This is a genomic window from Micromonospora sp. NPDC003197, assembly GCF_053590565.1.
Genome location: NZ_JBSFTE010000006.1, coordinates 1 through 57,671, shown reverse-complemented (window position 1 = coordinate 57,671; position 57,671 = coordinate 1). Strand labels below are relative to the sequence as shown.

32 protein-coding genes and 2 pseudogenes (1 of these 34 running past the window's edge) are annotated in these 57,671 nt (G+C 69.3%); 8 read left to right on the top strand and 26 right to left on the bottom strand.

Annotated features, from left to right (window positions below):
• The 7 genes from ACWDV4_RS08645 to ACWDV4_RS08615 all read right to left on the bottom strand — a co-directional run.
• Nucleotides 1–5,292 carry the 5' portion of an SDR family NAD(P)-dependent oxidoreductase gene (locus ACWDV4_RS08645; protein ID WP_449975967.1) on the bottom strand. It extends 1,869 nt beyond the left edge of the window, so 5,292 of the gene's 7,161 nt are visible here — the first part of the coding sequence; its start codon is at nucleotides 5,290–5,292; its stop codon lies off the left edge, out of view.
• Nucleotides 5,279–8,389, bottom strand: coding sequence for a type I polyketide synthase (locus tag ACWDV4_RS08640; protein ID WP_449975966.1), 3,111 nt, complete (start codon nucleotides 8,387–8,389; stop codon nucleotides 5,279–5,281). Before ACWDV4_RS08640 ends, ACWDV4_RS08645 begins: the two co-directional genes overlap by 14 nt.
• Nucleotides 8,340–11,819, bottom strand: a complete 3,480-nt coding sequence (locus ACWDV4_RS08635; RefSeq protein WP_449975964.1) for a non-ribosomal peptide synthetase — start codon at nucleotides 11,817–11,819, stop codon at nucleotides 8,340–8,342. Before ACWDV4_RS08635 ends, ACWDV4_RS08640 begins: the two co-directional genes overlap by 50 nt.
• A 1-nt stretch (nucleotide 11,820) precedes the next feature.
• Nucleotides 11,821–13,467, bottom strand: a complete 1,647-nt coding sequence (locus ACWDV4_RS08630) for a PhpK family radical SAM P-methyltransferase (RefSeq protein WP_449975962.1) — start codon at nucleotides 13,465–13,467, stop codon at nucleotides 11,821–11,823.
• A gap of 54 nt (nucleotides 13,468–13,521) precedes the next feature.
• On the bottom strand, nucleotides 13,522–14,265 hold the full coding sequence (locus ACWDV4_RS08625; protein WP_449975961.1) for a thioesterase II family protein: 744 nt from the start codon (nucleotides 14,263–14,265) through the stop codon (nucleotides 13,522–13,524).
• A 340-nt stretch (nucleotides 14,266–14,605) separates the two neighbouring features.
• Nucleotides 14,606–15,850, bottom strand: a complete 1,245-nt coding sequence (locus tag ACWDV4_RS08620) for a low temperature requirement protein A (protein ID WP_449975960.1) — start codon at nucleotides 15,848–15,850, stop codon at nucleotides 14,606–14,608.
• 206 nt (nucleotides 15,851–16,056) lie between these two features.
• Entirely contained in the window at nucleotides 16,057–16,485 is a 429-nt protein-coding gene (locus ACWDV4_RS08615; RefSeq protein WP_449975958.1) for an amphi-Trp domain-containing protein, read from the bottom strand.
• Between the two features lie 90 nt (nucleotides 16,486–16,575).
• On the opposite strand from ACWDV4_RS08615, the gene ACWDV4_RS08610 reads away from it, so the two are divergent.
• Entirely contained in the window at nucleotides 16,576–17,985 is a 1,410-nt protein-coding gene (locus ACWDV4_RS08610; RefSeq protein ID WP_449975956.1) for a glycoside hydrolase family 6 protein, read from the top strand.
• Nucleotides 17,986–18,109: 124 nt separating this feature from the next.
• On the opposite strand, the gene ACWDV4_RS08605 is transcribed toward ACWDV4_RS08610, so the two are convergent.
• From ACWDV4_RS08605 to leuS, 4 genes are all read right to left on the bottom strand, one after another.
• Entirely contained in the window at nucleotides 18,110–18,643 is a 534-nt protein-coding gene (locus ACWDV4_RS08605) for an N-acetyltransferase family protein (RefSeq protein WP_449975954.1), read from the bottom strand.
• Nucleotides 18,640–20,163, bottom strand: a complete 1,524-nt coding sequence (locus tag ACWDV4_RS08600) for a hypothetical protein (protein ID WP_449975952.1) — start codon at nucleotides 20,161–20,163, stop codon at nucleotides 18,640–18,642. Before ACWDV4_RS08600 ends, ACWDV4_RS08605 begins: the two co-directional genes overlap by 4 nt.
• A gap of 141 nt (nucleotides 20,164–20,304) precedes the next feature.
• Entirely contained in the window at nucleotides 20,305–21,330 is a 1,026-nt protein-coding gene (locus tag ACWDV4_RS08595) for a DUF418 domain-containing protein (protein ID WP_449975951.1), read from the bottom strand.
• A 214-nt stretch (nucleotides 21,331–21,544) separates the two neighbouring features.
• The gene (gene leuS / locus ACWDV4_RS08590; RefSeq protein WP_449975949.1) at nucleotides 21,545–24,385 is read right to left on the bottom strand and encodes a leucine--tRNA ligase; all 2,841 of its coding nucleotides are present in this window, start codon (nucleotides 24,383–24,385) and stop codon (nucleotides 21,545–21,547) included.
• 377 nt (nucleotides 24,386–24,762) lie between these two features.
• Here leuS and ACWDV4_RS08585 point away from each other — a divergent pair, with 377 nt between their 5' ends.
• The 3 genes from ACWDV4_RS08585 to ACWDV4_RS08575 are packed head-to-tail and all read left to right on the top strand — an operon-like array spanning nucleotide 24,763 to nucleotide 29,590.
• The gene (locus ACWDV4_RS08585) at nucleotides 24,763–25,821 is read left to right on the top strand and encodes an AAA family ATPase (protein ID WP_449975948.1); all 1,059 of its coding nucleotides are present in this window, start codon (nucleotides 24,763–24,765) and stop codon (nucleotides 25,819–25,821) included.
• A gap of 2 nt (nucleotides 25,822–25,823) precedes the next feature.
• Entirely contained in the window at nucleotides 25,824–27,122 is a 1,299-nt protein-coding gene (locus ACWDV4_RS08580; protein ID WP_449976268.1) for a DUF58 domain-containing protein, read from the top strand.
• On the top strand, nucleotides 27,119–29,590 hold the full coding sequence (locus ACWDV4_RS08575) for a transglutaminaseTgpA domain-containing protein (RefSeq protein WP_449975946.1): 2,472 nt from the start codon (nucleotides 27,119–27,121) through the stop codon (nucleotides 29,588–29,590). The genes ACWDV4_RS08580 and ACWDV4_RS08575 overlap by 4 nt, the downstream gene beginning before the upstream one ends.
• A 275-nt stretch (nucleotides 29,591–29,865) precedes the next feature.
• Here ACWDV4_RS08575 and ACWDV4_RS08570 read toward each other — a convergent pair whose 3' ends face one another.
• The 7 genes from ACWDV4_RS08570 to ACWDV4_RS08540 form a co-directional block, all read right to left on the bottom strand.
• Nucleotides 29,866–30,249: a DUF3040 domain-containing protein gene (locus tag ACWDV4_RS08570; protein WP_184536888.1), complete on the bottom strand. Its 384-nt coding sequence runs from the start codon at nucleotides 30,247–30,249 to the stop codon at nucleotides 29,866–29,868.
• 115 nt (nucleotides 30,250–30,364) lie between these two features.
• Nucleotides 30,365–31,624 carry a DNA polymerase IV gene (locus ACWDV4_RS08565; RefSeq protein WP_449975944.1) on the bottom strand — a complete coding sequence of 420 codons (1,260 nt, stop codon included), beginning with the start codon at nucleotides 31,622–31,624 and terminating at the stop codon, nucleotides 30,365–30,367.
• Between the two features lie 72 nt (nucleotides 31,625–31,696).
• Nucleotides 31,697–32,872, bottom strand: coding sequence for an alkaline phosphatase family protein (locus ACWDV4_RS08560; RefSeq protein WP_449975942.1), 1,176 nt, complete (start codon nucleotides 32,870–32,872; stop codon nucleotides 31,697–31,699).
• A complete protein-coding gene (locus ACWDV4_RS08555; protein WP_449976267.1) occupies nucleotides 32,869–33,618 on the bottom strand; it encodes a methyltransferase domain-containing protein in 750 nt (249 codons plus the stop codon). Before ACWDV4_RS08555 ends, ACWDV4_RS08560 begins: the two co-directional genes overlap by 4 nt.
• A 151-nt stretch (nucleotides 33,619–33,769) precedes the next feature.
• Nucleotides 33,770–35,281 (bottom strand): nucleotidyl transferase AbiEii/AbiGii toxin family protein, encoded by a 1,512-nt coding sequence (locus tag ACWDV4_RS08550; protein WP_449975940.1) that lies wholly within the window; start codon nucleotides 35,279–35,281, stop codon nucleotides 33,770–33,772.
• 152 nt (nucleotides 35,282–35,433) lie between these two features.
• On the bottom strand, nucleotides 35,434–38,913 hold the full coding sequence (locus tag ACWDV4_RS08545; protein WP_449975938.1) for an error-prone DNA polymerase: 3,480 nt from the start codon (nucleotides 38,911–38,913) through the stop codon (nucleotides 35,434–35,436).
• Nucleotides 38,914–38,925: 12 nt separating this feature from the next.
• Nucleotides 38,926–40,506 (bottom strand): DNA polymerase Y family protein, encoded by a 1,581-nt coding sequence (locus tag ACWDV4_RS08540; protein WP_449975937.1) that lies wholly within the window; start codon nucleotides 40,504–40,506, stop codon nucleotides 38,926–38,928.
• Nucleotides 40,507–40,777: 271 nt separating this feature from the next.
• Here ACWDV4_RS08540 and ACWDV4_RS08535 point away from each other — a divergent pair, with 271 nt between their 5' ends.
• The 3 genes and pseudogenes from ACWDV4_RS08535 to ACWDV4_RS08525 form a co-directional block, all read left to right on the top strand.
• Entirely contained in the window at nucleotides 40,778–40,960 is a 183-nt protein-coding gene (locus ACWDV4_RS08535; RefSeq protein WP_449975935.1) for a hypothetical protein, read from the top strand.
• Nucleotides 40,961–41,025: 65 nt separating this feature from the next.
• Complete coding sequence (locus ACWDV4_RS08530; protein ID WP_449975933.1) at nucleotides 41,026–41,814, top strand: MFS transporter; 789 nt, start codon at nucleotides 41,026–41,028, stop codon at nucleotides 41,812–41,814.
• A 29-nt stretch (nucleotides 41,815–41,843) separates the two neighbouring features.
• Nucleotides 41,844–41,957 (top strand): annotated as a pseudogene (locus ACWDV4_RS08525) (helix-turn-helix domain-containing protein); the annotation flags it as partial.
• 9 nt (nucleotides 41,958–41,966) lie between these two features.
• On the opposite strand, the gene ACWDV4_RS08520 reads toward ACWDV4_RS08525, so the two are convergent.
• The 3 genes and pseudogenes from ACWDV4_RS08520 to ACWDV4_RS08510 form a co-directional block, all read right to left on the bottom strand.
• Complete coding sequence (locus ACWDV4_RS08520) at nucleotides 41,967–42,509, bottom strand: GNAT family N-acetyltransferase (protein WP_449975931.1); 543 nt, start codon at nucleotides 42,507–42,509, stop codon at nucleotides 41,967–41,969.
• 10 nt (nucleotides 42,510–42,519) lie between these two features.
• Nucleotides 42,520–43,053, bottom strand: a complete 534-nt coding sequence (locus ACWDV4_RS08515; RefSeq protein ID WP_449976265.1) for a GntR family transcriptional regulator — start codon at nucleotides 43,051–43,053, stop codon at nucleotides 42,520–42,522.
• Nucleotides 43,054–43,080: 27 nt separating this feature from the next.
• Nucleotides 43,081–43,260 (bottom strand): annotated as a pseudogene (locus ACWDV4_RS08510) (GntR family transcriptional regulator); the annotation flags it as partial.
• A 216-nt stretch (nucleotides 43,261–43,476) separates the two neighbouring features.
• On the opposite strand from ACWDV4_RS08510, the gene ACWDV4_RS08505 reads away from it, so the two are divergent.
• A complete protein-coding gene (locus ACWDV4_RS08505; protein ID WP_449975930.1) occupies nucleotides 43,477–43,761 on the top strand; it encodes a hypothetical protein in 285 nt (94 codons plus the stop codon).
• A 119-nt stretch (nucleotides 43,762–43,880) separates the two neighbouring features.
• Here the strand turns inward: ACWDV4_RS08505 and ACWDV4_RS08500 are convergent, their stop codons facing one another.
• The 5 genes from ACWDV4_RS08500 to ACWDV4_RS08480 form a co-directional block, all read right to left on the bottom strand.
• Nucleotides 43,881–44,375, bottom strand: coding sequence for a hypothetical protein (locus ACWDV4_RS08500; RefSeq protein ID WP_449975929.1), 495 nt, complete (start codon nucleotides 44,373–44,375; stop codon nucleotides 43,881–43,883).
• A gap of 51 nt (nucleotides 44,376–44,426) precedes the next feature.
• The gene (locus tag ACWDV4_RS08495) at nucleotides 44,427–55,124 is read right to left on the bottom strand and encodes a LamG-like jellyroll fold domain-containing protein (RefSeq protein ID WP_449975928.1); all 10,698 of its coding nucleotides are present in this window, start codon (nucleotides 55,122–55,124) and stop codon (nucleotides 44,427–44,429) included.
• Between the two features lie 397 nt (nucleotides 55,125–55,521).
• The gene (locus tag ACWDV4_RS08490; RefSeq protein WP_449975927.1) at nucleotides 55,522–56,103 is read right to left on the bottom strand and encodes a hypothetical protein; all 582 of its coding nucleotides are present in this window, start codon (nucleotides 56,101–56,103) and stop codon (nucleotides 55,522–55,524) included.
• Nucleotides 56,104–56,151: 48 nt separating this feature from the next.
• Nucleotides 56,152–56,898, bottom strand: a complete 747-nt coding sequence (locus ACWDV4_RS08485) for a hypothetical protein (RefSeq protein WP_449975926.1) — start codon at nucleotides 56,896–56,898, stop codon at nucleotides 56,152–56,154.
• A 121-nt stretch (nucleotides 56,899–57,019) separates the two neighbouring features.
• Complete coding sequence (locus ACWDV4_RS08480; RefSeq protein WP_449975925.1) at nucleotides 57,020–57,469, bottom strand: SAV_6107 family HEPN domain-containing protein; 450 nt, start codon at nucleotides 57,467–57,469, stop codon at nucleotides 57,020–57,022.
• Between the last annotated feature and the right edge of the window lie 202 nt (nucleotides 57,470–57,671).

The following is a 57,671-nucleotide window of genomic DNA, read 5'->3' as shown; positions in this document are numbered from 1 at the left end:
CGAGCCCAGCGGGGTGGACTCGCCGGGTGGCGCGTCGGTCGTCCCCGGCTCTGTCACCGCACGCCAGGTCACCTCGTACCGGAGCGGTTCGCTGTCGGTCCGGCGGAGGAACACGGCTCGGGGCACCTTTCGGACCCGTACCCCCTCGGCCCGGGCCAGCGGGGTGCCATCGGCGGTGTGCAGGGTGAGATCGGCGACGAGCAGTTCGGCGGAGCAGTCGGCCGGACGCAGCCGGAGCCGACAGCGCAGCGGCCCGGCACCGTCCAGGTCGCCGCCGAACCAGTCGAAGCGGTCCACACCGACCGGCACCGGCAGTCCGTCCCGGTCGGCGTCGGTCACGAAGTCCTCAGCGGCGGCCAACATCAGCCGCAGACAGGAATCGATCAGGCCGGGGTGGGGAGCGTCGACCGATGCGGCCGAGCGGGGTCGGGTCAGGATGGCGACCGCTTCGCCCGGTACCGCCGAGATCCCGTCCAGCCAGTGGAAGCTCGGGCCGAGCCGGTATCCGAGGGTAGCCATCCGATCGTGCAGTACCCGCACCGCGGCCGTGGCGTCGTCCCGTACCGGGTCGGTGCGGTCCGGACCCTCGGGCGCGGCGGCGGGCACCTCGGTCGACACCTCCGGGGAGTCCTCCGGTCGGGGTGCTCGACACAGCGTGCCGGTAACGTGCGTGGTCCAGTTCTCGTCGGTACCGCACCGACTGACCACCCGGAACGGCCCGTCCACCCCGTCGAGCAGCACCTGCACGGTCACCGCCCCACGCCCCACGACGAGAGGCTCGGCGAAGACCACCCGGTCGAGCCGACACGCCGCACCGAGCACGTGCTCCGCTGCCGCGGTCACCAGGGCGAGCTGGTGCGCGGCGGCCACCACGGTCTCGTCGTACACGCCGTGGTCGACCAGGTGCGCAGGTAGGGGCGCGTCGAGCACCGTCTCGAAGACGGTGCCGGTGATCGCCGGTGAACTGAGCCGGTTGCCCAACAGCGGATGCCCGAATCGCCTTCGGGCCGCCCCGGTGGTGTCCCGCCAGTAGCGACGCCGTTGGAACGGGTACGCGGGCAGCGGAACGTGCCGGCGGGCCCGACCGGCCAGCGCCGACCAGTCCAGTGGCAGGCCGGCCACGTACGCCTCAGCGGCGGCGGTGAGCAGCGTCGTCCGCTCGTCGTTGCCCCGCCGTAGCGAGGCGAGCCAGCGTCCCCGGGGTGGGAGCAGCCCATCGCGGAGGACCGCCTTGCCCAACACGGGTTCCGGTCCCATCTCGACGACCAGGTCGTAACCACGGGCCAGCAGCGCCTGGGCGGCGGTGGAGAACCGCACCGACGCCCGGGCGTTGCGCCGCCAGTACCCGGCGTCCATCGTGTCGGCGGCGATCGGCCCACCGGTGACCGTCGAGATCACTTCCAGCCGGGCGGGCTGGTGCGTCATCGTCGCGGCGACCTCGGTCAGCTCGTCGAGGACCGGCTCCACCAGCAACGAGTGCCCGGCGAACGGGACCGGTAGCAGCCGGGTGCGCACATCCCGCCGGAGCAGTTCCTGGTCGATCGCCTCGACTGCGGCAGCCGGGCCGGAAAGCACGACGTCGGTACGGGAGTTCACCGCCGCCACGGAGACCTGCGGATGCCGGCACAGCAACTCGGCGATCGTCTCCGCACCGGCCAGCACGGCGAGCATCAGGCCGCCGCCCGGCAGCCCGTCCATCAGTCGACCGCGCGCCGCCGCCAGCCGTACCGCGTCCGCCACCGAGAGCACCCCGGCGGCACAGGCCGCCGTGATCTCGCCCATGCTGTGTCCGAGCACCGCGCCGGGCTCCACGCCCCACGAGCGCCAGAGTGCGACCAGTCCGTACTGGAGTGCGAAGAGCGCGACGTGCGCCCACCGGGTCTGGTGGATCAGCTCGGAGTCCGCATCACACATCACCCGCCGTAGGGATCCGCCGAGCAGTGGCCGGGCGTATTCGTCACATTCGTCGAGCGCGGCGGCGAAGACCGGTTCGCTGGCGGCGAGCCCGGCGCCCATTCCGGGATACTGGCTGCCCTGCCCGCAGAAGACGAAGGCCACCGCGGGCGGGGCGACCGGTGGGCTGCCGCCGTCGACCGAAGTGGCTGCCGCAGCCGCCGCCGTGAGTTGGTCGATCATTCGGTCCGGCCGCTCAGCCACCAGCGCGAGTCGGTGGCTCAGGTGGGTCCGGTGGTTCGCCGCCGCAGCGGCGAACTCCGACAGCGGCAGGTCGGGGCGGGCCCGGAGCAGATCGGCGTACCGCCCGGCCAGTTGCCGCAGCGCCGCCGGGTCCCGCGTGGAGAGCGGCAGGACGACGGCCGTGGCGGTTCCGGGCGCGGTCGTCTCCCCGACCGGCACGTCGGCGGGAAGCGGCGGCCCGGAGAGTACGACGTGCGCGTTGGTGCCGCCGATGCCGAAGGAACTCACTCCGGCGATGCGTTGCGACGCCGGTCCGTCCCCGGGCCACGGTCGACCGGTGACCGGTACCTCCACCGGCAGCTCCCGCCACGGGATGCGCGGGCTGGGCTCCCGCAGGTGCAGATGTGGTGGAATCCAGCCGCGCTGCACCACCAGCGCGGCCTTGACCAGCCCGATGACACCGGCTGCCGCCTCCAGATGCCCGAGGTTCGTCTTCACCGAGCCGACCAGCAGTGGTCGGGCCGGGTCACGTCCCGCACCGAACACCGCGCCTGCGGCCCGCAGTTCGATGGGATCGCCGAGTGGCGTACCGCTGCCGTGTGCCTCGACGTACCCGACGTCGGCGGGGTGCACGCCCGCCCGGTACAGCGCCGCCCGCAGCAGTGCCCGCTGGGCCGTTCCGCTCGGCACGGTGAGCCCGCTGCTCGCGCCGTCGTGGTTCACGTCGGAGCCGCGGACCACGGCGACAATCCGGTCGCCCGCCCGGACCGCGTCGGAGATCCGCTTCAGTACGACGACACCGCAGCCCTCGCCTCGGGCGTACCCGTCGGCAGCCGCGTCGAAGGTACGGCAGCGACCGCCCGGGGAGAGCGCCCCGGCGCGACACAGGGACAGGGTGGCCTCGGGAGTGATCATGAGGTGCACACCGCCGGCCAGCGCCACGTCACACTCGCCGGCCCGCAGTGCCTGGGCGGCGAGGTGCACAGTGACCAGCGAGGACGAGCAGCCGGTGTCGACCGCCAGGGAGGGTCCGCGCAGCCCCAGGGTGTACGACAGCCGCCCGGCCGCCACGCAGAACAGGTTCCCGGTGCTGGTGTACCCGTCCACCTGGACCGGATCGGCCTGCTGCAACCCCTTGTAGTCGTCGGTGGACAGCCCCACGTACACCCCGCAGCGGCTGTCCCGCAGCCGGTCGGGGGGCAATCCCGCGTCCTCCAGCGCGTGCCAGGCGACCTCCAGCAGCAGCCGCTGCTGCGGGTCCATCCGTTCCGCCTCGGCAGGAGATATCCCGAAGAACGCGGCGTCGAAGGTGTCCGGCCGGGTCAGGAACCCACCCCGGAGGCTGTAGATGGTGCCGGCAGTCTCCGGATCGCCGCCGTGCAGAATCGGATCCCACCGGTCGGTGGGCAGCTCGCTGGTGGCGTCGGTTCCAGAAATCAGCAGTTCCCACAGCTGTTCGACGTCGTCGGCACCGGGGACGCGGAGCCCGACACCGACGATGGCGATGGGCTCGTCCCGTACCGCCGACGGTGCGGTGCCGGGTGGCGTCCCGGTCGGATCAGCGGGCCTCCGCGACGGCTTACCGCTCCGGTCGACGCCCAACCGTTCGGCCAGCCATCCGGTGATGGCCGAGACGCTGGGCTGGTCGAACGCGATGGTGAGGGGTACCGGCAGGGCGAACTCGCGACGAAGTTGTTCGGCGAGCGTCACCGCGCCCGCCGAGTCCAGGCCGAGCGCGAACAGCCCGGTGTCGGCCGGTACGGCCTCCGGCGGCCCGTCGAGTTCGTCGGCCACCAGCCGCGTGACGCGCCGTCGGACCTCGTGCAGGGTCCAGCCGGTCCTGACCTGCGGGGCGTCCACGGTCGTGGCGGTCCCGGCGTCCACGGCGTCGGCGGCCCCCGCCGGGGGGACTTCGGACCAGCGGACCGGTACCCCGGCGAGGTGCAGGGCAGCGGCCATCCGGCGCAGGCTGTCGATGTCGTCGCGGCCAGCCCGCAGTCCGGGTACCACCCGGGTGCCGGGCTGGTCGGCCAGGCACTGCGCGAGCGCCGTGGTCAGTGCCGGACCGGGGCTGACTTCCACGAACACGGTGGCCAGCCGGGCCGCCTCGCCCACTGCCTCGGTGAATCGCACCGGCAGGTGCAGCAGCCGGCTCCAGTGCCCGCTGTCGAGTTCCGGACCGGCCAGCCGGCTCCCGGTCACCGTGGAGACCAGCGGCACCCGGGTCGATCGGGGCCGGAGTCCGGCCAGGCCCGCCCCGATCTCGGCGGTGTGCTGCCCGAAGGCCGGGGTATGGAAGGCATGCTCCAAGCCCAGGTCGCTGAGGAAGACCCGTCGGTCGGCGAGGACGGCCGCCAGTGCCGCCAGCTCGTCCGGATCCCCCGCGACAACGGTGCTCGACGGCCCGTTGTGCGCGGCCACGCTGAGGCTGGGGTACGACCTGACGATCCGCTCGGTCTCCCCCGGCCCCAAACCGACCGCCAGCATGCCGCCCCGACCGCTGCGGGCCACCACCGCCGCCTCGTGGCAGGTCACCCGGAACGTCTCCGCGAGGCTCAACGCGCCTGCGACACCGGCCGCGGTGATCTCCCCCAGGCTGTGGCCCAGCACCACGTCGGGCCGTACCCCCCAGGACTCCAGCACGGCGGTGAGTCCCAGTTGGACGGTGACGGTGGCGGGTGGGGCCACCATGATCTCGCCAATCCGACTCTGCTCGGCGTCGGCCGTCAGCTCTGCCGTCACCGACCACCCGGCCAGCTCACGAACGGCCCGGTCGCATTCGGCCACCGTCGCCGGGTACGCGGGGACGGCCATCAGTGCACTACCCATGCCGGGGTAGCCGACACCGAGGCCGGGATAGACGAAGCCGAGCCTGGGCGGCGGGCCGGCCAGGACCGTCCGTTCGGTGCCCGGCGCGTCCCGGCCCGCCGCCACCGCGGTCAGCCGGTCCCGCAGCTGCGTGGCGTCGACACCGGTCAACACACAACGGTGGGGTCCGGTGCCGACCGAGGCGAGGACGTCCTGTTCCACCGTCGCCAGGTCCGCCGGCCAGGCCGCCAGCCGGGCGGCGAGCTGCCCGGCCCGGTCGTTCAGCGCTGCCTCGTCGTCGGCGGCCAGCGGCAGTACCCAGCGGCGGGGGCGGTCAGCCGCGCCCATGGTTCGCCTCGACGAGCAGCCCCCGGATGATCCGGGCCTGCCCGGCGACGGTGTCCTCGGTGAGGAGTTGTTCGAGCGGCAGATCTGCGGTGATCCGCTCGCGGAGGCGGGCAAGTAGCCGCATCGTGAGCAGCGAACTGCCCCCCAGTGCGTAGAAGTTGTCCTGTACGCCGATCCGGTCGAAGCCGAGCAGCTCCTGCCAGACCGCGACCACGGCCTGTTCCACCTCGTCGCCGGGCGCGACGTACGGGACGGACAGTGGCGGTCGTTGGTGCAGCGCCGCCGGTCGGCTCGCGTCCTCGACCGGTGGCGCACCGTCGTCCACCACCGGGACGGCCCGCGCCTCGGGGGTTGCCGCCGCCGTAGGGGTCACCGACCGGTTGCTGGCCACACCGGGCGGAGTCACCCAGTAGCGCTGCCGTTCGAACGGGTATGTGGGCAGCGGCACCCGACGCCGCCGCTCCCCCGCCGAGAAGGCGGCCCAGTCCACGTCCACGCCAGCGCTCCACACCCGACCCAGGGTGGCCAGCAGATATGCCTGGTCCGGCTGCGGGTCACGGGGATGGGGCAGGGAACTCACCACGATCGGTCGGGGCCCATCCGCCGGTAGGTTCGCCGTCACCAGGGTGCCCAGCACCGTACCGGGCCCGACCTCGACCAGCACCGGATGGCCCGCGTCGAGCAGGGTGTCCACCGCAGTGGAGAACCGTACGGTGTCCCGCAGTTGGTGCACCCAGTACCCGGGGTCGACCGCCTCCTCCGTCGTCAACCAGGTGCCGGTACGGCTGGAGACGATCCGCTCACCGGGCGGGTGGAGGGTGACGTCGCGCAGGTGTTCGGCAAACCGGTCCAGGATCGCCTCGGTGGCCGCCGAGTGCACGGGCTGGCCCAGCCGTAGCCGCCGGGGCCGCACTCCCTGATCGGCCAGCCGCTCGGCCAGTGCCTCGACCGCCGCCTCCGCTCCGCTCACCGTGCACTGGTCGGGGGCGTTCACCGCGGACAGGGACAGCTCCGGACCCAGCAGGGGCCGCAGCTCGGTCTCCGACAGGGGCACCGACAGCACCGCACCGGCCGGTAGCTCGTCCAGCAGCCGACCGCGAACGACGACGGTACGCAGCGCGTCGCCCAGTTCGAAGACGCCGGCCAGGCAGGCCGCGACGTACTCGCCCAGGCTGTGTCCGAGCATCGCCCCGGGACGTACGCCCCAGGACCGCCAGAGCTGCGCGAGCGCGTAGTCGACGGTGAACAGCAGCACCATCATGCCTTCGGCGGTGGCCAACCGGTCCACTGCCGCGGTCTGACCGGGGACCGGATCCGGGGCGAGCAGCACCGACCGCAGGTCGTAGCCGAGGTCACCGAGCACCAGTTCGGCGCACTCGTCCACGCACCGGCGGAAGGCCGGTTCGCTGTGGTACAGCGAGCGCCCCATGCCGACGTACTGGCTGCCGCCACCGGGAAACAGGAAGGCCACCGAGCGGGCGCCCACCGGCTCGGCTGGTTCGTACGGGGCCCGCAACGCCCGGACCGCCTCGCTCCGGTCCCGGCAGAGCACCGCTCGCCGGTACGCGAAGTGCCGCCGGCCGACCTGCGTGGTGTACGCGGCGTCGGCAAGGGCTACCTCGGTGCTGTCGAGCGCGTCGGCCAGCCGCTCGGCGGCGTGGGTGAGTGCCTCGGTCGACCGGCCGGAGACCACCAGTAGCTGCCATTTCCGGGACGCTCCGGTGGCCTGCGGTGTGGGCGGCTGCTCCAGTACGACGTGTGCGTTGGTCCCGCCCACCCCGAGTGCGGTGACGCCGGCACGGCGGGGCCCCTGCTCGTCGGGCCAGGTCAGCGGCTGGGTGTTGACGAAGAACGGGCTGGTCTCCAGCTCCAGTTTGGGGTTGGGTTCCCGGAAGTGCAGCGTGGGTGGCACCACGCCGTCCCGGACCGCAAACATCGCCTTGACGAACCCGGTCACCCCGGCGGCCGCGGCCAGGTGCCCGACGTTCGTCTTGACCGAGCCGAGGGCGCAGTAGCCGATCCGGTCGGTGTCCGCGCGGAAGGCCCGGGTGAGCGCGGCCACCTCGATCGGGTCGCCCAGCGGGGTCGCGGTGCCGTGCGCCTCGACCAGGCCCACCGAGTCGGCCGACACGTCGGCCACCGCCAGCGCGTCGGCGACCACCTGGGCCTGTCCTTCGACGCTCGGGGCGGTGAACCCGGACTTGCCGGCACCGTCGTTGTTCACCGCCGAGCCCCGGATCACCGCGTGTACGGTGTCGCCGTCGGCCAGCGCGTCGGCCAACCGGCGCAGCACCACCACTGCCAGCCCGCTGCCGCCGACGATCCCGCTCGGGGTGCTGTCGAACGCCCGGCAGCGACCGTCGAGGGAGACCCCGGCCCCCTCCCGGTAGATGTATCCGAACGCCTCCGGAACGGTCAGGCTGACGCCACCGGCCAGCACCATGTCACACTCGCCGCCGAGCAGTGACTGACAGGCCTGGTGGATCGCGACCAGGGACGAGGAGCAGGCCGTCTGTACGGTCATCGCCGGGCCCCGCAGGTCGAGCTGGTACGCCACCCGGGTGGCCAGGAAGTCGTCGTTCGCGCTGATCATGGTGGGCATGTAGTCGAGCAGGAACGCCTGTCCGACGGCCGGATCCAGCATGCTCTGGTACACCAGGTAGGTGTTCATGGACTGGCCGGCGTAGACCCCGATCCGGCCGGGGAACCGGGCCGGGTCGTACCCGGTGTTCTCCATGGCCTCCCAGGCGCATTCGAGGAAGAGCCGGTGTTGGGGGTCGGTCTGTTCCGCCTCGTGTGCGCTGAATCCGAAGAAGTCGGCGTCGAACAGGTCGAACCCGGCCAGCCGGCCCTTCGCCGGTACGTAGTCGGGGTGGCGGTAGATCGCTTCGGCGATGCCGGCGGCCGCCAACTCTTCCAGGCTGGACCGGCTCACCGACTCCACGCCGGAGCAGAGGTTACGCCAGAAGGTGTCCACGTCCGGCGCTCCGGGAAAGCGACCGGCCAGCCCCACGACGGCCACCGCATCGGCCAGTTCGTCGGCTGCCTCAGTCGCCGTCGCCGATCCGTCCTGGCTCGTCCGCTCCGAACTGTCCATGTTCTTCCCTTCCGGTGGAGGTGACGGTGGTGTCAACGGGTGGCCGTGACCGGGCACGCGCCTGCCGACGCCGGACCTGATCGGGGTCGAATCCCGACCGGCGGCTCCGGGCGTACCGCTGGGCCTCCTGCCGGAGGGCGGCACTCGGGTCGGCGCCCGGTGCCGCCACCGTGTCCAGGTACGCGGCCAGCGCCCGGACGGTCGGGTGTTGGAAGATGTCCACGACGGACAGCTCGGTCTGGAGGCGTTCGCTCAGCCGTTGCCGCAGCTGGAGGGCGAGGAACGAGTGGCCGCCGAGGTCGAAGAAGTTGTCGTTCGGGTCCACCTCGGGCAGCTCCAGCAGGTCGCGCCAGACGGCCGCCACCGTCACCTCGGTCGGGGTCGCCGGCTGTTCCCCACGGCGTCGCTCGGCCAGCCGGACGCCGTCGACCGCGACCGCCGCCCGGTCCACCTTCCCCGCTGCGGTGACCGGGATCCGGTCGACCCGCAGGAACGCCGCCGGCACCATGTGCCCGGGTAGCCGACTGCGGACCGTCGCCCGTAGCTCGTCGCCGGTGGTCGGTCTCGAATCCGTGAGTACGACCAGGGCGACCAGGTCCCGGCGGACCGGATCGGTTCCTCGGATGGTGACCAGGGCGTCGCGGACCGCCGGGTGGGCCCGGACGGCGGCTTCCACCTCGCCGAGTTCGACCCGGAAGCCACGGATCTTGACCTGGCGGTCGATCCGACCGAGAAAGTCGAGCTGCCCGTCGGGTAGCCAGCGCACCAGGTCACCGGTGCGATAGAGCCGACCACCGGGCCGGTCGCCGAACGGGTCGGGGACGAACCGGTCCGCGGTCCGCGCCGGGTCGCCCAGGTATCCGAGGGCCACTCCTGTCCCCCCGAGGTACAGCTCACCGGGAATTCCCACCGGCACCGGCCGACCCGCCGGGTCCAGGACGTACGCCTGTACGCCCTCGACCGGCCGACCGATCGGTGGCCGCCGGTACGGGTCAGCGCCGGCCGGGACGGTGGCCGCCGTCGCCACGACGCTGTTCTCGGTCGGACCGTAGTGGTTGACCAGTTCGCAGCCGGCCGGGACGGCGGGCACCCGGGTCAGCGCGTCCCCGCCGGTCAGGAGAAAGCGCAGCCGGCCGCCGGTGAGTGCCGGTTCGGCCAACACCGCCTCGGCCAGTGCGGTGGGCAGGAAACTGACCGTCACCTCCTCCTCGGCGAGCCACCGGGCCAACTCGGCCGGGTCGGCCCGGACGTCGGGCTCGGGGACGTGCAGGGTGGCACCGGCCGCGAGGGCGGTCCACAGTTCCCAGGCCGAGGCGTCGAACCCCGGGCTCGCGACCAGCGTGACCCGGTCCGTCTCGGTCGTCCGGTACCGGCGTAGGTGCCAGTGGACCAGGTTGGCCAGCCCGGTGTGTGGGACGGCGACGCCCTTGGGGTCCCCGGTCGAGCCGGACGTGTACACCACGTACGCCGGTTGGTTGGGATGCGTCACCGGAACCGCTGGCGGCCGGAGCGCAGCGGGCTCGGCGAGCAGTTCGGCGACCGACCACACCGGAAGCCGCGCGTCGCCGAACCGACCAACCGATGCCGTGTCGGTGAGGACCGCCGCCGCCGCGGAGTCGGTCAGTAGCCGGGTCAGCCGCTGTGGCGGGTGCGCCGGGTCCAGCGGCACGTACGCCGCGCCGGCGCGCAGCACTCCCCAGACGGCCACGACCAGCTCGATCGACCGGTCCAGGCAGACCGCGACCCGGTCCTGTCGCCCGACCCCGATGGCGAGCAGCCGGGACGCTACCTGTCCGGCGGCGACGTCCCACTCCCGGTACGTCAGCGTCCGTTGCCCGGCGCGTACCGCCACCGCGTCGGGCCGGGCGGCGACCTGCCGGACGAGTAGTTCCGGTATCGGCGTCGGCTCGCCTGTCTGGTCGAGACCGCTGAACTGGCGCAGCAGGACGTCCCGTTCCCCCGGGTCCAGCAGCGGTACGGCGGCCAGTCGCAGCGCGGGGTCGGCCAGTGCCGCCGCGAGGCAGGCCCGGTAGTGCCGGGCCAGCCGGTCCACGGTGGCCGGGACGAACAGGTCGGCGTTGTACTCGAACTCGCACCGCAGCTCGCTCCCCGCCTCGGTGACCATGACCGCCAGGTCGAACTTGGCGGCGTCGCCGACCAGTTCCATCAGCTCGACGGTGAGCTGCCCGGCGGACAGCGCCGGCAACTCCGGCAGGTTCTGTATGGTGAAGGCGATCTGGAACAGCGGGTGTCGGCCCGGATCCCGGTTTGGCTGTAGCCGTTCCACCAGCAGCTCAAATGGCACTTCCTGCCGGGCGTACGCGTCCAGCACGGTATCCCGGGTCCGGTGGATCAGCTCGTCGAAGGTCGGATCACCGGACAGGTCGGTCCGCACTACCAGGGTGTTGGCGACCATGCCGACGACGTCTTCGAGTTCGGTGTCGTTGCGGCCGGCCACCGCCGTACCCAGCACGATGTCGTCATGCCCGGTGTAGCGGTGCAGCAGGGTCACGAAGGCGGCCAGCAGGACGGCGTAGGGGGTGCTGTCGGTACGGGCGGCGGCGTGCCGGACGGCCAGGGTGATGGCCGGGTCGAGGACGAGGTGCCGCCGGCCGCCGCGCCAGCCGAGTACCGGTGGTCGACGCCGGTCTGTGGGCAGTTCGGTGGGTCGCAGGCCGGCGAGTCGCTGTGCCCAGTGGTCGAACTGGTCGGTCAGCTCAGGCCCGGTGACGCGGTCCCGCTGCCAACGGCTGTAGTCACGATAGGTCGGTTTCGGCGGCGCGGGGTGGGCTGCCGTACCGGTGTGTGCGGCATACAGCGCGACCAGGTCGCGGACCAGCAGTCCGAGTGACCATCCGTCCACCGCGATGTGGTGCAGCGTGAGGCAGAGCCGGTGCTCGTCGTCTGCCCACCGGAACAGCCGGACCCGGATGAGCGGCCCCCGGCGCAGGTCGAACGGGGGTTGCCCGTCCACGTCCAGGACCTTCCGCCAGGTGGCGGCCCGATCATCGTCGGTAAGTCCGGACAGGTCCTCGAGCTCCGGGGTGAGGATGGGCGGATCACCCACCACCTGCTGGAGGTCGTCGTGGTGCTCCCGCAGCGTCGTCCGCAGCACCTCGTGCCGTGCGACGAGGTCCCGCAGGCTGGCCAGCAGCGCGGCCCGGTCCAGCGGACCGGTCATCCGCAGCACCGCCGGCACCAGGTACGCGGGGCTGCCGGGTTGAAGCTGGTCGAGGAACCACAGCCGACGTTGGGCGTACGAGGCGGGGGCGGGAGCGTCGGCTGCGGATCGCGCGATGGTCGCCGGGGCGGCGTCCGCACGTGCGGGCGGTCGGTCCGCACCGGTCGGGCCGGAGGCCAACTCGGCCAGCCCCGCCGTCAGCATCCGCTCGACCCGGGCCCGCTGCTCGTCGGAGAGGGGGGCGGCCATGTCAGCGAGCGTCCGGCGCGCCAACGGGGTCGGGTTCGAGGACGGCACCTGGTGGTCGGGTCACCGGGAACTGGCAGCTCTCGGCCAGGCCGGGCAGCAGTTCCCCGCCGTCCCCGCCGCGCAACTGCTCGGCGAGGACACCGTTGAACCGGCGCAGGAACGTCTTCACCTGGTCCAGGGGCATGCCCTTGCGCTGCAGGTAGAAGGTGCTCCACTGTTCGAACCCGAACTGCGGCAGCCACACCGAGTTCCGTACCCCGGTGAACATGTCGTCGATGATCTGGGCGGCGGTCGACCAGTCCATGGTGCGGTGCGACCAGTTGAACGCCTCGCCGGTGATGCCCAGCTCCGCCCGCCGCTGGTAGATCGGGGTGACCGGGTCGCAGTACCACAGCTGGGCCCGGTAGAAGTCCGGCCTTCCCTGCTCGATCAGGCTGATCGTCTCGGCGATGGTCTCGTCGGTCTCGCCGGGGAATCCGACGATGAGCGACGCGTACGTGGAGATCCCCGCATCCCGGAAGTTGGCCAGCGCCTCCAGGTAGTGCGCGCGGCGGGCGGTCTTGTTCATGGCGGCGAGCATCTGGTCACTGCCGGACTCGACGCCGAGAAAGACTCCCTCACAACCGGCGTCGCGCATCAACTCGATGGTGGCCGGATCACCGTGGTCACTGCGGTAGAAGCTGTTCCACCGGAACCCGTAGTCCTTGTCGATCATCAGTCGCATCAGGTCCCGGAACCGGTTCTTCGGCACGTTGAAGGTGTCGTCGATGAACGTCACCGTCGACACTGACGGGATGCGGCGGATGTTGTCCAGTTCCCGCTCCACGTCGGACAGGTCGAGGTAGGTATACCGGCCGGCCCGCTGCGGGAAGCCGCAGAACGCACAGGAGAACGGGCACGACTTGGCGGTACGGGTGGTCACGAACTCGTTCAGGTCCGCTGGGCGGAACAGGTCGTAGTCGACCAGGTTCTCGTGCAGCGGATTCGACTCCACCTCGGTCCGGGTCCGGACGAACCGCTCCCCCGAGCGGTACGCGATGTTGGGCACCCGACCGAGTTCGACGCCCTCCCGCAGCGCCTGCAGCAACCGGGCGAGGGTCAGTTCCCCCTCCTGGCCGATCACGTACACGTCAGCGCCCAGGTAGTCGAAGAGGCCCTCCAGATCCGCTGGGCGCATGGCGGCCGCCTGGTTGCTCAGGTAGGGACCGCCGACCACGATCGGCACCGTCGGGTCGTGCCGGCGAATGAAGGAGACGATCTCGATGATCGGCTGTGGTGACACGTACAGCGTGGTGGTGATGGCCACCGACCGCACCCCGGCCGCCAATTTCTCCACCAGTTTCTGCTTCTCCAGATGGAAGAGGTTGACGTAGTCGAAGGAGAAGCCGTGTCGGGCCAGAAAGCTGCCCAGGCAGGTGATGACCGGCCACAGGAAGTCCGCATTGTGGAACAGCGGACGGGGCTGTCCCGGATCGGGCTCGCGGAATCTACTCAGTACGTCGAGGGCACGTAACGGCCGCCCATCCACATCGATGTAGGCGAGCCGCAGGTCACGAAAGGCCCCGGAATCCTCCCCCATCAGCCGCACATCGTCGACGTACGAGGAAAAGTCGACGTCATTGAATCCGACAATGAGACAGTCAGTCATCGTTCCCCGATCTGGTACGGCGGCTAGGAGACTCCGTCGGTCCTACGGACCCGGTCAGGTGGCCCATTCCTGTTCGATCGCGCGGGTCAACCGGTCCACCTGGGTCTGGCCGAAGAAGTGCCCACCTGGCACGGCGTGCAGGGTGAAGCTGACGCTGGTGAGCCGGGCCCAGCCGGCGACCTCGTCAGGTCGGGCGATCGGATCGTCCTGGCCCACGAAGGCGACGACCGGTACGGGTAGCGCCGTTTCGTCGCGGTGCTCGTACCCCGCCATCCACCCGAAGTCGGCGCGCAACAGCCGCAGTAGTATCCGCCGCCAGGTGGGGTCGGCCCAGACTTCGGGCGGTGAGCCACCCATCCCCACCAGGGTCGCCACGAACTCATCGTCGTCGAGGGCAATAAATCTGGCTGCGGTCGCCCCGACCGACCAGGGCGGCCGACACGCGCCCAGGAACAGCCGCTCGGGGAGTCGCCCGCCGCGGCGGCGCAACTCCCGGGTCACCTCGTACGCCAGCAGGGCCCCGAGACTGTGCCCGTAGAAGGCGAACGGCCTCGGGTCGGCCAGGACGACGTCAGCGATCTCCACCGGGTCGAGCACGGGCGGCTCGGCAAGCCGACTCTCCCGCCCGGGCGGCTGCAGCGGGCGGACGGCGATTGTCGGAAGCGCCGGCAACCAGTCTCGATAGGCGGTGGCACCGCCGCCGGAGTGCGGAAGACAGTAGAGCGCCCGCTCCGCCCGCGCCTCGTCGGGATGGATGAACCACCGCAGTTGCCGGCCAGAAATGTCCAGTGCACACATTCGATCCCCCGTTTTACTGCGATCACCTTGACGACGACCTATGCGCCGGTCGCCCGCCGGCCATATCAGGCACCCGCAAACCGAGGGCACCCTCGATAGCGAAATAACCGGATAGACCACGCTGGAGGTGTCACCCCGCCGTGTCATGGCACGGCAATTAGCTGGGTCCGATATGAGTCAAGCCATCACGAGATGCCACAGATTGACAGTCGACGGCTCGGCATAATTGGCAATAGCACCACACCTCCCCGCACAGGCGCTCTTCGCCTGTGGTGTGCAGCCCCTTGAGGCCAGGAGTGATATTGCCACGCATCGCTACGTCAGCACAATACGCACACCGCTATGTTCGATCGGAGACCACGGTCCCGGGCGGCTCTTCGGCCAGCGCCACGGCCCGCAACCAACGTCGCTGTTCGCCGGCGATCTTGACCTCCACCAGCGCCAGCGTCAGCGTCAGGACGGTGAGCAGCACCAGCGCGTTGAGCGCTGGCGTCTGCTCGGCGACCGGGACGAGCCCCAACAGGAGAAACGCTGTGATCAATCGGGGCCAGATGTTGGTCCGAACGAGGTCGGTGATCCGGAGTTGGAAGGCGACGTTGCCGAGCAGGAAGAGCGCCGCGCCACCGTACAGGGACCACAGCGACAGGCCAGTCAACGACTCGCTCGGATGATGCACGTCGGGTTCGAGGAAGTACGGCGTGTGCTTGAGCCCGAGAGAGAAGAGGATGATCCCGGCGACCATCGGCAGATGCAGGTAGGTGTAGGCGTGTCGGGCGAGAGTGGCTCGCTGCTCGGGTGTCGCGTGATGCAGGGACTGCTCGCCAGCCAGCGTCACGACGTCGAAGTAGGTCCACTCCAACGCCCCGGCTATGACGACGGCACATACCGAGCCCCAGACCAGCCCCCAGGACACCGGTAGGTCCGAACCACCCAGGCCAACAGCGATGATCGACTCACCGAGTGCGATGATCATGATGAGTCGGTGCCGTTCGACCCAGTGCCCGGCCGCGAAGATGCGTCTTCCCGGCATGGGCAGGCCGAGCCCGGTGCCGTACTCGATGAGCACAGCCAACGCCCAGAAGCCGACCTGTAACAGCTCGATCCGGAACGGGTCGTCGGTCAGACGCTGAGGCACCAGGGCCGCGACGAAGAGCAGACCAGTACCGGCGGCCATCGGCAGGGTCAGCGCCACCATGTCGGCCCGAGTCAGTTCCGGCGTGGCGTACAGCCGCAGACCGAGGTAGAGCAGTCGGACCAGCAGGTAGCCGGTGGCGAACACGATCGGCCCGTCGAGCCCCCCGGGGAAGTCGTCGAACGACTCCCGGATCGTGATGGCGAGCACGAACATGACCGGGGTGGCACCGAGCAGCACCAGCCGCGAGAGGCCGAAGTCGGCGCGTACCCGGTTTGCCAACCAGGTGAACAACGACCAGGCCCACCAGAGCATGGCCAGGACGAGCAGTCCACGGACCACGCCCAGGCCGGTGGGGTCCTCGGCCATCAACGTGGTGACATGGATGAAGGCAAAGACGAAGACCAGGTCGAAGAAGAGTTCCGCGGTGGTGACCTGGGTCCGTTCGGTCACCGATTGCACACCGGGTGGCAGACCGTCGGTTCCCCTGCCGATCAGGACACCCAGGCCACGCATCTGCCTCGCTCTCCGTACGCCGACGACACCTGGTCTATCCGGCAGGGGCCACCCAAAGTGACGGCCAGTACGGAGGCGACAAAACAAGAGGCCAGTTCACCGAACTGGCCTCAGGTGATATTCCCGGCAGGAGAAGCGCTAGATCACGCCTTCTTGGCGGACTTGCCCTTCTTGCCGGCCGGAGCCTTGGGCTCCTCCGCCGCAGCCTCGGGTGCCTCAGCCTCTGCGTCCGTGGCCTCCGCCGCAGGCTCCTCCGTCTCGGCGTCCGCAGCCTCGGCCTCGGACTCCTCCGCCTCGGACTCCTCTTCCTCGTCGGATTCGTCGTCCTCGTCGTCCTCGGACGTCGTCGTGGCTTCCGCCGCCTTGGGGCTGGCCCAGGTGAACTCGATCTCTACCGAGATCTCGTCATCCTCCTGCTCGATCTCCAGCTCGCACTCGACCTGGTCGGCGACGGTCACCGCGCCGGCAGCGCCGTAGAAGAGCTGGCCACCCTCCAGCTGGTTGGCCAGCTGACGCAGCCAGGCAGCCAGATCGGCGCGCGACACCTCGCGGGTGTCCTCGTAGATTTCCATGCCCGCTATGTTCGCATCCACAGGGGACGAACCGCGAAACGGGGCAGACTGGTCTACATTGAAGATCATACTCACGAAAGGAAGTGGTCGATGAAGACCTCCCGACCGCAGCGGCTGGGCCGCAGCGTACTCGCACTGGGCCTGGTGGCCGGGCTCGCCGTAGGGTACGCACCCGCGGCTGTCGCAGCCGTACCGGCCACCGGCGAACTGATCACCAACGGCACCTTCGACGGCGGCACCACGACGCCGTGGTGGAACAGCGCCGGCACCGGGTCGGCAACCGAGAACGGGCAGTGGAAGATCAATGTCGCCGGCGGCACCGCGAACCCGTGGGACGCTCAGGTCGGCCAGAGCGGCATCTCTCTGGTGAACGGCCGGGGCTACACCCTGTCGTTCGACGCCTCCGCGTCGGCGACCGTCTCGGTCGTCGCGACCGTACAGCTCGGATCCGCGCCCTACACCAAGGCTCTCCAGCAGCCGGTGACCCTGAGCCCGGGCCGCAAGCACTACATCTTCCCGTTGACCTCGCCGATCGGCACGACAGACGGACAGGTGACGTTCCAGCTCGGCGGGTCGGCCAGCAACTACACGGCGTACCTGGACAACGTCTCACTGATTCCCAGTCCGCTCGCGCTGACCAGTGGCTTCTACGTCGACCCGAACTCCAACGTGAAGCAGTGGGTGGCCAACAACAGCGGCGATTCCCGGGCCGCCCAGATCGACTCACAGCTGGCCAGCAAGCCCGGTGCCCGCTGGTACGGCGACTGGAGCGGTGACATCACCGCTGCGGTCTCCAGCTTCGTCGCCGCCGCCGATCAGGCGGACAAGTTGCCGATGCTGGTGGCGTACAACATCCCGGGTCGGGACTGCGGCTCGCATTCGGGCGGCGGTGCCGGCAGCCCGGAGGCGTACCGCGCCTGGATCAGCGCGTTCGCGCAGGCAATCGGTGCCCGGCCGGCGGTGGTGATCATCGAACCGGACGCGCTGGCCCAGCTCGACTGCCTACCCGCCAGTGAGCAGACGGTACGGACCAACCTGCTGCGCTACGCCAGTGAGCAGTTCCGTGACTACGCACCCAACGCGTGGACCTATATGGATGGGGGCAACGCCGGCTGGATCACGCCAGCGGTAATGGCACCGCGCCTGGAGGCCGCTGGCGTACGGGAGATTCGTGGCTTCGCGGTAAACGTTTCCAACTATTTCACCACGGCCGACTCACTCGCCTACGCCAACGCGGTGAACGCCCAGCTGACCAGCCAATTCGGCTACAGCCGCACGTTCGTGGTGGACACCAGCCGCAACGGCAACGGCTCCAACGGCGAGTGGTGCAACCCCAGCGGCCGCAAGCTGGGCACCCCGACCCAGGCCGGTGGCGGCGCCGAACTGCTGATGTGGGTCAAGGTGCCAGGTAACTCCGACGGAGAGTGTGGCATCGCCCCCAACACGCCGGCCGGCCAGTTCAGTCCGGACCTCGCCATCCGCCTTATCAACGGCACCTGACCCCCGACCAAAAACCCTGATCAGTCGGGCGTGCGGGTTCGAGATGTGTTCACATTTCCGAACCTGCACGCCCACCGTCAGCGCTCAGTGAGCACCGAGCGGTTGAACCGGAGCCAGCCCCGGTTCAACGTACGAGGACGTCGAAGAGCGGGGCGTTCTCCCAGCCGGGACGGAGCTGCCCGATCTTGCGCCAGCCCCAGCCGGCGTACGCGGCCTGCGCCGGCAGATTGCCCGGCTCGGCGAGGAGGGTGGCTCGTTCAGCGGGCTGACCGGCCAACAGCTCGTCGTGCAGCGCCCGGGCGATGCCTTGGCGACGATACGCCGCTCGGACCATGATCTCGCTGATAGCGAAGGTACGCCGCCCGTCCTCCACCGTGAAACCGTTGGGCACCGTCGTCTGTAGGCCCTGCCACCAGCCGGTGTTCTCCGGGAGCGGGAAGCCATAGGCATAGCCGACCAGCTCGTCCCTCTTGATCGCGGTCACCAGCGTCCAGCCCGGTACGGACATGTGGCCGGCGATCTGACGGCGATAGCGTGCCTCGTTGTGGAACTCGGTCTCGGGAGTGGCGTGGATTTCCCGGTAGAGGGCGACGAGAGGTTCCAGTAGGTCCTGCGCCTGGTCCGCCGTGAAACGTCGCAGCTCCCTGTCGGTAATCATCCACGGGCCGCCTCGTCGTAGCTCGTCACAAACTGGTTCGCCAACCTTGATCGACCAGCATGGTCACCCAGTTCTCCGCGTAGACCGGCCAGCGCCAGGGTGGTCCGCCCGGACCGGAGAGCCGCCACGGCCGGGGCGGTTTCGATCCCCAGTTGACTCGCCGCATCGACATCGCCCGCGTAGAGCCTGGCCTTCGCCAGGAGCACGGCACCGAGTACCCGGTTGCGGTGGTAGTACGAGTCGGAGACGTCCATGTCCGCCTGAAAGGCATCGACAGCCTTGCCGGCATTGCCGAGAGCGAGATGCGAGTAGCCCTCGACGGCGAGGATCTCCGACTGCTTGAGGAACCGGAGGTACGACGGATCGTCCTCACGCTCACCACGATCGAACATGGACAACGCCTTTGTCATCTCGCGGTTGAACCCGGCCGCGTCGCCCAACTCGGCGCTGGCCCGGGCGGCCCGCAGGTGTAGCAATGTCGTCAGCCGTGGACTCGCCCACCCTGCGGCGAGCCGCTGCGCCGCCTCCGCGCACTGCCGGGACTCCGCCGAATGGGACTGCCGAATCAGCATCGACATGCCCTGCAGGGCCCGCACCTCAAGCCGGGCATCGTCGCGCAGCCGGGCCCGCAGGATCGCCTCATGCAGATATCTACGGGACTCCGGACGCCGCTCCGCGTCGAGGGCGAACCAGCCGATCCAACACTCCAGCTCCCCCAGGGCGGTCTGCAACGCCTGGCCGACCTGGCGGTCGTAACCACCGTCACGCTCCCAGCCGAGCACCCGCCGATGCAGGCCGATGGCGAAGTCGCATAGTTCGTTCCCGCCGATCGCCGCGTCGACCTGCTCGAATCCGTCGATCACCGACATCACCGACCGAACGTCCTCCGCGCCCAACCGCTGGGGCGGACTGGCCTGGCTCAGCGTCGGGCTCAACTGTTGAGCCACCCCGAGGCCCGCGAGCGCGGCAGTAATCACGAAGCCACGTCTTTCCACGATGTCACCTCCGTACTCGGGCTCGCTCCCTGCGGAAGCGACCGGAATGCGTTCCTGGGCCGGCAGGTCGGCCGGCTGCCGCTCGGCGTGACCGAGCGTCGAAGATGGAACCTGCCCGTCCTCGATGCTGTCGGGCAGCTTGAACCAGAGCAATTGGGCGGGGATGTGCAGCAGTTGCGCCCAGTGGATGAGGCGGTCCAGGTGGATCATGGGTGGGCTGTTTTCGGCGCGGCTGAGTTGGGCCTGGGTGATGCCGAGCCAGCGGGCGACGAGGTCTTGGGGCAGGGCGAGTCGGCCGTGGTAGGGGTGGTAGCGGTAGGCGCGGACGACTTTGCCGAGGTGGCGTTCGTGTAGGGCTTGGCGGACGGGTTCGTGGTCCCAGAAGGAGGCCGGCAGCACGGGCGGCGTGGTGATCCGGTCCCGTTCGGCGGTCTGGCAGGGGGTGCAGCGTCCGCTGTCGTTGTCCCGGGCCAAGCGGGCTCCGCAGCGTGGGCAGTGGGTCTGTCTCGCCGGTGTCCTCGGCATGGAGACGACTCCTCCGTTGTGGTCAGGTAACGAACCTATCCAGTCAACCCGATGAATTGATGATCGTTATACGAATCCTGCATATCGACCATGCGCCGGGAAACGAGCCGGCCTTGATTTGTAGACGATGGCAGACGCCTGTCACATCCCAGACCGGCCGAGGGAAGGGCGGCGGGCCCAGGTGGCCCAGCGCCAGAGCCACTCGACGGGACCCTGGCGATAGCGACGCAGCCAGAGGCTGGAAAACAGCCACTGGGCGGTGAGGATGGCGCCCGCGACCAGGTAGGCCACCGTCAAGGATTGGCCGATCGGCAGGCCGAGGAGGTGACTGGCTGCCAGAACCAGGAGTGTGGCGGTCAGGTAGTTGGTCAGTGCCACCCGGCCCAGTGGCGCGAAGACAGCCCGCAGCACCGGTCGCAGTGGCGTTCTGAGCAGGACCAGCAGGGCACACACGACCACACCGGCGATCAACAGATCGGCCAGGTTGGACGCGAAGGACGGCTGCATCGTGTCCGCCCCGGTCAGCAGGTTGGCATGCACCCACAGGGCAGCAGCTGTCCCCGCCGCGAAAACCAGGCCCAGCAGGAGCGGCCCTCGGGTGGACCGCTCGACCTGCTCGATCACCCCGTATCGGACCAGTGCCGAGCCCAGCAGGAACAGCCCGGCAATCAGCAGGGGTCCACCCCCGACGATCAGCGCCGCCGGGATGAGCACTGCGGCGAGGCTGGCCACGGCCCACCGAGGCAACCAGGTCGAGGGCAGCAGCACCAGCAGGCCGACGAGGGCGTACTTGGTGAGGATCTCGCCCGGCCACAACAGCATGTGCACGAAACCGATCACGAGCATCGCCAGAAGTCGGCGCAGCAGAACCAGTCGTGGGCGGGCGACACGGTGCGCGGCGGAGTCCAACAGCAGGGAAAACCCGATACCGAACAGCAGGGAGAAGATCGGAAGCCCGAGCCAGGGATCCCATGCGCCCATGGGCTGGGTCTCGACGGCGGTGCCGGAGTTGGCGATCAGCTGGATGTTGGCGAGCAGGATCTCGCACAGCGTGAACCCGCGCAGCACGTCGAGTGCGATGATCCGAGGCCGACTGGCGGAGAGCGCAGCGGCCCCGGGCTGGCCGGAAGCGGGCACGGTGTTCTGGAGTCGATCAGGGCGTGGCATGGGATGTGATCCTGCCGGGCCGCCTGGTGGCCGGCACCGGCCGAAAGCCGGGTTAACGGCCTCCGCGCTCGTACTTCCGGCCGGTTCATCCGGCGAGGACGGCGGCTGGGACGGGGGCGCGCCCGCTGCCTGTGCCTTCACGCAACGGGGGGCGGAGGTCCCGTGGACCCCCGCCCCCATCAGCGAGACAACCAGGATGTCCCTGGCGAACAACTCAGACGACGACGCTGACCATCCGACCGGGCACCACGATCACCTTGCGCGGCTCCTTACCGGCCAACTGCTCGGCGATCACGGCCAGCGCGGCGGCCCGTACGTCATCCTGCGCCGCGTCGGCAGCCACCTCGATCCGACCGCGCACCTTGCCGTTGACCTGCACCGGGTAGGTCACCGTCTCGGCCACCAGCAGCGCCGGGTCGGCAACCGGGTACGACGCGTACGTCAACGACTCGGTGTGCCCCAGCCGCTGCCACAGTTCCTCGGCGATGTGCGGGGCGAACGGTGCCAGCATCAGCACCAGTGGCTCGGCCACCTCACGCGGGGTGGCAGCCAGCCGGGTCAGCCCGTTGGTCAGCTCGATCAGCTTGGCGATCGCGGTGTTGAACCGGATCCCCTCCATGTCGCCCCGAACCCCGTCGATCACCTTGTGCAGCAGCCGACGGGTCGGCTCGTCGGCCGGGTCGTCGGTGACCCGCAGCTCGCCGGTCTGCTCGTCGACAACGGCCCGCCAGACCCGCTGCAGGAACCGGTACGACCCGATGACCGCCCGGGTCTCCCACGGACGGGAGACCTCCAGCGGGCCCATCGACATCTCGTAGACCCGGAACGTGTCCGCACCGTACGCCGCGCACATCTCGTCGGGCGTCACCACGTTGCGCAGCGACTTGCCCATCTTGCCGTACTCACGGTGTACCGGCTCCTCGCCGTGGACGTATCCGCCGTCGCGCTCGATCACCTCGGACGCCTCGACGTAGCTGCCCCGGGCGTCGGTGTAGGCGTACGCCTGGATCATGCCCTGGTTGAACAGCTTGCGGAACGGCTCGAACGACGAGACGTGCCCCAGGTCGAACAGCACCTTGTGCCAGAACCGGGCGTACAGCAGGTGCAGCACGGCATGCTCCTGGCCGCCGACGTACAGGTCGGTGCCGCCGCAGTCACCCGGCGACTGCGGGCCCATCCAGTAGCGCTCGTTGACCGGGTCGACGAACCGGTCGCTGTTGGCCGGGTCCAGGTAGCGCATCTCGTACCAGCAGGAGCCGGCCCACTGCGGCATCACGTTGGTCTCGCGGGTGTAACGCTTCGGCCCGTCGCCCAGGTCCAGTTCGACCTCGACCCAGTCCCGGCGGCGCGACAGCGGCGTCTCCGGCTCCGAGTCTGCGTCCTCCGGGTCGAAGGTACGCGGGGAGAAGTCGTCCACCTCCGGCAGTTCGACCGGCAGCATCGACTCGGGCAGCGCGATCGGCCGGCCGGTCTCGTCGTAGACGATCGGGAACGGCTCGCCCCAGTAGCGCTGCCGGCTGAACAGCCAGTCCCGCAGCCGGTAGGTGACCGCGCCGGTGCCGTGCCCGTTGGCCTCCAGCCACTCGATGATCCGGGCCTTGGCCTCGACGACCCCCAGGCCGTCCAGGTCCAGGCCGCGCTCCGGCGCGGCGCTGTTGATCGCCGGCCCGTCCCCGGTGTACGCCTTGCCGTCGAACCCCTCCGCCGGCTGCACGGTACGGATGATCGGCAGGTCGAAGACCTCGGCGAACGCCCAGTCCCGCTCGTCCTGCCCGGGTACCGCCATGATCGCCCCGGTGCCGTAGCCGGCCAGCACGTAGTCGGCGATGAAGATCGGGATCTCGGTGCCGGTGACCGGGTTGGTGGCGTACGCCCCGACGAAGACGCCGGTCTTCTCCTTCGTCTCGGCCTGCCGCTCGACGTCGCTCTTGGCCCCGGCCGCCTTGCGGTAGGCCTCGACCGCCGCACGCGGCGTGGCGTGCCCACCGGTCCACGCGTCCCGGGTGCCGGCCGGCCAGGCCGCCGGAACCAGCGCGTCGACCAACTGGTGCTCGGGTGCCAGCACCATGTAGGTCGCCCCGAAGATGGTGTCCGGCCGGGTGGTGAAGACCCGGATCGGATCGACGGCGGTCGGGAAGTCGATGTGCGCACCGGTGGAGCGGCCGATCCAGTTGCGCTGCATCAGCTTGATCGGCTCGGGCCAGTCCAGCGTGTCCAGGTCGTCCAGCAGCCGGTCGGCGTAGGCGGTGATCCGCATCATCCACTGCTTCAGGCTGCGCTTGAACACCGGGAAGTTGCCCCGGTCGGAACGCCCGTCCGCGGTCACCTCCTCGTTGGCCAGCACCGTGCCCAGCCCCGGGCACCAGTTCACCGGGGCCTCGGAGACGTACGCCAGCCGGTGGTCGTCGACCACCTGCCGCCGTTCCACACCGGACAGCTCCGCCCAGGCCCGGCCATCCGGGGTGGACCGGGTGCCCGCCTCGAACTCGGCAATCAGCTCGGCGATCGGCCGGGCCCTACCGGCCGTCGGGTCGTACCAGGAGTTGAAGACCTGCAGGAAGATCCACTGGGTCCAGCGGTAGAAGTCGACGTCGATGGTGGCCACCGAGCGCCGGTGGTCGTAGCCCATGCCCAGTCGGCGCAGCTGCGCCCGGTAGCGCTCGATGTTCGCCTCGGTGGTGGTACGCGGATGGGTGCCGGTCTGCACCGCGTACTGCTCAGCCGGCAGGCCGAAGGCGTCGAAGCCCATCGCGTGCAGCACGTTACGGCCGGCCATCCGCTGGTAGCGGGCGTACGAGTCGGTGCCGATGTAACCCAGCGGGTGCCCGACGTGCAGCCCGGACCCGGACGGATAGGGGAACATGTCCAGCACGTACAGCTTCTCGGCGCCGGCCCGGGGATGACTCGGATCGGCCAGCGGCCCCTCCGGGTTGGGCGTGTGGAAGGTGCCACGCTCGGCCCACCGGTCCTGCCAGCGGTGCTCGATCTCGCCAGCCAGCTCGGCGGTGTAGCGGAACGGCGGGATGTCCCCCGCCGGCTCGGTTGCCTCAGTCATCGGTCCACCTCGGGTCTGGTCCAGGGCCATCACGTTCGGGCGCTGCGTCGGGGCACTGCGGTCCGGCATTGCGTTCAGGGCAGCGGTAGGGCATTGCGTTCAGGGCACAAAAAAGCCCCTCACACAGGAGGGGCGCCGCGCTGTCGCTGTCTGTCGCGTCAGCACGGCTCGCTAAGGAGCAGGTAAACCCCGGGCATGGCCCGGAGTCTACCCGCTGCCACCCGGGCCAACCAACGCGCATTCGGAGACGCTGCCGAATACAGCTAGCCTGAATGGTGCGGGTGACGCAGACCACTCGGTCGGGTCGTCTTCCCGCGAACCTAACGGCCGACCTCACAGGTCTAGTAAGAAGTCCGTGTAGCGACGAGGAGGTGCCCGTGACACAACAGACCCGGGACGAGCTGGGTGACGTGCTGCCACATGACGAGTTCCGCGCCGCCAGCGATGCGATCGTCGCCAACATCGAGAAGGTCATCGAGGGCAAGACCGCGACGGTTCGGCTCGCCCTGGCGGTTCTGCTCGCCGAGGGTCATCTGCTGATCGAAGACGTACCCGGCGTGGGTAAGACCAAACTTGCCAAGGCCCTCGCCCGCTCCATCGACTGCTCGGTACGCCGCATCCAGTTCACCCCCGACCTGCTGCCCAGCGACGTCACCGGGGTCAGTGTCTACAACCAGGAAACCCACGACTTCGAATTCCGGCCAGGCGCGGTCTTCGCCAACCTGGTGGTCGGCGACGAAATCAACCGGGCCTCCCCCAAGACCCAGTCGGCGCTGCTGGAGTGCATGGAGGAGCACCAGGTCACCGTCGACGGCACCACCTACGCGCTCCAGACGCCGTTCATGGTGATCGCCACCCAGAACCCGATCGAGATGGAAGGCACCTACCCGCTGCCGGAGGCCCAACGGGACCGGTTCACCGCCCGGATCGCGATGGGCTACCCCGACCCCGGCGCGGAACTGGCCATGCTCGACGCGCACGGTGGGGTGGACCCACTGCACTCGCTACGCCCGGTCGCCGACGCGGTCACCGTCCGGCGACTCATCGCCACCGTCCGACAGGTACACGTCGCCGACGCGGTCAAGCAGTACGCCATCGACCTGGTCACCGCCACCCGGGAGGCCCCGGAGCTGAGGCTGGGCGCGTCGCCTCGGGCCAGCCTGCAACTGCTGCGCACGGCTCGCGCCTTCGCCGCCCTGGAGGGGCGCGACTACGTGCTGCCCGACGACCTCCAGGCACTGGCCGTACCGGTGCTGGCGCACCGGATCATCCCGACGGCGGACGCGCAGCTCGCCCGGCGTACCACCGACGCCATCGTCGCCGACCTGGTGCACCGGTTGGCCCTGCCGCAGGCCCGGCAGCGCTCGCCCTACGACACCCGACCACCGTCCGGCGACGCCGGCGGGCGATCCCCGTACGAGCCGCGGCGGCGATGACCGTGCGCGCGGCGCTGGCCGGTCTCACCACCCGAGGCCGATCGTTCCTCGCCGCAGCCGTCGCCGCGGCGTTGTCCGCGGTACTGCTCGGTGAGAAGGACCTGCTGCGAGTCGCGGTGCTGCTCGCCATCCTGCCGCTGCTGGCGGTGCTCTACGTCGGGCGGAGCCGCTACAAGCTCGCCTGTCATCGCACCCTCGAACCACACCGGGTGCCGGTGGGGGCCAGCTCCCGAATAATGCTGCAACTACAGAACCTGTCCCGGCTGCCCACCGGCACGCTGCTGCTGGAGGATCGACTGCCGTACGCCCTGGGCAGCCGGCCCCGGGTGGTGCTGGAACGGTTGGGCGCGCAGCAGGCCAGCTCGGTGGCGTACACCGTGCGGGCCGACGTCCGGGGCCGCTACGAGGTCGGCCCGCTGGTGGTTCGGCTGACCGACCCGTTCGGGCTGTGCGAACTGACCCGGGCCTTCCCCAGCACCGACCGACTCACGGTAATCCCGCAGGTCACCCCCCTGCCCACGGTCCGCCTGGCCGGGGAGTACGCCGGCTCCGGGGAAAGCCGCGCCCGGTCGGTGGCGGTACACGGCGAGGACGACGCGGCGACCCGCGAATACCGGCGCGGCGACGACCTGCGCCGGGTGCACTGGAAGTCCACCGCCCGCACCGGGGAGCTGATGGTACGGCGGGAGGAACAGCCCTGGGAGAGCCGCGCCACGGTGGTGCTGGACACCCGCGCGCACGGCCATCGGGGCGATGGTCCGACCGCGAGCTTCGAGTGGGCGGTGGCCTCGGTCGCCAGCATCGCCGTACATCTGCGCACCGCTGGTTACAAACTGCGGCTGGTGACCGGGTCCGGGCTGGACGCCGACGCGTCCGAGGCGGGCGGCGACGGCATCCTGCTCGACCACCTCGCCGAGGTCCGGCTTGCCCAGCGTGGCGACATCGCCTCCCTGGTGGAGCGGGTCCGGCAACGGTCCGACGGTGGTCTGATCATCGCCCTGCTGGGCATGCTGACCCCGGACGAGGCGAAGCTGCTGGCCGCGCTGCGCGGCAACGGGGCGACCTGTGTGGCGTTGCTGTTGAACAGCTCGACCTGGCTCAACCTGCCCGCCACCGCCCAGGCCGAGGCCGCACAGACGCGCAGCGCCGCCGTACTCAGCCTGTTGCAGAGCGGGTGGCGGGTGGTGGAGGTCGACCACGGCAGCAAACTGGCCGCGCTGTGGCCGCAGGCGGGTCGGGGGTCCCAGGGCTTCGCCTGGCGGGCCGCGCTGGCCGAGACGGTCGCCGGAGGTGTGCGATGAGAGGTAGTCGCCGGCTCGGCCTCATCGCCGGGGCAGCCACCCTGCTGGCCGCCGCACCGCTCTCCACGATCTTTCAGAGCTGGACCTGGCTGGTGCAGTGCTTCATCGTGGTGGCGTTGCTCGCCGGGGTCGGAATGCTGCTGCGCTGGTGGCGGACACCGCTCTGGGCCCAGCCGCTCGGTCTGCTCGGCACCCTGCTGATCGCGCTGATCTGGCTCTTTCCCAGCGGCCGGGAGATCCTCGTGCTGCTGCCGACCCTGGACACCTTCGCGTACTTCGGCCAGCTGATGAGCGGTTCGGTCCAGGACATCCGGTCGCACGAGCTCAAGGTGCCCGACACCGAGCCGCTGCTGTTCATCACCGCACTGGGTATCGGCCTGGTCGCGGTGGTGGTGGACCTGGTCGCGGTCGGAATGCGCCGGCCGGCGCTGGCGGGACTGCCGATGCTGGCCATCTACGCGGTGCCGGTGGCGGTCTACGTCGACAGCGTGCCGCCGTTGCCGTTCATTGTCGGAGCGGCCGGCTTCCTCTGGCTGCTGGTGGCCGACAACGTCGAACGGGTCCGTCGGTTCGGTCGCCGGTTCACCGGTGACGGGCGGGACGTGGACATCTGGGAACCTTCGCCGCTGGCCGCCGCCGGTCGTCGGCTGGCCATCGCCGGAGTGGCACTGGCGGTCCTGCTGCCCTTCGTCATCCCCGGGATGACCGGTGGTCTGTTGGACCGGCAGAACTCCCTCGGTGGCGCGGGCCAGGGCCGCGGCGGCCAGGGCGGTCCCGCCGGCCGGGTCGACCTCTTCGCCTCGCTCAGCGGCCAGCTCAACCAGTCGAACACCGTCGAGATGGTCAAGGTCACCACCACTGAGTCGAACCCGTTCTATCTGCGGTTCGGGGTGGCCGACCGGCTTCTGCCCGGTGGGTTCGCGGCGACCAATCCGAGCGGACGGCCGGTCAGCCGGGGCCTGCCGGATCCCCGACCGGGCAGCCGGCCCGAGGTCACCTACCAGCAGCACCGGGCTGATGTGGAGACCACCGGTGCCTTCAACATGCCGCTGTTGCCGCTGTACCTCGACCCGCTGATGATGGTCGAACTGCCCTCCGGTTGGCTCTACGACACCGACCAGCGGATCGTCTTCTCCCGGCAGGAACAGTCGAGAGGCAGAAAATACTCCTTCGAGTACCTTCGGGCGGACTACACGCCTGCGGTGCTGGACGCCGTACCGACGCTGCCGGCGGACCATCCGATGCGCCAGCGGTACACGGAGACCCCGAAGGTCCGCGAGGTCGAGGAACTCGTCGCCCAGTTGACCAAGGACAAGCGGACCGACTACGCCCGGGTACGGGCGATCTACGACCACTTCTCGCAGGACAACAAGTTCCGATACAGCCTGGCCACCGAGGGTGGCACCAGCGGGCAGGACATCGTCGACTTCCTGACCAACCGGGTGGGCTTCTGCCAGCAGTACGCCTCGGCGATGGCGTGGCTGGTCCGGGCCGCCGGCATCCCGGCCCGGGTGGCGTTCGGGTTCAGCAACGGCACCCAACAGGAGGGGAACACCTACACCCTGACCAACCGCAACCTGCACGCCTGGACCGAGGTCTACTTCGACGGCGTCGGCTGGGTGCCGTTCGACGCGACCCCGGCGGCCAGTGTGCCTGGTTCGACCCGTACCGCCTGGGCACCGGACAGCGACGAGCCGGACCCGGTCACCCCGACGACGGGCCCGAACACCCCCGGCGGTCCCGCGTCCTCGGCGGGGCCGGGGGGTGTCGAGCGCCCCGAGCGGGATGTCGACCCGGGGTTCGACGCATCTGGCGCACCGATCGACCGCCCGGCCACCATCTGGCCCTGGTTCGTCGCCGCCGTGGTGGTCCTCCTGCTCGGTCTGCCGGCCCTCCGGCGGGCGCTGCTCCGTCGTCGCCGCTCGCCCCGGGCTCCGACCGGATCGGCTGCGCTGGCGGCGGCGGGGACCACCACCACCATGCATCCGGTGGCCGAGGTCGGGCTGGCGGTGGACCGGGCCCGGCTGGAGGCACACGCGGCCTGGGACGAGCTGATCGACACTCTGGTCGACCTCCGGCTCCGGGTCGACCCGACGGAGACCCCACGGGCGACGGTCGACCGGCTGATCGGCGACGGTCACGTCGCCGAGCCGGCGGCCGATGCCGCACGGCTGCTGGGCCGAGCCGAGGAGCGGGCCCGGTACGCCCGCGAGCCGCTGCCCAGCGGCCAACTGACCGGGCCACTGCACTCGGTACGCCGGGCACTCGCCGCCGAGACCAGCCGCCGTACCCGGGTGGTCGCGGCGGTTCTGCCGCCCTCGGTGCTGATGCAGTGGCGTCGGGCGATCACGGACACCACGACTCGGCTCGTCACCTGGGTCGGCAGGGTCCGCAGTCGGCTGTTCAACCTCGACCGGCTCCGCCGTTGGCGTACCGGACGGTTGGCCAGCGGTCAGTCGACCCGCTGACAGTCGCCGCTGGTCTCCGAACGCGCCCCGGGTCGAGAAAGGCCGACCCGGGGCAGGGGCCCGTTCACGAGTTTTATCCCATTAGCGAATTCATGCGTCATGCGCGTAAAAGGAACGCGGCGCGGTGCGGTCATCGGTGGACATGCATGATTCGCGTGCTCAGGGGAAACGCCGGATCTCCGACAGACCCCTGCCCACACGAATCACGCATGCCACAAACATCGCCGTTAATCGCTCATCGCCCAGCGGGTCTGGCCACCCGCAGGGGAGACAGGTCAGCGGTGGCCTTCCGGCCGCTGACGCCACCTCTCCTCAAGCCGGTCGATCAACGACGACCGCCGGGCGCGGGTGCGCCGACTGGCGGTGCCACCAACTACGTGCAGATCGGGTGACTGGGCTCGACGGTGTGAAAGCACCGCGAACCCGGCCGCACCGAGCATGACCACGAAGCCGGCCACGCCGAGCAACGAAGATTTGCTCACCGTGCCGTAGACGACCAATGCAAGGCCAGCGATGATCACGCCGGCAGCGACAAGCAGCCGACGCCGCGCATGGAAGCGTGGGTCGCTGGCACGCACAGCCGAGGCGAATTTGGGGTCCTCGGCAAGCGACCGCTCGATCTGCTCGAACAGCCGCTGCTCGTGCTCCGAGAGCGGCACGGCACTCCTCCCCGGTCACGTTGGTCGGTCCGGTCGGACCGACAGACCGTGGCAGCCAACCGGCTGCTTACCCGCAAGTCTACGAGGGGGGTCGCGGGTCGGAAAGCGGGACGACCTATGGCCGTGGCGGAATTTCCGTTCGAGCCCCTCCGCCGCCGTCCAACAGACTAGCCGGACGTATGACGGAACGCCCGAATCGGACAGCAGCGGCGTCCACGGCCGCCTCGGCATCCCGCCAACCATGCTCTGGGGCGCCGAGAGCAAGCTGCTGCGGGGTCGAGCCGGCGGCGGCGAGCCCCTCGACCCGTACGCCGACGAGTCGAATCGGGCTGCTCGGCGCAAGCGCGCCGAACAGCGCCCAAGCGGTCTCGAACACCTCGCGGGCGACATCGGTGGGCTCGGACAGCGTGCGGGAGCGGTTAACCGTACGGAAATCGGCGAATCGCACCTTGATCGACACCGTACGGCCGATCTGTCCCGCCCGGCGCAACCGCATCCCCACTTTTTCGGCCAAGGCCAGCAGGGAACGCCGGATCGCCGCCGGATCGGCGACATCGGTGTCGAAGGTGACCTCCGCCCCGATCGACTTCTCCACCTGCTCGGGGTCGACCAGCCGGGAGTCCCGACCCCAGGACAGCTCGTGCAGATGGGTGGCGGCAGCCGAGCCGAGGGCGTTACGCAACATCGCCACCGGGGCGTGGGCAAGATCACCCACGGTCGACAGCCCGAGCCGACGCAGGCTCTCCTCCGCCCGCTCCCCCACCCCCCACAGGGCGGCCACCGGCAACGGGTGCAGGAAGTCCAACACCTGCTCGGCCGGCACCACCACCAGCCCATCGGGCTTGGCCCGGGTGGAACCAAGCTTGGCAACGAACTTGGTCGACGCCACCCCCACCGAACAGGTGAGCCCCTCCTGCTCGGCGACCCGGGCCCGGACCAGCCGGGCGATCTCGACCGGGCGGCCGAAGAGCCGCCGGGCACCGGCCACGTCGAGGAACGCCTCGTCCAGGGAAAGCGGCTCCACCAGCGGCGTCACATCCCGGAAGATCTGCATCACGGCGCGGGACGCGGCAGCGTACTGCGAAAAGTCAGGGGGCAGGAAGACCGCGCCGGGGCAGAGCCCTCGGGCCCGCATGATCGGCATGGCGCTGCGAACCCCGTACGCCCGGGCCTCGTAGCTGGCCGAACTCACCACCCCGCGCGGGCCGACCCCGCCGACCACGACGGGCCGGCCGCGCAACTCCGGGCGGCGGCGCACCTCGACGGCGGCGAAGAACGCGTCCATGTCGACGTGCAGAATCGAGCAGCCGGTGTCGTCGGCATCCGCACCGAAGCGCGGATCGTTCCCACGCGGAACGGACTGGCTGCGACCCATTCCGGCAGATTAGCCCCCGGGTGGGACAACCCCTGAATCCCTTGGTCGGGCAATCCCCTCGTGACGGTGGTGTCAGCTACCCCTGACCACCAGCAGCGGAATGGTCATCTCCGTCGCCGTACTGGAACCGTGGTAGGCGACCAGCCGGGCCTCGACCGGGTTGTCGGTCCGGGTGGCCAGCACGGCGTACGACCCCTGGCAGGCCACCACCACGTCACCGACCCGGGCCAGGTGCGACTCGGGCACCGGCCCGAACCAGCCGGCGGCAATCGCCTCCGCCCGGGTGACCACCCACGCCGCCTCGCCCAGCACCGCCGACCAGGCAGCCACCACGTCATCGGTCGCACCGGGTTCAACGTGCAGGTAGCGGACCCGGGGCTCGCCAGCCACGATCCGGACACCGGCCCGCAACCGGGCGTCGGCGTCCAGGTCGAAGCGGTGGTCCAACGGCACGTTGAGCTGGCCGTGATCAGCGGTGACCAGCAGCGCGGCATCGGCCGGCAATCCGCCGACCAGCCGAGCCAACAGCCCGTCCACATCGGACGCCGCGACCCGCCAGGGCGCTGAGTCGACGCCGCTGAGGTGCCCCTGGGTGTCCAGATCCGGGTGGTAGCCGGAGACCAGCGTCGGCCCCGTACCGGTGGTCAACGCCCCCAACATCTCGGTGGCCAGCGCGGTCGGATCGGCGGCCCCCCGGTAGGTCCCGCCCCGGTTGGCCGCCACGGTCAAGCCGCTGCCGGCGTACTCGGGTCGGCTCACCACCGTCACCGCGACCCCGGCCGCCTCCGCCAACTCCAACTGGGTGGCCACCGGCTGCCACCGCAGCGGGTCCGGATCACCGGCCCGATCACCCGGCCAGTCGATGTGGGTGAGCACCCGGTCGGTGCCGGGCACGTTGACCCGGAAGCCGAGCACGCCGTGTGCCCCGGGGGCGACACCGGTGCCCAAGGTCACCAGGCTGGTCGGTGTGGTCGACGGGAACCCGGAGGTCAACGGCCGACCATGCCGGGCCGCCAGATCTGCCAGCGTCGGGGCGTACGGGGCCGCGACCGGAATCTGGTACCAGCCCAGCCCATCCACCAGCAGGACCGCGATCCGGCGTACGCCGTCGAGCTGCCCGACCAGGCCCAGCGGGTCGACCGCGCCCGGCACCCCCAGCACCGCCAACGCGCTGGGCAGCACGTCGGCCAGACTACCCGCGCCGTAGCGGGGCTGAACCGGATCGAAGGGGCCGGTCGTCATCGTCATGGCATCCGGCGAGCGAACAGGTGCAGTTGGGCGGCCAGATCCCGATAGGGCGGGTACGCCGAGGCGGCCAACTCCAGGGCGAGCAGTGCCTGCGGGTCCCCCTCGGCAGCGGCGGCGGGGATCAGATCGGCGAAGACGCGTACGCCGTGGATCTCCTCCACCTGGAGACCGGCGGTGTCCAGCAGGGCGGTGGCGCTCGCGGCGTCGTACCGCCGGCGCAGCGTGTCCCGGGGCCCGGCGCTGCCCTCCGGGTCGGCGAGCAGCGCGGCGGCAACGTCGAGATGGCCGTTCATCGCCCGACCCAGTACGGCGGCGGCCCGGCCGGCGACCAGCACACTGGCCGCGCCACCGGGGCGCAGCGCGGTGGCGACCGCCTCGACCACCGTGGCCGGGTCGTCCACCACCTCCAGTACGGAGTGGCACAGCACCAGGTCGGCGCTGGCCGGCTCGACCAGCCCGGCCAGAGCATCCCCGTCCCCCTGCACCGCCCGGACCCGGTCGCCGACCCCGGCCTCAGCGGCGCGACGGGTCAACGCGGCCAGCGCGTCGGGGCTGGCGTCGACGACGGTCACCCGGTGACCGGCCTGGGCCAACGGCACCGCGAAGCCACCGGTGCCCCCGCCCACATCGAGTACGGTGAGCGGCTCGCCCGCCCGGCGGTCGAGTTCGGTGCGCAGCACGGCCCAGACCACGGCGGTACGGGGAGCCGCGTGCGGGCCGGCGGCAGCACCCGGGGCCACCGGCAAGCCGGCGGCGGACGTCGGCCGGCTCACCGTCGTACCCGGTCGGATGTGTGTTCGCTCCACCCCGCCGAGCCTAGTGGGCGAGCGCCGGGATGGGGATCGCCGGTTAGGAAGGGCCCCTTCCTATCGTTTTTTGTATAGGAAGGGGCCCTTCCTAACCGCTCAACCGCAGAGCGGCGTCAGTGCTGCTCTCGTCAGCCGTCTCGAACATGGGCGTCAGTGCCCGGCTCAGCCGGGTGCGCCATTCCTCCCCGGTCCCGCCCACCCAGGGGTAGTCCTTCTGGAAGTCTTCCCAATCCACTTCCAGGTCATCGATCGTGTCCGGAACGTCCTCGGCTTCCAACCACGGGTCCAGCACCTCGTCCAGGAGCGATGGTGGCAGTTTCGTCCGGGGGTCCTCCGCGAGCAGGGCTGCGTCATAGAGGTCCTTCTCGTTGAAAGAGCCGTCCGTATAGTCACCGACCACCAGCCACTGGATCTTCCAAGCCAGCGAAAGCTCCCGGCTCGCCGCCCGTACGGACGCGAACTGGCCACCGTCGCCCCTCGGCACGACCGTCTCCACCGGCGGCTCGGGGAGGTCCACGTCCAGGGCGAGGTCCAGCTGCACCGAACCCGGCGGCACGCCATCTGCTCGCCATGGCACACACACCCGCAGTACGGAGGTCGACTCGTAGCCGATCGTCTCCCAGTCCTCCTCGCGTGTTGCCCCATCCACATCGAGCAGCACGCCCTCCGTCACCGTCGGTTGCTGCCGCAGCAGGTCGACCAGCTCGGCATAGAGGCGGTCGGCCTCAATCGTCTGATCGACCAGCACCCAGTCGAGATCGCCCGGCTCACGGGCCTGCTCTCCCATCCAGGCCGGCGGCAGCATGCTGCCGCGCAGCACCAGGTTTTCCCGCAACGGCGACGCGGCGACCAGGGCGAGAGCATGGTCCAGGGCCGCGCGTCGCAGGGTCCGCCAGCGGTCCGCCTGCGCCGGATCGGTGAACTCAGGCTCGTCGGGACGGATCCTGTGGTCGATGGACCGCAGTCCCGGCTGGGTAATCCAGCCGGCATCCACCGTCAGGTTGTCGTCGTACACCACGAACTCCTGCTCCACCTCCGCCGTCGAGAATCCTCCGGCGGTCAGTGCGGCCAGTAGGTCGTCGAGACGTTGCCGGGCGGTGGGCAGCCCGACGTGCCAACAACGTTGGGTCACGAACCGCTCGTGCCGGTCTCCGTCCAAGGCCCGTCGAGCGTTACGAGAGACACGCGCGTCATGCGGCTCCACCAGGATCCGCACCGCCGCCACCGCATCCTCGTCGGCCAGCACCAACTTGACGTGGTGCTCGAAATAGCAGCCGGCCGGCAGCGCCTCGGCCTCCTGGTCTGTCTGTGGCACGTCCTCGTTCCACGGTGCTGCCTCGATCTTCACCCGGGTCACCACGTACCCGTCCTGGCGCAGCCGATCCGCCAACTCCTGCGCCGCGTCGCGTTGCTCCGCCAGCGTCCCCCGGCCCCGGCTGGTCAGCATCGGCTGGTCGGGGGTCGCCCCCCGATCCAGAACGATCCGGAGATACTTCACCCCGTTGCGCTGGGCCCAGTCGCGTAACGGCTCGTCGTCACCTGTTCCGCTATCCAGATATACCGTCAGGTGCGTTTCGAAGTCTCCGGCGAAATCCTTCATGTCACTCCATTGTGCTCAGTCGCGGGTACGGCCGGCCGACCATAACGACCCCCGCCGACAAGATCAGCCACTGGCACATTGGTGTTAGGAAGGGGCCCTTCCTCTACAGAAAGCGATAACAAGGGGCCCTTCCTAACACCTCAGCTAACACCTCAGCGGAAGTCGCGGGAGGCTGGGCTGACCGGCGGGGTGATCGCGTCGAGTCGGTCGGCGGTCAGGTTGGTCACCCCGTCGTGGCGTTCCAGCCGGCCCCGTACGACCAGCGCGGCGCTGGTCCGGGCCACCTTCCGGTAGCGCTGCCACAGCCCCGGTGAGCAGGTCACGTTGAGCATCCCGGTCTCGTCCTCCAGGTTGAGGAAGGTGACCCCGCCCGCCGTGCCGGGGCGCTGCCGGTGGGTGACGATGCCGCCGACGCGTACCCGCCGGCCGGGCTCGACCTGGGCCAGTTTCGCGATCGGCACCGCCCCGAGGGTGTCCAGTTGTGGCCGGATGAACCGGGCCGGGTGGCTCTCCGGGGACAGGCCGGTGACCCACACGTCGGCGACCAGCCGGTCGACCGCCTCCATGCCGGGCAGCACGGGCGCGCTCGCCCCGGTGACGGTGCCGGGCAGCCGGTCTGGCCGGTCCTGGGCGGCGGCCCCGGCCGCCCACAGCGCCTCCCGGCGGGTCACCCCGAAGCAGGCGAAAGCGTCCGCGGTGGCCAGCGCCTCCAGTTGCGTGGCGGTCAGGCCGACCCGGCGGGCCAGGTCCGCCATGTCCCGGTACGGCCCGTCGGCCGTCCGCTCGGCCTCGATCCGCTCGGCCAGCTCGTCGCCGAGCGTACGGACACTGCCCAGCCCCAGCCGGACCGCCGGACCGCCCAGCCCCCACCGGTGCGGTGGTTCCCCGGGCAGGCTGCCCCACCGGGTGTCCGGGGTGGACTCCAGCACCGCCTTGGCTCCACTGGCGTTGATGTCCGGTCGGCGTACCTCGACGCCGTGCCGTCGCGCGTCGTCGACCAGGGTCTGCGGCGAGTAGAAGCCCATCGGCTGGGCGTTGAGCAGTGCGGCCAGGAACGGGGCCGGGTGGTAGCGCTTGAGCCAGGAACTGGCGTAGACCAGGTAGGCGAAGCTCATCGCGTGGCTCTCCGGGAAGCCGTAGCTGGCGAAGGCGGAGAGTTTCAGATAGACGTCGTCGGCCAGCTCACCGGTGATGCCCCGCTCGGCCATGCCGGCGTAGAGCTGGTCGCGGATCTGCGCCATCCGTTCGGCGGACCGCTTGGACCCCATCGCCCGGCGCAGCTGGTCGGCACCGGCCGCGTCGAAGCCGGCCAGGTCGATCGCGAGCTGCATCAACTGCTCCTGGAACAGCGGTACGCCCAGCGTCTTCTCCAGCGCGTTACGCATCAGCGGATGCGGGTACGTCACCGGCTCCTGCCCGTTCTTGCGCCGGATGTACGGGTGTACCGAGCCGCCCTGGATCGGGCCGGGCCGGATCAGCGCCACCTCGACCACCAGGTCGTAGAACTGCCGGGGTTTGAGCCGGGGCAGGGTGGCCATCTGGGCGCGGCTCTCCACCTGGAACACGCCCACCGAGTCGGCCCGGCACAGCATGTCGTAGACCTCCGGGTCGTCCAGCGACATGCTGCCCAGGTCGAGGGTGGAGCCGATCAGGTCGTGGGCGTAGCGCAGCACCGAGAGCATGCCCAGCCCGAGCAGGTCGAACTTGACCAGGCCGGCGTTGGCGCAGTCGTCCTTGTCCCATTGCAGGACGGTCCGGCCGGGCATCCGCCCCCACTCCACCGGGCACACCTCGATGACCGGCCGGTCGCAGATCACCATGCCGCCGGAGTGGATGCCCAGGTGCCGGGGAAACGTCTGCAACTCGTTGGCGTACGCCACGACCTGCTCGGGGATGCCCTCGGCGTCCACCGCAGCGACTGATCCCCACCGGTCGATCTGTTTGCTCCAGGCGTCCTGCTGGCCGGGCGAGAAGCCGAACGCCTTGGCGATGTCCCGCACCGCCGAGCGGGGCCGGTAGGAGATGACGTTGGCGACCTGGGCGGTGTGTTCGCGGCCGTACTTGGCGTAGACGTGTTGGATGACCTCCTCCCGGCGGTCGGATTCGATGTCCACGTCGATGTCCGGCGGCCCGTCCCGTTCGGGGGCGAGGAACCGTTCGAAGAGCAACTGGTGCCGTACCGCGTCGACGTTGGTGATCCGCAGCGCGTAGCAGACCGCCGAGTTGGCCGCCGACCCACGTCCCTGGCAGTAGATACCGCTGCGCCGGCAGAACTCGACGATGTCGTAGACGACCAGGAAGTAGCCGGGAAAGCCCAGCTCGTCGATCATCTTCAGCTCGTGGTCGAGCTGGTGGTACGCCTCCGGGTACGCCTCGGGCGGCCCGTAGCGCTCCAGCGCGCCGGCCATGGTCAGCTCGCGGAGCCAGGTCATCTCGGTGTGCCCGGTCGGCACCGGGTAGGCGGGCAGTTCCGGGGCGACCAGGTGCAGGTCGAAGGCGAGTTCGGCACCGAAGGCGGCGGCTCGGGCCACCGCGCCCGGATGGGCGGCGAACCGGGCCGCCATCTCCGCCCCGGTGCGCAGGTGGGCGGTGGCCGCCGCCGGCAGCCAACCGTCCAACTCGTCCAGGCTGCGCCGGGCCCGTACGGCGGCCAGCGCGGTGGCCAGCCGGCGGCGACCCGGGGTGGCGTAGTGCACGTTGTTGGTGGCGACGGTGGGCAGCCCGGCCCGGGCGGCCAGTTCCGCGAGGGCGTCGTTGCGGTCCCCGTCGAGCGGGTCACCTTGGTCGGTCAGCTCCACCGCCACGGATTCCGCCCCGAACAGCGCGGTCAGTCGGTCCAGTTCCCGGGCGGCCGCGTCGACCCCGTCGGTGAGCAGGCCAGCCGCGTCGATTCCCTCGGTACGCAGGGCGGCCGGTACCGCCCCCTTACGACAGCCGGTGAGCAGCAGCACGTGGTCGCGTAGTTCGGCGGCGACTTCGGCCAGCTCCCCGTAGACCGGGCGGCCCTTCTCCCCGCCGCGCAGGTGGGCCCGGGCGATGGTCCGGGCCAGCCGGGCGTACCCTTCCGGGCCCCGGGCCAGGACCAGCAGGTGCCGGCCGTGCGGGTCGGGTTCGCCGGTACGGGGACCGGGCAGGTCCAGCGACAGCTCGGAACCGAAGACGGTGGGCAGGCGCAACGCCCGAGCCGCCTCGGCGAAGCGCACCACGCCGTAGAGCCCGTCGTGGTCGGTGACGGCGAGCGCGGTCAGTCCCAGCCGGGCCGCCTCTTCGGCCAGTTCCTCCGGGTGGCTGGCCCCGTCCAGGAAGCTGAAGTTGGTGTGGCAGTGCAGCTCGGCGTAGGGCACCGCATCCGGGGGCGGTTCGACGGGTCGGACCGGAATCGTCTCGCGACTCCGGCTCCGGGGGGCTTCCTCGTCTCCGGCTGCGGCCAGCGGGTCCACCACCCGCAGGTGCCCGCCGGTACCGGTCGCGGCCGGGTCGACTGGACCCCACCCAGGCTCGCCACCGCCCCGGCCAGGCTCGATGACGGCCCGCCCAGGCTCGCCACCGCCCCGCCCGGGGTCGGCGGCAGTCCGCCCGGAGAGTCGGCGTTCCAGCTCGGACCAGGGCAGGTCAGGATTGTGGAAACTCATCGACTCGGGCCGCTAGTCATAGCTGGCCTCCACCGTCCACTGGCCGGCGGCCAGGCAGAGCAGCAGCGCGCTGCCGTCGGCGAGACTGACCTGGAACCGGGCCGCCCGGCGGGCCTCGGCCGGGGCCCACCAGCGTTCGTCGACCGGCCACGGCCCGGTCCAGCCAACGATCTCCACGGGTGCCCCCGTACCGACGGTGAGCCGGGCCGGCGCGGCGCTGACCGCCAGCCGGGCGGTCACCCCGACCGGCTCACCAGCGCTGTCGTGCACGGCGGCCGGTAGTGGCACGGGCAGCACCACGGCCGGGGCGGGAGGCGGCAGCCGGCCCGGCCACGGCGGGGCCAACGGCCGGGCGGGGAGTCGCTCGTCGCCCCACGGCACCAGACGGGCCTGATCGGCCGGGGCGCGCCCACCACCGAGTACGGCGGTGACCACCGACTCGGGGCCGAGGATGCCCTGCACCCGGCTCAGTGCCCGGTGCGCCCGCTCGCGTTCCGCGCCGGTCTCGCCCCAGAGTCCGGGTTGCAGGCCAGCCTGGGCGAGCACTCCGGCGGGGACCAGCCGGAGCCGGATGATCCCGGCGGTGGGGCGAGGTGGGGCAAGTCGACCACCACTGCCCGGTCGACGGTTGGTGCCGGAGAGCCAGCCGTCGAGTTGCCAGCGCACCCGGTCGGCGATCGCCGCTGCGGTGAGCAGCCCGTCGTGCCGCCACACCCGGTGCAGCTCCTGCCCGTCGGCGGTCACCGCCTCGATGCCGAGCCGGGTGCAGGCCAGACCGTGTCCGGCGAGGGTGTCGTGCAGTCGTTCGGCCAGGGCCCGGGCGGCGAAGGCGGCGGCGTCGACCCGGTCCAGTGGCTCGTCGTACGTCTCGGTGGCGTCCAGGTCCGGCGGCGGGCGACGCACCGCGAGCGGCCGGTGGTCTCGGCCAGCAGCCAGCCGGTGCGCCAGTGCCGCGTCGAACCCGAACCGGGCCAGCACGTCCCCGGCGGGCAGCGCCGCGAAGTCGCCCAGGGTACGCAGTCCGAGCCGGCGCAGCAGGTCGGTCAGTCGGGGTCGACCGAGCGCCTCGACGGGTTGGTCGGCGAGGAAGTGTGGGGTCTCCCCCGGCGGGACGATCCGGCCGACGCGGGCGGCCAGGCCGGCGGCGAAGACCCCGTCGGCGATACCGATCTGGCTCTCCACCTCGCAACTTTCGGCGACGTGTTCGACGATCCGTTCGGCGGCCGGTTCCTCGCCGCCGAAGTAGCGGGTCGGGCCCCGGGCGGCGAGCGCGCAGATCCCGGGCCGGAGCACCTCCACCCCGACGGCGACCTCCTCAACGGCGGCGACCACCGGTTCGAAGGCTCGGGCGTCCCGACCGGGGTCGTACGCGACGACGGTCAACTGGGGGCAACGGCTCTGCGCCTCCCGTTTGCGCAGGCCCCGGCGTACGCCGTCGCGGCGGGCCGCCTCGGAGCAGGCGACCACCCGGTTGGCGTGCAGCACCGCGACCGGGCCGACGGCCGGCACTCCGTCGACGATCTCGGCGGCGATCACCGGCCAGTCGGGGCACCAGACGAGCAGCGTCCGCACCGGCGTCCCGCCGTCCCCCATCACACCTCCCTTGACCAGCGACAACGTCAGATTAGAACACGCGTTCGATTCGCGTCCGGGCGACCCGGGAGAAGGAGGCGAAGCACCACCCGCGTGGCTCACTAGCCCGCTGGATGGCCGTGATCGGTGACGGCTCAGCAGCAGAACGCACGGCGTGTCGCGCTACTGAGGCGCATCCGATCATGGGAGCAACCTCGGCGGGGCCGTATCGCAATCGATTTGTCGATGTTGGGTTCGAGGAGCATCCGATGAGCCTGAAGGAGGAGCAGCGATGAGTACCGGATCGAGCTGGCGGGACGTAAAGACCAAGGCGCGCGTCCTCGACCCGACATGGGACAGCGAGGAGCGCACCCAGCGACGGGCTGGGATGCGCGCGGAGATGATCGCCTCGGTCAGCGAGAGCCGACCCGCCGAACCAGGTGAGCAACTCGGCACCCCAGACCCAACTGCCTGACGCCGCCGCCTCCCCGGAGGTGATCCGAGCAGCCTCCTCGCGACGGCCACCTGCCGCGTAGTCGGGTGCTGGCGCTCTTCTCCGTCGCCGGGCAGATCGGCGCGTTCACCGGCCCGCTGCTCGGGGCGCTGCTGCTCTTCGTCGACTTCCGCGCCGCCTGCCTGGCCGGGGCCGTCGTCTTCGTCGCTGTCCTCGCCGGGCATGCCCGGCTGATGCCCCGGCACATCCCGGGCCGACCTCTCGACAGCGCCCCGGCGGCCACCCGCACCGGGCTGCGGCTGCTCGCCGGCAACCGGCCGTTCCTGGTGCTCTGCCTGGCCTACAGCGGCTACCTGCTCGCCTACAACCAGCTCTACCTGGCGATACCGCACCAGCTCGGCTCATCCGGCGCGCTGGCCGGGCTGCTCGCCCTCTCCTCGATCCTGGTCATCGTCGGCCAGTTGCCGGTCACCCGCTGGGTCAGCCACCGGCTGGCACCGCGTACCGCCACCCGGGTCGGGCTGCTCATCGTCGCCGCCGGGTTCGCACTGGTCGCCGCCACCTACCCGATCCGGTACGCCTTGGGCGTGCTGCCCACCGCCGGGCTGGTCGTACTGCTCACCGTCGGGCAGATGCTGATCGTGCCCTCGGTACGCTCCTGGCTGCCCGACCTGGCCGAGGAGCACCACCTCGGCCTCTACACCGGGGCGCTCTCCTCGATATCGGGGCTGGTGGTGCTCGCCGGCAGCTCGGTCACCGGCCTCCTGCTCGACTCGGTCGGCGACACCCCGATCCCCTGGCTGCTGCTGGCCGCCGTACCGGTCGTTTGCGCGGTCGTACTCGGTGCCGCCCGCAACCAGAGCATCGACACGTAGCCGATAATCTGGGATCGAGGAGGCCAGTCATGTCCGGATATGTGCGCTGGGAGGACATCCGCGCCGAGTACGTACAGCGAGCCGGTGGCGACGAGGCCGTCGAGGCCGGTAAGCAAGAGCTGCTGGCCGCCCAGATCGGGCACGGCAAGGTCTCAGGCCAAGACGTCCACACCGAACTGGCGGTTTCCCCGAGCAAACCCGGTTGAGCGTTGGAACAGAGCACCGGACTGTCGATGCGGTAGGTCGACCACTCGGAGCAGCGCAAAGCCCTGGCCGCGGTAGTAGCGATGCAGCGCCAGATTCGTCTTCCACGCGTCCAGACGTAGCCACGATTTGCCCGTCTCCCGGGCGCGTGCCGCAGCCCAGTCCAACATGATCCCACCGAGACCTCGGCCCGCTGCGGTACGGACCACCGCCATCCGGTGGACGTACAAGGCTGCGGCGGGCAGGTCGTCGTCGGTCCAGAAATCCGAATCAGCCAGATCATCGATGGTGATGGTCCCGACGACCACTCCGTCGGTCTGCGCAAGGAAGCACTCGCCCCGCGCGATGGCGGCAAGGATCTTTGCCCGTCGGGGTGGCTCTCTCCACTGGTTGATCCCGCGTGACGCCAACCAACCTGACGCATCAGTCAACAACGCCTCGACCACACCAGACTCGTCCGGCTTGGCTGCACGGAAGATGAGACCACCCACTCAAGGGCAGCTAACGCGAGTCGTGATGACGCTCGTAGGTGATGACGTGCCGGTCGCCGGGCAGAACCGTGACCGCGACCCGCACCGGCCGGCCCGCCTCAGTGAAACCGGTAACCAGGTGATAGGCCACCGGCGTCCCCGGCCCCAGCGCCAGCCGAGCAGCCTCGTCCGGGGTGGGCATCCTGATATACAACTCATCGATGGCCCGTACCTGTGGGAAGCCCAACTCGGCCAGGACCGCGTTGGCCCCTCGGGCGATCCCCTCTGGCTGAAGGATCTCCGAGCCCTGTACCAGGTCGAGCGGAAAGTAGCTGTCGTTGAGATGGGACGGCTCGCCGTCGAGGTAACGCAACCGCCGACGTACGGCGACCAACTGCCCCGGTTCAATACGTAGCCGCTTGGCCACATCGGCCGGCGGCTCCGTAACACCTACCTCGATCTCCTGACGGGGCTCGCGCCCCTCCCCGGAGAACTCGGTTATGAAGGCATCCATCTCCGGCGTGTGCGGCCGGGGCCGGAACTCCGACTGCGGCCGGAACACCATGGGCCTACGTTCACGTACGAAGTAGCCGCGTGGTCGAGCCGAAACCACCAGCCCTTCGTGCACCAACAGAGCAAGTGCCTGACGAACAGTGGTTCGGGCGACCCCGTAAGTTTCCGTCAGCTCGGCCTCGGTCGGCAACTGTGAGCCCGGCGGGCGGGAGCCATCAGCGATCTGACCTCGCAAGACGCTTGCGATCCGCTGATACATCGGGAAGCGACTGTCGGGCATCCACCCATACAAGCGCCAAACCCGGCACATTGTCCAGTCAATGCAGCTCAAACCCTTGACCAGCTAACTCCGTGCTGCAAACATCACCACTGTCAGCATTGTAGGAACAATGCCGGGCGACCTTCACACCAGGCGGGGCGACGTCTACCGCCAAGCAAGCCGCCGCCCCGTCCCTCTTTCAAGGGAGACACCAGCATGCTCGCCACACCCACCACACCGCAAACACCGACCGAAACCAACGACGTCTGCGACGACTGCGCCGGCACCCTCCGAATCACGGACTTCGACGCCTCATTGACCGGCTCGGTCAACGCGTCCGTGCCCTGCGGCTGCGTCACCTACACCGCCCCAACCTCCGACCACTGCCCCTGCCACATCGACGGGTGGCCCTGGAACGACGGACACACCGGCTGGCTAGCCGCTCCTCTTGGCCACTTCCAGACCCCCTACTTCATTGCCTGCCCCAACCACCCCCAGTAGCCCACAAAACAGAAACGATGCTGGCCACGAACATCACACCGTTCGTGGCCAGCAAACGCAAAAAGTCACAACGATAGGAGGCGGACCTTCATGAGATACCGCCGCCGACCGAATTCATATCAGCCTGGGTATCTATCCGGCTCAAAGCCACCAAGCTTCGGAAGCTTGATTGACCTATCGCGCAATTCAACAAGCACAATAAGCCGTTGCCCCATGAGCAATCGGTCGTAAGAGGCGAGCTGCAGAATGTCCAGGAAGTCCATAGCCCACTTCGGATTGGCCACAAAAGCCTGATCGAAGCCCCGAACCACGAACAGCCAGCCGAGGCCTCGGTCCACCTCCAGATCGCGCAGCATCCCCTCCAGCGAATTCAGATTCCCTGGCCCGTATTCATAATGCGAATACATCGGAATTCCCTTGACCAGGCTGGTCGAAAAAGAAGCAAGTGATACACCGTCGTATGTGGATACGGCGATCGAATATCCCAGTCCCGCCAGCCGCGCGGCAAACTGGTCCAGAACATCCGGGTTAACACAGACCGAGATACCCCCAGCCCGGAGCAGTTCATAGTCGAGCTGCCCGTTAATGGCTTCGTCGAACGTAAACGAAGGCACGTAATCCCAACCTTCCGCATCGCGCCGCCACCGCCGTCAACTTGCCGGCGTTCATGTGATCGGATGAAGATTTTCGTAGTGGTCCGGCGTATAGTACCCCTTACCCGACGTCCTACCCACAACGATTCTTTCCGGCCCCCTGTAACTGCCAGGACATCCAGCATTGGGACACGGAATACTTCCATACAGATTCACATCGAATTCTTTATACTTCTCAGCATCGGGAAGTTCTCCACCCTTATTCGAGTATGAAGCATTCCCTTGATAGCCAGGAATCTTCCCTTCCCCGTTCTCGCGCTTGTTCACCTTATTCAGCATGTCAACGGCCTTCTGGGGAACAGTGCCCGGGCCCACCGTTGTCGTGGGCGCCGACGGAACCTTGGCGTAAGGGCAGCCGGCGACGTGATCGATCTTATGAATTCCCGGATTGTTGTTGTGGACGAGGACCGGATCGTTGCCAGCTACCACATAGTACGTGTGGATGTCGGCGACGGTGAGGTCGCGCATCTCCTCGCTGCCGTGGTAGTTGACCACGGTCTGAACGGTGACCTCGCCCTTACCCGCGACGTGAAGCTTCGTGCCGGGGTTCAGGTTCTTGGCATCGGTCCACTCCCGTTCAGTGACGTTCCAGAACGGATGGTTCTGGGTCGTCTCCAAAGTCGTGGTGTTGCCGTCCTGGTCCCGTACGGTGAGGTCGGTCAACTCCCAGTCGGTGTTGCGGTGCAGCTCGGTGACCGGCTTGGCCAGGCTGACCCCGGTCTCCGGGTCGGTAGCCACGACGTGGTCCCCGACGTTGACATCTTCGATCGGGCGGACAGTGCCATCGGCCATCAGCACTTGGGTGGCAGGATCGAAACTGTGCTTCCTCGGGATGGGGCAGCTTCCACCGAAGTCGTCGCTGTCGCTGCCCTTGGCCGGGCTGTCGCCGCCGCCGCCCTTCGAAGCGCCGCCGCCCTTGCGGTTCAGCAGCCCCAGGCCGGGAATCATGCCGAGCAGGGCGGCTTTGGGGTCGACGCGGCCGGTGGTGACGGCTTGGTCGAAGACTTCGCTGACGCCGTTTTCGACGGCTTCGGTGGCGAGGCGTCCGGCGATGCCGGTGCCGACTCGGCTGGCCACGGCTGCAGCAACGCGACCGGCGATCATTCCGCCGGCGCCGCCGACCAGGCCGGATATGGCGCCGGTGCCCAGTGAGCCGAGGGCGTCACCGATGGAGTTGATGTCGCCCTGCGCCGCGTCCTTGGCCAGGTTGATCAACGCGCCCGCGCCGACCATGCAGGCCAACGCACCAGCCCCAACGGTCACCGCTGTGCAGGCCAACCCGGCCAGGATCGCCCCGCCAATCGCGGCGACCTCAAGGAGGACGTCCTTGTGCTCCTGCACCCACTTCGCCGTGGCGTTGGCGGCGTCCTTCACCGCGCTGGCGGCCTTCTTCACCACCCGGGTCGCCTTCGCGGCGACCTTCTTACCCGCCTGCTTGGCCTTGTTGTAGGTCTGTTTGACCTTCTGCTTCGCCGCGTTGTACTTCTTCGCGACCCACTTACGGCCCTGGTCGATCTTCTTCTTGACCGTCTTGGCGACCTTCTTCGCCACCTTCTTGACGGTCTGCTTCGCCTTGTTGACCGCCTTGACCGCGGCCTGCTTGACCGCCTGCGCCTTCTGGGCAACATAGGTACGGGTCGCCGACACCGCCGTGGACACGTACGACGCCGCCCGCGACACCGTGGACGTGACCGCGTTGGTCACCTTCGAAACACCACGGCCGATCTTGTCGCGAAGCCAGCTACCGAAGTGCCCGGTCGGGTCGGTCACCGTCAACGGGTTACCGTCGCCGTACTGGTAGCGGTTCGCGTTGATCGAATCCGGCGCTGGGCTGTTCGAAACCGTGTCCCGCGTGTCGAACTGCCCCGTCTCGGTGTTGTACCAGCGGGCATGCATGTTCACCCGACCGGTGAACGCATCCGTCCACTCCGACTGGTAACCGAGGCTACCGATCATCCCGGTAGTGGCCAGGACCTTGCCCAACGGGTCATAGGTCGTCGACCCGGCCAACGCCGTACCGGTGTCGGTGAACTGACCCACCACATCCGTATGCAGGTCCGTCCAGGCCAACCGCTTCGTGGCACCGGCGGCCTCACCGACCAGCCCACCCGCCGGGTCACGCACGTAGGTCGCGGCTCCGTCGCTGGCCAGGTCGTTACCCAACCCGGTGTACGCGAACCCGGGCCGGATCGCCCGCCCCAAACCGTCATAGCTGTACGACTGCGTCCCCGCCGCCGAGTCCTGCGACAGCACCTGCCCGAACGCGTCCGCCCGGGTGGTCATGCCACCGGCCGAGGCCAACGTCCCTCGGGCCGTGTAGACGTACTCCACCCCGTCACCGGTCAACAGCCGACTGCGCTGGTCGTACATGAACAGCTTGGAGCCGTTCTGCACCCGGTTACCGGACTTGTCGTACGCGTACACGCTGGTCGCCGTGCCGTTGTTCCACGACGTCAACCGGTCGGCCTGGTCGTAGGTGTACGTGTTCGTGGCCGCCCCGGCGAAGCCGGTGGTCGTCTTCGAGATGATGTTGTCGTTCGTGTCCCAGCCGTACGCGATCTTCCCGATCGACGTACCCGTCGCCGTCTTCAGCTCGTCCGTCACCGGCCGGTGCAGGTCGTCGAAGCCGAAGTTCCGGGTGTTACCCGAGGCCCCGTACGTGATCTTCGAAACCTGGGACAGCGAGTTGTACGTGTTACTGAGCTGCACCCCTGCGCCCGAGTTCACGATCGTGGCCAGCCGCCCCGCCCCGTCATAGGTGTACGAGGTGGTTCCGGCCGCGTCGTCACGGGAAGCGACCTGACCGTCCTGGTTGTAGGCGAAGGTCGAGTCCCCCGACGGGCCGGTGACCGACAGCAGCAGACCCCGGTCGTCGTAGGTGAGGGTGTTACTTCCCCCGGTGCCGGACAGCGATGTCATCCGCCCGGTCAGGTCGTAGGCGAACGTCCGGTCCTCGGTGGCGACCTCCGCGCCGCTGCCGGTCTGCCGCGTCACCTGCCCCAGGTCGTTGTAGGTGTTACTCAGTGACACCCCACCCGGCAGCGTCTGATTGACCGGCCGACCCGCCTTGTCGTAGGCGATGGTGAAGGTCCGATCGGCAGGTGCCGGATGTGCCGTGGTGGACGGCTCGATCGTCGACTCCGGCAGGTTCCACGAGTTGTACGAGGTCAGGAACGCATTGCCCCGACCATCCGTGAACCTGGTCGAGTTACCCGCCAGGTCGTAGCCGAACATGGTCTGGATCGAATCCGAGCCGGAGATTGGCTGGAGTTCCTTGACCAGGCGGCCCGCCGCGTCGTACTCGAAGGTGGTGGTCACACCCTTCGCGTCGGTGCTGGCGACGACGTTCCCGACCCGGTCGTACCGGCTGGACCGGGTGGTGAGCGCGGTGCCGGCCGCACTGTGCGAACTCGTGCTGACCGCCCGGTCGGCTAGGTCGTACGTCGTGCTCGTGTACGTGCCGTCCGGCAGTGTCGTCCGGACCACCCGCCCGGCGGCGTCGTAGGTGTACGTCGTGGTGTTGTTCGCCCCGTCCGTCGTGGTCAGCGGCTCCCCGGCGGCGTTGTACGTCGTCGACGTGGTGACCCCGGCCGCCGTCCGCATCTGGGACAGCCAACCACCGGTGCCGTAGCTGTAGGTGGTGGTGTGGTGGGTGCCGGCCTGCCGAACCACCTGGGTGGTGGTGAGCTGGCGACCCAGGTAGTCGTAGGTGGCGGTGTTCACCGCACCGGTCGGATCGGTCTGTGACAGCAGGTCGCCCACCAGGTCATAGGCGTACGTCGTCACCCCGTCGTTCGGGGCGGTCATCTCGGCGACCCGCCCCAGCTGGTCGTACTCGTAGCTGGTGGACTTGCCCAGGGCATCGGTCTCGGCGAGCACCTGACCGACCGCGTCGTAACTACGGGTGGTTCGAGGTGTGACCGGCGTCGACGCACCGGGGGCGGTGTAGCTCGGCAGGTTTTGCGCCACCGGCCGACCAATGGCGTCGTACTCGACGACGGACCAGTTGCCGTTGGGGTCCCGGGTGTCGGTCGCCTCGCCGAAGGTGTTGTAGCCGGTCCAGGAGATCGGGTTGGCCAGGCCCGCCCCCTGGGTTGGCGACTCCGCCATCACCGCCGGGGACGTGACCTTGACGGTCTGTCCCGCCTCGTCGTACGAGTAGTAGGTCGTCTGACCGTTCGGGTCGGTAACGGACTTCGGGTTACCGTCCTGGTTCGGGTTGACGGTCGTCCGGATCACCTCAGCCCCGGCCGCCGGTACGGTCCCGCCGAACACCTGACCAACCTCGGCCGTGGTCAACGCCCTCTGGTACGCCTGCACATCGCTGACCGAGCCGATCCAGCCGTCGACGTAAGAGCCTTGCCATTTGAGGCGGCCGACGCTGAACCCCTCCAGCGCCCGGAACGGCTCCCAGGTCATCGGGGTGGTTCCGGCCAGCGTGCCGTTGACGTAGAGGCGCAACTGCTTGGCAGTGGCGTCGTAGACGGCAGCGAGGTGGGCCCAGGTGTTCAGCGTGGCCTGCCCTGCTGTCACCCCCACCCGGACCGATGTCGGGTTGTCCTCGTCGAAGACCAGGACCGACCACTTGTCACCCGCGACGTGGTCCACCCGAAGCGAGAAGGCGCTTTGCGCATCCGGCCCGGACTGCGACAGGACCGCCCGATTTTGCGAAAGCTCAGTAGGTTTCGCCCAGGCCGAAACAGTAAAGCCGCGTGAGGTATCGATCACCGGTACAGCCGTGTCGATCGACGCGGAACCGTCGAACACGGCCGACCCGCCGCGCTCGGTGGACCAGGTGACGCCCGGGGTGGTCGTGCCCGCGGTGTTGCCGGTCGAGTCGGCCGCCGTGCTACCCGAGGTTTCGTTCAGTCGCCACCGGGTGACCGGGGTCGGTTGGGTGTTCCGGTAGGTGGTCTCCGCGATAACCTGACCGGCCGAGTCGTAGATCGCCTCGGACAGGCCGACGACGCCGCTGGGGCCGGACTCCGTGGTGCTGACCACGTTGTCGTCCCGGTCATAGGTGAGGGCGGTGGTCCGCTTCAATCCATCGGGATCCAGCGTGGACGACGTCTGCCGGCCCGCCGCGTCGTAGGTCAGTACCGTCGTCGTCGCACCGTTGTTGGTCACCTGCTTCACGACGTTGCCCGCCGCGTCGTAGGAGTTCTCCTCCACGACGAAGCTGCTGGTCCCGTCGGTACGGACGGTCTTCACGACCAGACCGTTGTCGGTGTACGTGTACGACGTGGTCCAGCCCATCGCGTCAGTCTCCGACGCGAGTCGGCCTGCCGGGTCGTACGTCCTCGACTCGGTAACCAGGTCACGGGCCGGGCTCGGGTTGTTGGGGTCTCCGGTGAACCCGAGGATCGTCGAGGTCAACAGGTTGCCCTCGACGTCGTACGTGTTCCGTACGACACCGCCGTCCGGCTCGGTTTCCTTGATCACCCGACCGTAGGCGTCGTACTCGAACCGGGTCGTCGAGCCGAGCGCGTTGGTGACCGAGGTTTCCTGGCCGTACCCGTTGTAGACGTGCGACTCGGTACGCGACGCATCCCCGCCGGTAAGGTCGGTGGTCGTCTCTGTCAGGACATTTCCGTCGTGGTCGTAGCCGGTGGTCGTCCGCGCCGTGTGGACCGCTCCGGTGACCCGGTTCGTGACGGCAGGCTCCGTCTCGGTCAGCTGACGGCCCAGTCGGTCATAGGTGTACGAGGTGACCAGGCCGGCGGGGAACTCCTCGGTGATCTCGGTTTCGGTCAGCACCCGACCGAGGCCGTCGTAGGCGTACCGGACGATCTTGCCAGCCGGATCCGTTACCTGCGCGACGTCACCGTTGGCGTAGTAGACGACGCTCTGCTTCGTACCACCAGGCGTGATGACTGTCGAGGGCAGTCCGGCCGGCGGAAAACCACTGTCGAAGGCGGGCACACTCGTGCCGTCGGTGTAGGTCGTAGCAGTAACCCGGCCGAGCGCGTCCGTGATCGCCGTTTGGTTGCCCTTGGCGTCATAGCCGTAGCTGGTGAGGTAGGTGTTGTCGGTCTCCGAGGCCGAGCGCCCATCTCGCACGGTCAACAGCAGGTCGTTGCGTGCGTCCGGCGTCAACGTCGTCGTCGTGGCGTCCGGGAAGTACGTGTAGTACACGGACGAGCAGCGATTCGCCGCCTGGTCCTGGCAGGTGATCTTCTGCTTGGTGTTGCCCCGGGCATCCTGTAGATCCTGGGTCCACACTCCGCGCGGGTCGTAGACCAGGTTGCCGTAACCGCCAACGTCGTACCCGAACTTGGTGACGTTGCCGAGCGCATCCGACTGGGCAACCATCCGGTTGCCGTTGACCAGGTCATAGCTGTAGGAGAGCCTCTCCCCCGACGGGCCGGTGACCTCGACGGTAGAGACCGGCATCGGGATCGCCGTCGCCACGCCGGAGACCATGGTGACGGCCACCGGCGCGGTCTGCTTCGACGCCTGGAACTGGCCTGCGACCTGGGTAGCGGACAACTCCGACGAGAAGAAGGCCACCTCGGCGATGGAGCCGGTGAAGTACCCGCGTTGGTTGCTCAACGAGGAGGAGGGCCAGTTCTTCGTCGTACCGGCGCCGACGGTGACGTAGCGCATCGATTCGTTGACGTTGGCCTGGTTCAACGAGCCGACGAGGACGCCGTCCAGGTAGAGCTTCTGCACGTTGCCACCGAGGGTCAGCACCACCTGGTGCCACTTGCCGTCGTTGACTCCCGTGGTGGTGGTGATCGACGTGTTGACGCTGCCGCACCAGCACCACTTGCCGCGCAGTTTGCCGTCGGTACCGACGTACAGGGCCGGTGTCCAGCCCGTGATGGTCGATTCGGTCATCGGGTCGATCTGGAGTCCGAGCAGTGTTCCACCAGCGGTGCTGCCCGCCGGCATCTTGAACCACATTCCGACGGACTGTGTCGTGATGCTGGGGACCACGTCCGCTGGCAGGGAGAGATAGGAGGAGGTTCCGTCGAACGACGCGGCTTTGTTGTCCGCGAAGGGTCCTTCTGTCCCGAGCGTGACGCTGTTGTAGGTGGCGGCATTGCCCTGCACCTCGTTGACCGCTTCGGTGACATCGACCTCGCCGAGCCGCCAGTAGTCGGTGGGCTTCGCCCCCAGGACCGAGGCAGCGTAGACGGTGCTGCTGCCGGCCACGGCTGGCGTGCCCAACGTCCAGACACCGCCGTGCTCATCGGTGACCGTGGCCACCTTGCCGGTGGCCGTGTCGTAGCTGATCTCTGCGGTGACGCCACCCGAGGGCCGGGTCACCTTCGACAGGACCGAGTGGGAGGTACGGCCCGCGTTGTGCAGTGCCGCCACGGTCGAGGCCGTCAGCGCCTGGTTGAAGACGGCCACGTCAGAGATCGATCCGGCAAAGTACGAGACGGTCGGGTCTGCCCCGCTGTTCGCGTGGTCCGGCCACGTCTGGCCAATGAATCCCGCGCCGACATAGACGTTGCTCGCACCATTGGGAATCTGCGCGATGGTCCCCGCCAGGGTGCCCCTGGCCACACCGTCCAGGTAGAGGGTCTGGGAATTCCCTGCCCCGGCGAGCACCACCTGGTGCCATTCGCCGTCGTTGACGGGGACGTCCGAGTTGATCGGAGCGGCACTGCCGTGCCAGAGCTCGCCGCGGAGCTTGCCGTCGCTGTCGATGTAGAGCGCCGGCGTGTAGTTGCCGGTAGCGGTGCCCTTGCTGAGCGGCTCCCCGCTGTAGCTGAACAGGACGCCGTTGGTCGCGGTCGTCTTGAACCACATGCTGATCGACTGGTACTGGCCGTCAGCGATCAGGTTGCCCGGCAGTTGGAGGTACGAGGAGGTGCCGTTGAAGCCTGCTGTGGTGGCCGTCGAGCCGGGCATTCCGGCCGGCTGGCCAAGCTGCACCTCGTGGTAGCCGGCGTTGTCGGCACCGGCGTTGGTCAGCACCCGGCTGGCGGCGACCGTGGCCCCGGCCGGCTCGTTAAGCGGCCAGTACGAGTAGGGCCCGACGTTGACCACGGTGTTTGTGAGCTGGGAGGTGGCCGTCTGCTGGTATGTCGTGCAGTGTGTCTGGCCGGTTGGCGGGCACACCTTGGTCAGCTGGTCACCCGCGCTGTACGTGTACTCCCAGGTGTCCACGGTGGTCGAATCATCGGCCACCACCGGGTTGGTGGAGACGGTGCTGACATGCGGGTAGGTGGAACCGGTTGGTGTGGTCCACGCGAACTGGAGGAATCGACCGGAGGCCGATGTCATTCGGGCCAGGTTCGCAGCCGCGTCGTACTGGAACTGCAACTGCCGACCGTTGGCATCGGCAATCGTCGACACCTTGAAAACGCCCTGTCCAGCGGCTTGCCCGAAGGTGTAGACCGAGGCGTCCTTGTCCGTCAACGTGTAACCGGTGACCGCCCCGCCCGCGTCCTTGAGCTCCTTGAACGTCGCGAACCGGCCGGAGGGTGGCGTGAAGGTGCCGTCGGCATTACGACCGAAGGCGATGTCCTGCCCCGTCGGGTAGGTGATCAGGACCGATTGGACAGCCCCGGCAACATCGGTCACCTGGGTCGCCCGGGTGTCGAGCACGCTGGACCAGCCCGTACCGAAGGCACTCTGGCGGCGGGTGTCCAGGCTGTTGTAGCTGCGGGTGATCGACAGCGAGGGTCCGACCGTCGCCACGCTGGCGTCGGTCGCCGAAGTCGTGTAGTTGCCGATACTCGGGTCGTAGCCCTTGCCGGCGTTCTGCGCCAGGCTGGCGGTCAGTAGCGGCTGCGGCACCGAGGTGGTGAAGGAGTACGCCGGATAGATCGCGCTGTAGCCAGCCTTGTCGTACGCCCGGACGGTGTACAGGTACGACTTGTTCCAGCCGAGTTTCCCACTCGGCACCGTCCAGGATCCGGCGGTCCAACCCGAATTCGCCGCCTCGGCTCCGGTGGCCGCGTCGTAGACCACGAAGTTGTAGGTGAGCCCCTTGTTCGGCCAGTTGTCCGGGTCGTGTCCCCGGGCGATCAATTCTGGGGTCAACGTCGAGACGACCAGGTTGTTGGCCGGATAGCGGACGTTCACCTGCGGAGCGACGTTGGCGACGTAGTCGAATTCGGCATAGGGCTTGTACGCACCGCTGGAGTAGTTCGCCGCGGTGAAGCGCTTCCAGGCGGTGGAGTCCGTCTCAGAGGCGGTCAGTGCGATGCCGTTGTTGACTCCTCCGCTCGACCAGTCGTTGAAGGTCGCCGGATTCAGGGAGACCGTGACCCACTTGCCGACGCTCCGATCGCCGCTGCTGTTGTTGCAGGCGGGAGTGGTGTCGCTGATGGCCAGCGAGCCGATCGGATCCGAGATGGTGGGACCCGGATAGCTACCGTTGGTCAGGTCGGCCACCGACCACTTCTGGGTCACCCGATGCACCGAGAACGGCTTGTTGGACGTGCAGTTGTAGGCCCAGCTGAGGTACAGCTTCAGACGGGCGGCAGTGATCCGGCGCCCGATCATGCCGTCCTCGTCGAACTCGTCGAGGTGGATAAAGGAACGGGCCTTGACGGTGCCACCGTTGTAGGTGCCCACCGGCAGGTTGTCGCCGTTGTGGTCGCCGGTGCTGGAATCGTTGTCCACGTACACGTCACCGGTGGTGCCGGTGGTCGTGGTCGGGTCCACCCGTACCGGGTAGACCCGCGCCGGGTCGCGCAACCATGCCTCATCGGCCGTCACCCGCAATGCCGGCCCGTCATCAACGGTGATCAGCTCGAAGGTGACGTTCGCCGACTGCGTCGCCGCCCCCGAGGCCGGGTCGATCTTCGAGTCGGTCATGAAACCGCGCGGGAACCAGGCGACGGCCTTACCGCTGGCATCAAGCAGATCCACCGAGCCGCTGTCGGTCAGCCTCGGCGTCAGCCCTACCAGGCGCAGCGGGAAGACCCAGGACGACTGCGCATCCGGTGACTTCAGGATCAGGACTTCCTTCAGCCCAGCGTCGAACGTGCTCAGCTCAAGGTCGGTCTGCGGCAGAATGTCGTGGTAGGTGGCGGTCGGGCCGCTGACCACGGGTGTCACGTCTGCCGCGTCGGTGAGCCGATAGGCAACCACCTCACCCGACGGCAAGATCAACGAGGCGAGTTCGGCCGAGCTTGCCGCAAGCTCTCCGGCCCTGGCGCTCAGCTCGTCTTGATGGGCCGCAGCCGCGCTACTCGTTCCCGCAAGCGAAACCTGCAGCGAGTTGGCCCGCATGTGCAGTCGACCATCGGAACGCCGTTCCAGGTTCGGGTCGATCGCCTGCCACGTGCCGTCGGCCGTCTGATAGTTGACCGGCCGGCTGTACGCCCGTCGGGTGTACGAACCATCTGCGTTGGCGTACACATCGGACTTCGCGGTCGCCCGCTCCGGCATGCGCTTGCTGGTCTTTTCATCGAAATGAGCCGCTGCGCCAGTCACCCGAGGCGCGGCATCAGTGGAGTGTGGCTGGTACGGCTCCAGCGTGCCCGAGGCAGGGATTGGAGCCCGCCCAGCTCCGCCGCGCGCCTGTGTGGACTCTGCGCTCGCCTTTCCATCGCTCGGCCTGGCGGCCCCCTGCTGCTGAACGGGTAGCCCCACAAAGGCGGCCGCTGCCGACCAGGCCGGGCGCTGGGCAAACCAGGTGAGCCAGGAGAGCGGGAATCCACCCCCGTCCGGCACCGCCCCCGGCGGCACCGCCATGGTTAGCCCGAACGCCATCGTGACCAGCAGTGCGGCACGACTCGACACACGACCACCGGAACGGCGCACGGCCGTGCCCTCCCTCTGCTCTGAAATCAGCAGCGCGGAGTCTCCGGCAGAAATGATCTCTACGTCAAGGCGCGATTACTCACCGTCCTAAGTGGAATTAAGCAACCTGGACGGCGATAGCGCCACGCATCCGATCAGCACGGACATCATGGACCCTTGTTAGCCCAACCACCTACAGCGGACACCCCGTTGGGCGGAGTGGGTCACCTTGGATGCCCCACCCCAGCCTGCACGATCACCGCGTTTGCCCGGTGACGCATTGTCATCGGGTCGACAAGCGGTAGGAATCACCTTTGGCCACACTCGACGAACAGGCAGTGACGAAAATCACTCATCTTCGATCACTGATCGTCACCGCTTAACGTCAGACAACGCGTCAGCGGTCGCCTTCCGTGCCGACTGCCTCCGCGACGATGCGGTCTACCTGGGCCCGTACCGCCTCTGGCGTCGGTTCCGTCACCACGGAAACGTTCGCTGTGGATGCGCCACTGCCGACGGTCACGAACCGCGCGGACGGGAACCGCGCCGCGTTCTCGCGTACGGCACCGACCGGTACCTCGCCCACCGCCAGCACCAGGTCACACCGGCCCTGCACCAGACTGCCCAGGTAGGTGCGCGCGTTGTCGATCGTCTGCGCGCCGTCGACCTCAAGGAACTGGACCTTCGCGCGGGTACGCAGTGACGCGTCCTGCATTCCGGCCCACACCGCAGCCGCCTCCGGCCCGGTCACTCCCCGGTCATCGGTGAGCAGACAAGCGGTGGCCTCTCGATATTGTCGGGCGCGTGGTTCCGGCTCGGGCTCGGGCCAGAACACCCAGGTCGCCACGCCGGCCAACAGCACAACCAGGACGCCTGCGGCCCACCAGCTCTGCCGTCGGGAGGGACGGTGCTGACGCCACCACCGCACCATCGCTGATCCACGGCCGGTCTTCGCCCGTACCCGCGCCTGTCGTCCCACCCCGCCACCTAGCACGGCGAGGAGACTACCTGGCAACGCCCGGGGTCATTACCCCGTCAAGGTGAGCGCTGTCCGACGGGCGGTGGACGCGGCCATGGACGTGAGCGTGGCCGACGATGGGACCGCGTCCGGCGCGGCGCAGCGCCCGGAGCGGTCACCGGGGAGCCAGACGCGAATTTCCTTGGGGCGGGCCGCCGCTCCCCGACCTCGGGCGGAGATGGTGACCTCTCGGCGGCGTAGCCGCCCCCGCCCCTGGCCGAGCCCTTCCCAGGTGCCACGCACCACCCGCAGGGTGACGTCGGCACCGTCCCATTCGCCGTACGGGACGAGCACACTGCCGCGTTGGCGGGCCCGAGCGGCCAGCCGGGTCACCACCGAGGCGCTGACCGTGCCCGGCACGGCGGTGACGACGACGTCAACTCCGTCGATCAGGGCGGCGACCACGGTCGCCCACTCCGGGCCGGGGTGTGGCACGAGGGCGAGCCGGTCCAGCGCGATGCCGAGGTCGGCTGCCGCGACCGCCCCGAAGGTGGGTACGCCGACCACGGCGCACCAGGAGCCGGAGCGGGACGCCTCGGCGAGCAGCGCCAGCATCAGTGACGTACCGCCGCTGCGGGCGGGCCGACCGGCGGCGACCGCGACCGTGCTGCCTCGGCGCAGCCCTCGATTGGGCAGCAGTCCGGACAGTTCGGGTAGCACCGGCAGCACCCGATGGGCACCGGCCGGGTCCGGCGCGCTCGCCGCGCGGACCAGCTCGGCCAACGCGGTGGAGCCGACCACCATCCGGCCCGCCATGGCCTGCCCACCCCCGTCGTACCTGGGTCGAATCTGTTGTCGTGTTTGGGGTGCCCACCGTCTTCGTGGTGGACCCGCGTGCTTTGTCTTCGTCGTCGGTGTACGTGCGGATGGCAGCTGGTCAGGCGGCCAGCCCGTCGAGGGCGGGCTGGTGGGCGACGCCGAGCGCCGCCTCGACCACCGCCACGAACTGTTCGGCCGCGCGCAGCAGGTCGTCGGCCTCCCGGGCGGTCACCACCCGGGGGATGCCGGCCTCGGCGGCGGCTCGTTTGGTCGCGCCGATGGCGAAGAAGTTCGCCCAGTCGCCCAACTCCGGGGCGACGATGACCAGCAGCGCCCAGACGCTGGTGACCCGGTTTCGGCGGGTGGGGGCGGGGCGGGCCCGAGCGGCGAGCATCGCTGCGGCGGCGCGCAGCGCGGCCAGGTGGGCGGCGGCGTAGCGCAGGCCGTCGGGCCGGGTCTGGGCGGCTTCGGCCAGCCCTTGACGGGCGATTGCCAGCAGTTGGGCCGGAGTGCGGTGCGGCAGCATGTGCGCCGGCACTGTGGGGGCCGGAACCGGACTGGTCGGCATGGGATCGTCTCCTCCGCGTCGCCAACGTCACGCGTCCCCGGGAAGCGGCTGGAGCCGATGGTGACGCGCTGGACCTGCTAGCCCTGTGGTGCGTGGGGAGACGCACCGGTGGGTCGCCCCAGCAGTGCGGCTGGCCGCCTGGAACTTCACCGGCGGCGCCTCCGGTTGATCGACAAGATCCACTCCCATGTTGCGGTCACTT

Excerpts from the sequence above, each read along its gene's own strand:
- ACWDV4_RS08485 (WP_449975926.1), bottom strand. The coding sequence starts at position 56,898 with ATGGCGGGCCGGATGGTGGTCGGCTCCACCGCGTTGGCCGAGCTGGTC.
- ACWDV4_RS08505 (WP_449975930.1), top strand. The coding sequence starts at position 43,477 with ATGCTCGCCACACCCACCACACCGCAAACACCGACCGAAACCAACGAC.
- ACWDV4_RS08540 (WP_449975937.1), bottom strand. The coding sequence starts at position 40,506 with ATGGGGGACGGCGGGACGCCGGTGCGGACGCTGCTCGTCTGGTGCCCC.
- ACWDV4_RS08545 (WP_449975938.1), bottom strand. The coding sequence starts at position 38,913 with ATGAGTTTCCACAATCCTGACCTGCCCTGGTCCGAGCTGGAACGCCGA.
- ACWDV4_RS08635 (WP_449975964.1), bottom strand. The coding sequence starts at position 11,819 with ATGGCCGCCCCCCTCTCCGACGAGCAGCGGGCCCGGGTCGAGCGGATG.
- ACWDV4_RS08595 (WP_449975951.1), bottom strand. The coding sequence starts at position 21,330 with ATGCCACGCCCTGATCGACTCCAGAACACCGTGCCCGCTTCCGGCCAG.
- ACWDV4_RS08550 (WP_449975940.1), bottom strand. The coding sequence starts at position 35,281 with ATGAAGGATTTCGCCGGAGACTTCGAAACGCACCTGACGGTATATCTG.
- ACWDV4_RS08535 (WP_449975935.1), top strand. The coding sequence starts at position 40,778 with ATGAGTACCGGATCGAGCTGGCGGGACGTAAAGACCAAGGCGCGCGTC.
- ACWDV4_RS08575 (WP_449975946.1), top strand. The coding sequence starts at position 27,119 with ATGAGAGGTAGTCGCCGGCTCGGCCTCATCGCCGGGGCAGCCACCCTG.
- ACWDV4_RS08625 (WP_449975961.1), bottom strand. The coding sequence starts at position 14,265 with ATGTGTGCACTGGACATTTCTGGCCGGCAACTGCGGTGGTTCATCCAT.
- ACWDV4_RS08610 (WP_449975956.1), top strand. The coding sequence starts at position 16,576 with ATGAAGACCTCCCGACCGCAGCGGCTGGGCCGCAGCGTACTCGCACTG.
- leuS (WP_449975949.1), bottom strand. The coding sequence starts at position 24,385 with ATGACTGAGGCAACCGAGCCGGCGGGGGACATCCCGCCGTTCCGCTAC.
- ACWDV4_RS08615 (WP_449975958.1), bottom strand. The coding sequence starts at position 16,485 with ATGGAAATCTACGAGGACACCCGCGAGGTGTCGCGCGCCGATCTGGCT.
- ACWDV4_RS08630 (WP_449975962.1), bottom strand. The coding sequence starts at position 13,467 with ATGACTGACTGTCTCATTGTCGGATTCAATGACGTCGACTTTTCCTCG.
- ACWDV4_RS08640 (WP_449975966.1), bottom strand. The coding sequence starts at position 8,389 with ATGGACAGTTCGGAGCGGACGAGCCAGGACGGATCGGCGACGGCGACT.
- ACWDV4_RS08565 (WP_449975944.1), bottom strand. The coding sequence starts at position 31,624 with ATGGGTCGCAGCCAGTCCGTTCCGCGTGGGAACGATCCGCGCTTCGGT.
- ACWDV4_RS08480 (WP_449975925.1), bottom strand. The coding sequence starts at position 57,469 with ATGCCGACCAGTCCGGTTCCGGCCCCCACAGTGCCGGCGCACATGCTG.
- ACWDV4_RS08605 (WP_449975954.1), bottom strand. The coding sequence starts at position 18,643 with ATGATTACCGACAGGGAGCTGCGACGTTTCACGGCGGACCAGGCGCAG.
- ACWDV4_RS08600 (WP_449975952.1), bottom strand. The coding sequence starts at position 20,163 with ATGCCGAGGACACCGGCGAGACAGACCCACTGCCCACGCTGCGGAGCC.
- ACWDV4_RS08560 (WP_449975942.1), bottom strand. The coding sequence starts at position 32,872 with ATGACGATGACGACCGGCCCCTTCGATCCGGTTCAGCCCCGCTACGGC.
- ACWDV4_RS08515 (WP_449976265.1), bottom strand. The coding sequence starts at position 43,053 with ATGGTGTTCCGGCCGCAGTCGGAGTTCCGGCCCCGGCCGCACACGCCG.